Below are 57,671 nucleotides of genomic sequence, written 5' to 3' on the forward strand. Positions count from 1 at the left end.
CAAGAATGGTCATATCCAATCATTTGGAAACTGAAAAACGGATAACGAGTGCGATCGCTCTAGGAAGTAACCTTGGTGACTCTCGCGCTACCCTAGAAAATGCCCTAAAAACGATTGACCAAACTCCTGGAATTACCATCAAAACCCATTCGAGTTGGTATAAGACTGCACCCATTGGCCCCTCACAACCGGATTATCTGAATGGCTGTGCCCTGTTAGAAGTCCAACTCAGCCCTCACGAGTTACTCAAAACGCTGCTCAATATTGAAGACAAATTTGGCCGAGTCCGTCAAGAAAGGTGGGGCGCGCGAACATTAGATTTAGATGTACTATTATTTGGCGATTTAATTCTAGAGACGACCGATCTGCAAATTCCCCATCCCCGGATGACTGAAAGAGCATTCGTGTTAGTCCCCTTGGCGGAAATTGCCCCAGAGTGGATCGAACCCGTTTCTGGGAAGGCAATTTCTCAACTGCTTGAAAAGGTAGACTCTTCTGGAGTAAGGGGGTTTGAGCTGGAGTCATAGACCTCAAGTATTAACCCGGTCTAGAGGGATTTCGCTAGTGCCATTTAATTCGCGATCGGTTATTGCGAATGGAGTGCAGTGGTAATATTTATGTTGGCGAAGCAAAGCACTCTCCGCCATCTCGCTTTAATATGACTATGACTCAACATCGATTTCAAAAAGATACCCATGTTGTTCCACTGGCCAGTCACTTGCATACCAAGGTGCGAGAAAGTCTCCTCCTAGCCAAGGCACTACAGATGAGCAAGCAAACAATTTGGCACTGGAACTCAATTCACGATCAACAACACTTACACTCGTAATATTCATTACAGGTAAAATAATCTCTCTCTTCCTTGCTTGCAATTGGGGATCGATACAGACAATTTTACCGCCAAACCAAAATGTGAGCCAAAGACGACCTGCCCTATCTACAGCCAATCCATCAGGTACGCCTTCATTTTCATCAGCGACAATAAATTGGTAATGCTCACGAATATCGGGTGGGTTAGCGTCAGTTCGATCTAAGTCGAAGGTAAAAACATGAACCGTGCGTTCCAAACTATCTAAAACGTAGAGCGATCGCCCATCTGGTGATATTCCCATGCCATTAGCATAGCCTAGTCCGCTAAAAACTTCTTGAACTTGCCCCTGGAGATTACATCCTAGCAGTGCCCCTTTTTCCCCGATTCCTCTCTCATTGTCATCGATAGTGTTGAACCAGATGTATCCAGTTGAGTCAATAACCACATCATTACAAACCAATGGTCTGCCCTGATATGCTTGGACAATAGGTACTAGATCTTGGGTATTGACATTCCATTCTACTAGTCCTAACTCTCCAGACAATATGACAGTTCCCTTACTAGATACTGCCAGACCATAAAATGCACTCGGTAATGGGAACCGTTGCACTTCGCGGGTCGTTAAGGATAGTTGAACGAGCTGAAGATTACCGTAGTCCAGACAAAATAATTGATTACGTCTAGAGTCATAGCAAAGTCCCTCACCACCCTGGAGATCGCACTCTGGCACCACGCTAATTTTATAGTTTGGTGAGCGTCGTTCTAGCAGTAGTGCATTGCGTAGATGCTCCCCATAAAACTGTAAGGCATCTCGATTCTTACCCATAAGGTTGAGTTCTGCCAGTGGGCTGGGATGATAGTAGGTATCTTGAATTTGCTCTGTTGGTTCGCAATTAAACGTGATCAATTGCTCGCAATTGAGCGTGTGTTGAGCGAGGCTAAAATCAAACAACGCTGACGCGAGACCACTTTTATAAGTTGATAGATACAATCGAATACTGGTGGGTATGTGTTCTACTGATGTCTGTTTAGGAATCTGGGGACAAATTCCCTGGGCTAATATTAGCGCTGCTTTGGGTAAATTAAAGTTAAGACTCTCCTGGTACAAAAAGCCAAATGTGGCACTCATACGAGCATTCATTTCAATCAAGATCGGAGAACTTTGGTCTTGAATCCAAAATTCAGCGCTGAAAAAGCTATTGTTCAAACCGCTATCTTGAATAAAATTAGCGACTCGCTGATAAATAGATTTTTGTTGTGCCTGAGTCACTTGAGAGGGAAAAGCATAACAATCTACCGATCCATCTTGTGCTTCCACAGTATCTACTAAACCCAAAAAATGAACCTCTCCTTTATAGACAAATCCATCACAGGTTAAAGGTTGACCAGAAATTAGCTCTTCGACTAAAAGTGGCACTTGAGACGTTACAGCTATGGGGTATTTTGTGCCATCAACAAATTCTTGGAATAAGTTTTGATACATTTGCCACCACGGTTGGTAAGAGCTGGCAAGTTCTTGACATACTTGTTCTAATCGTTCAGGTTGCTCTACTTTTGCACAAAACATTCCGTAACTTGAACAAACTGGTTTCACAAACACGGGAAACTTCAGTTGATTTACAATATCCTTGTCAATTAATATCTCGGTTTTATTGGCCAGATGTACAACACTATAGCTGGGGGGATATGAGTCGATTTTACGAGCATAAAACTTATGAAAACAGTTGAGTATACCTTCTATAGAAGGGCCAAAAAGATTCAGGCTTTGACAAACTACGGCCGCCACTAAATTGGCGATATCAAAGCTATAGTAAACAAACTCGATCTGGTGAGCTTGGGCATAAGCAATTGCATCTTGGCAAAAGGCAACTAAATCGGCTTCACCTTTAAGTTTAGGTGGCGTAGTTTGTATACATGAATACTCTAAACAATGAAAGCAATAGACAAAGAAATCAGGGCTAGAAAATAATTGTTTCTCATCTTGAGATGGACATAACACCAATACTGGGATGAGTTTATCGGCTGAATTATTGGTCTGGATTACAGTTACTGTTGCTACTTTGAGCATAAATTTATAGTATGAACTATCATACTAATTTTACTTGATACTGCTACAGATTTTTTTGCTGATCGGTTGCTTCTAAAAATGAAAATATTATTACCATAAGCGAAGTTTCGTTATCGCAATATTGCCGGATAAACACACCTCAACATCTGTTCCCGGATCGGATGTGCGGTTGATATCATCTCCCACATAGAGATACCCATCCCCTTGCTTGACAAACTCAGTGAGTAGAGGACGGGTGCAGAGGGAACAAAAGACAAGTTCTGGGTCCGGTGTATCGGGTTCTAGGTGGGGAAAATTGACGGTCCATAAGGTTCCCGACTCAGGGGGTTGAGCGAATAAGTTTTCCAACACTTTTACTGTCCATTGTGTCGCCCTTTCCCAGTCTAGTTCTCTGTCACTTCTTTTGAAGTGAGACAAGGCGATCGCTGGAAGACGATGTATTGTTGCCTCTCGGGCTGCCCCTATTGTCCCGGAAGGATAAATGTCTGAACCCATATTGCAGCCAGCATTAATCCCAGAGACCACAAAGTGGATATTGTCGTAGAGATAGTTAACCCCGAGACGGACACAATCGGCTGGCGTACTCTCTACACTCACTTCAGTATCCGATCGCCATTCCACTGGAATCACGGTGCGAATATTGACCTGATGACCACAGCCAGACTGGTGGTGTTTGGGCGCAACAACCACAATGTGATCGGTCGTTACTTGAGATAGGGCGCTGTGTAATGTACGAATGCCAGGAGCATCAATGCCATCGTCATTAGTTACTAAAAAGGTCATAATCCTAACCCCCCTCTTTTGATGTAAGGTGCTAATTCCTCTGGAATTAAATTATCTTTTTCTTCTTCATGATGCAAAACATAAGGCTTAGAAATCATCTCTATTATTTTTCACTAATCGCTTCAAGTAATCACCAATTTTTTTCGACCTTAGAGTTTCAATCTGTCTAAATAGACGGTAATACAGCTCCCAAACCACTCCCTGAAAAATCAATATCCATTCATATTTGTCGCGTCTAACCACATTACTCCAAACAGGTCATGGCCCACACCATAGCCCGGTTGTTGACTTTCTTCCAATTGCTGCAATACTTGAGCTAGCATAAATTCGACTTTCTGTCTGCACAGATGTTGGTCTGAAATTTGTTGTACTTCTTTCTGGGCGACCGTTTTAAATCCTTGAACTTCTGGGGGCAAATCAACGGGTTCTATGGGCAAAGACTCGCCCAGTAGCGTTGCTGCTTCACTGACTAAACTATTCCACCAACCAGAAAATTTCCTAAAGAAATCCAATATATAATCGGGTGCCGATCCCAACTCAACTTGGAAGATTAACTGGCTCAATTCAGTTTCTTTCGAGGGATCGAGCAAACTATTAATGAGGTTACGATACTTAGGTAATTCTGGGTTAAATTGTCCCGTTGAAGTATGACGACCTACCATAATGGAGCGATCGAAAAACTTGAATTTCTCAACAGGGCAACCTACAGCATCAGCAGCTTGCTGCATGATCTCTCGCAACTGTTCATGGGCATAAAAACTCATCCATGTCGGTTCTGCATTTCCTTGGCTCTCGAAAAAGCTCATGCAGTAATCCCACCGGCTTTCTTTCCATTTGGGTGTCCACTCGATGCTGTACCGTCCTAATACATCTACAACCACTGCACACCGGGAGCGATTTTCACAAGCATTCTCCACAATTTTTTGTAGAGCTTGGTTTAGCTCATCGTGAGTCAGATGAGAGTAGGGAACGCCACAAGAAAGGTAAACATCAAAGGGTCGATGGAACTCCCTAGTCCGAATATCCGCACATTCAAACCTCACATTACTGTGGTTGCTATATAGCTCATTGGCAGTTGCTACCATTGGGGCACTGATATCAACTCCCAGGTAATCTAGATCATAGCTGCTACCTAGTTCTGATTCCTCGGACAACAATGTTGACAGCAACAGGTATCCATCTCCTGTACCTGCGCCAACATCTAAAACTCTTAGTTTCTCTCCCTTTTCCTTGCTATATGGCGCGATCGCATACTTAAACACTGAACGAGAAAATGGCTCTTCCCACTCAACTTTTACACCGTCACGACGACTTTTAGATAAGTAATGTTGAACCGCATTGGTTTCGTGGTACAACGTCTCTATATGCTCTGAAGTTACTTTCATTGCTACTTACCTCCATCTTTAAATTATACTTAAAGTATCTAAAACCGCTTTAACTTTAGACACTTCATGGGTTCTCAGCAGATCGCTTTTTCCTAACGCAGCAAAAACTCCCGTGAGGACTTGAGAACTTCTGTATTCTTCCCCAAAAATTTCCAATGCAGTGGGAATTACATTGAAAACAGGAAACCCTAATTTCCTTAGTCTAAACGCATTTAAAAGACTGCTTATTTGATACCTTATCCGATTTGAAGCATTTTGGGATTTATAGTATAAATTGGTGTATCCCAGCCCGACTGCTGGATCGATAAAAATTTTCCTGACTCCATGTTTTGTCGCAGTTTCGATCTCTTTTCCAAAATAATCGTATAGTAAATCAATCGGATCTTTGGTTACATCTAATTCAAACTCTCCTACATCTCTAGCATGTTTTCCTTGAATGTAACACAAAATAATGGCCGCATCGAACTCAGCCACTATTCGATACATTTCTTCGCTATGCTCGATACCTGTAAAGTTAATGACGTTTGCGCCTGCCTTCAAACATTCCTCTGCCACTTCTGGGTAATAGGTATCAACTGAACTTAAAATACCTGCTTTACTGAACCCTTGAATAATAGGCAGAAGTTGACTGATTTGTTTCAACCCATCAGCTCTCGCGGCATTTTTTGCAGTAGCTTCAGCTCCAATATCGATGATATCCGCACCTTGAGCGGTTAAGACGTTACCACGACGAATTGCTTGCTCGGTCGTATAACAGATGCTTTTCTTGTACCAAGAATCAACAGAAAGATTAACGACTCCTAAGATCGCTTTTTCTGAATTAAACTTAAACTTCTTATGACCAATAGTGAACTCTTCTACTTCAGCATCGTAGTCATCTTTATATTGGTCATAAATGGCGTAGATATCTGCGAGAGAAAACACCTTTAACCTCCGTTTATTGTCTGCTTTGTGTTGTGAATTTACTTGATCAGGTCCCGACTATTACAACCGCAAACCCCCCGCAACTTCTAAATTTTGTCCAGTAATGTAATCGGCTTCAGGACTGATAAAGAAACCTACTGCATCGCTTACTTCTTTTAAGGTTGCAGGTCGTTTTGTTGGGAGCAGTGGGATACTTTCCTCTAAACCAATAGAATTTTCTGCGACTCCTGGAGAAATAACATTGACGGTAATGTTGTCTTCAATCAACTCTACTGCCAGGGATTTAGTATAGACAATAATACCCGTTTTGGCAATTCTATAGACAGGATTTATACGATCTGCTATCACATTTTGGGCACTAGCAAATGCAAAGTTAATGATCCGTCCCCAACCTCCTGCCTTGAGATAGGGAATTGCGGTTTGATTAATATAGAACGCGCTATGGAGGTTTGAATTAAATATTTGATGCCATTCCTCTATAGAGACCTGGCTAATTTGTTTTTCCAAATAGTCACCCACATTATTGACAACTACTGATAAGCCTCCAAGTTGTTGCGCTGCCGTTTCGACGAGAGACTTAGCTTGTTCTAGTTGGGTGACATCTGCTTGCAGGGCAATCGATTTTACGCCGTAGGTAGCAGCAGCTTCTTGACTCACTTGTTGAGCGACTTCTGCACTTTTATTATAATGAAATGCAACATCAAATCCTTTACTTGCAAGATCTAGAGCGATCGCCCGTCCTATTCCCACTGCTGATCCGGTTACCAGAGCCTTTTTTAACATGATCTTCCGATCCTCATGAACTGAAAATATGATTTGATTGAGACAAACGATATAACTTTACCATGTCTTAGGTAAACTATACTATAGGCTTAGTGTGCTATGATTGCTTCTGCTTCAATCTCAACCAAAATTTTGGGATCAATTAATCGACTTACTTCAACCATTGTGGTTACAGGTCGAATTTCTCTAAAAAACTCTCCATGAGCTTGCCCAACACTTTCCCAATCTTCAATACTGACAACATATATTCGTGTTCGTACTACGTCTTTTAGATTAGCTCCAGCCTTGTGAAGTATGGTTTCAATATTTCTTAGGGTTTGTACGGTTTGCGCATAAGCATCACCAGGACAAATAATCAGACCTTTTTCATTAGTTGGGGTCGTTCCTGCTATCCAGACTTGATTTCCAACCCGAACTGCACGTGAATATCCAACAATAGGTTCCCAAGGCGTTCCACTAGAAAAGTTTTCACGTTTCACATTGCTAACCTTTATTTTTTTCTACATTATACTTTTATGAGTATGTTTCTATTTATTCTAGCGATTTCACACGCTATTTAGAGAATGTTGGGTTTAAATCCAACCTCTAAGACCATAGACAAACAGGCCAATATATTCTTTTAAGGCATGGGTGGTATCTCGCAAGCGGCTGCTATCCGGAATAAGACTCAGTAGGGCTGATTCCCAAGTGGTTTCGGTTTCAATAGGACTGCGACCGGGGGGACTGAGGAAGTCTGTGGGTGCGGGAATGGCTTCGATACCTTGTTTTTGGAAGACTAGGAGCGATCGCACCATATGAGTGGCTGACGTTACTAACAATACCCGATTAATCCCCTCTTCGTCTAGAATTTGGCGCACATTCACCGCATTTTCATGGGTATTTAAGGAACTGGGATCTTGTAAAATTGCCTCTTGGGGAACTCCCAGCGCTTGGGCAATTTTTGCCATATCTGCCGATTCTGGAGGGCCTCCATCCTTCCAGTTAATGCGTCCTCCAGTGAGGATTAACCGGGGGGCTTTCCCTTGCAGATATAACTGTGAGCCATGTAGAATGCGATCGCCCGCCTCCGACACATCCACCCAAGGCCGGGGATAAATTTGGGCTTTAATCCCTCCTCCCAGCACCACAATAGCCTCCGCTGTCGGCAACTCATCTGGAGGAATATGGCGCAATTCCAGGGATTGAATTAACGTCTGATTCACCCAACCATTACCACCGAGCAATAACACCAGTAGCGCCAAAGAAATCGAAATTGCCGCTCGTTTCGGCCATTTCCACAGCAACACCAAAGAAACGACCATCAACACACAACTTAACCCCATCGGATAAACGAATAGGGGGAGTAACTTAGAGAGAAATAAGAACATATAGCGCTTCGCGCTGGTAATGAGTCATCAGCCATGGGCCAATTGTTTTGCCCCTTAAAGTCCTGCTTAAAAAGTAGGGTTTAGGATTATCTTAACATAGCTTATCAAAACAGAAAATACGGTATATATAGCGCTTTGCGCTACTGTCACTCATAACGCAAGCAAAGCGCTGTAAGTCTTATTTCCGCCAACGTTCTACTTTCGTGCGATTTTGGGCTAGAGAATTATTTTCTGCTCTCGGATCGGTGGGTAAAATCCAAGTTTCCTCATTGACCTCTTCCTCTGTTCGCCAAGAGGTTTGAATCCACCAACTTGCCACTCCTCCCACAATTCCCCAAACTATGCTAATTGGAGGGGAAAAGTTAACCAACAAAAAAGTGATGGTAAACCCTAACCCCATCAGCACTCCTTGGGGCAATGTTCTCCTAGATTGAGAAGATACAGTCGGTATATCCGGTTGTTGAGAGGAAGAATTTGGAGTCTGATCTACTTCATCTGCCATACTACTGGGTTTTCAGTTCTTCTCAATTAGAAATAGATATACCACATAAAGTGCGAAAACTGCTGTAACTAATTCCCTACTCTATCACTTTCTATCACTTCAAAAACCAGGATCGGTTTTGATTTCCCAGTAAATCTAACACTTTTTGACTATCAATCGGTCTCGAAAAAAAGTATCCTTGTCCCCACTCGCAACCCAATTCAGACAATATTTTCAATTGTCCTAGGGTTTCTACTCCTTCGGCAATCACTTGCATCTTTAAGTGATGGGCTAAATTAATAATTGTCCTGACAATATCCGAGTGTTCTCCACTTTCTCCCATGTTACTTACAAAGGATTTATCAATTTTCAGGATATCCAACGGAAATCGATGTAAATAACTTAGAGAGGAATAACCGGTGCCAAAATCATCCATACAAAGTTTAATCGAACGTTCTTTTAATTGACTTAAGACCTGTTTGACATACTCGGCATTATTAATAATCATACTTTCTGTGATTTCCAGTTTTAGGTAATGGGCATGAATCTGGGATTGATGAATGATTTGATCGATTTTTTCTAATAAATCAGGTCGTGAGAGTTGACAACCGGATAAATTAACGGCCATGGTTAAGCGATGGTGACCGCAGCTTTCCCATCGACGTAATTGATTGCACGCTTCTTGGAGTACCCATTGTCCTAGTAAAGCAATTAATCCAGTTTCTTCAGCAATGGGAATAAATTGCACAGGGGAGACCATCCCTAATTCAGGATGTTGCCAGCGCAAGAGAGCTTCAAATCCAGCAATTTCTCCTGTTTGTAAGCAAGTAATAGGTTGATAATAAACAATAAATTGATTATCTTTAAGGGTATCTGGGCTTTCTAATAGTTGGACTGCACGACGCAAATCATTTTCGAGTTTCAGTTGATTCATCACTCGCGTATGGGTTTCTAAATCAAAGACTTCATAGCGAGCGCGTCCTTTAGATTTGGCACGATACATGACAATATCAGCATCCCGAAGCACTTGTTCAGGTCGTTGATAACCGGTAGAACTTAGAGCAATCCCAATACTAACAGTAGAAAGAATCTGATGACTTTCTATAACAAAGGGATGAGTCATATCTTGGTGAATAGATTCTGCTAATTGATTAGCTTGGGAAAATGCTGAAATGTTAGTTACAAGAATGGCAAATTCATCACTCCCTAAATGAGCAATGAGTGTTGCTTCTATGGACAGATGAGGCTGTTTTTGTAAGATTTGATCGAGTCGTTTGGATAACTCAATTAGGAGGTGATCGCCAAGAGTATGCCCCAAGGTATCATTAACAACTTTAAAGCGGTCTAGATCGAGAAACAAAATCGCAAATTTATACTCTTCCGACTCTTTGGCTTTCTCAATCGCTTTTTGCAAATGATCCATAAATAGGGAGCGATTCGGTAAGCCCGTGAAGGGATCGTGGTAAGCGTTGTAACGGAGTTGAGTCGTAATTGTTTCTTTTTGGTCGATTTCAGCTTGGAGTTGTTTAACCGCAGCTTTGAGCTTAAATGTTCGTTCTTCAATCGCGGCTTCTAGTTTAGTTTGGATATTATTGAGTTCTGTTTCGGCATGATGGTGAGAGATTGCTCCCCCAAAACTATCGGCAACGGTATTTAAAATCGCGATTTCTTCTGCTGTCCATTGGCGATCGCTCTGACAATCATCAAACTCGACAAAACCCCAAAAGCGTTGATCGACAAAAATCGGCAGCACCAGCAGGGAACACACTTGGCGATCGCCTAATAACTGTTTTTCCCATTCTGGCAGTTCATTCTGATAACCCGTAATCGCTTTTCCCTGGGAAAGGTAATCATATCAGCGCCGCAGTACCGTAGCATAGGACAAATTTTGCAATTCTAGATTATTAAAAGGAAGCGATCTTCTCTCTGGAGTCCATTCCCACCATTGGCTGGCTAATAAGGACTGGGTAACCGGATCGGTATGATTCTGAAAAATATACACCCGATCGACTGCCAGAGCTTTGCCTAAATGAGCTAAAGCCAAATGCATTGCTTCATGGCGATCCGATAGGGTAAGCAGGCAATGAGTGGCTTGAGTCACCCCTTGAAGAAGACGAATATGATATTCAGGATCGAGCATAGAAGCTTAGGGAAGTTATATCACTGAAAACAATAGACTTCTTTATCCGGAACCAAGGTAAAAACTGCCAATAGGGTAAGACAGTCCCTAGAATACACAGGAGCGCATAGAAGAGTTTAACCATAACAATGGGTCTTGAGAAAGAATTATTGAGCGTCTAAACTGAACCAATTCCATTGTTATGGACGAGGAAAAGACGGTAGATCGATCGCGGCTAAAGACTTGCGTTTTTTCGGGGGTCGTAGGGGATACACTAAAGGAGAAGGCCAATTACCTTGGGGAAGATTTACGGGAACTTCTGATTTCTCAGATAGCGGAGCTTCTTCAGAAGAGATATCCTCTACTACTTCTGATTCTGAGCGATCGGAGGTGACTTGAACACTTTCTTCTTCTTGTAGATCTTCTTGTACATCTTCTTGCTCGATCAAACTTTCCTCTGAATCATCAAACTCAGCACTAAAAGAGGGAGGTTCGGGTTCTAACTCATCTGACTCTTCTAAAGGTTCTAACTCTCGTGACTGAGCGATCGTCTGGAAGGGAGAATCCTGGAAATTTTCGATCGCCCCACTAAAAGATGCTGCCAGTTCTGGGCTTGAAGATAAGGACTCTTCCGGTTTGAAGAGTTGTAAATGAGGGGAATTCACCTCGGGTGAAGGGGGTTGAGTCAATAGCTCTGGAGACTCTAGAGAAGAGATTTCTCGATCGGGGGTTTCTAAATTTCTAGTCCTTATTTCCTCTGGTAGAGGATTAGGCAGATTTGTTTCCGATAAAGAGTCTTGCCATTGATTGATTGACCAAGGTTGAATCGCAACGACTTTGGGGGCTAATCCCTGTTCAATTTTGGTCAATTTTAAGCCCTTGAGAGCTTGAGAGGATTCATGGAGGATCTGTTCTCGGTTTGAGGGAGATAATTCTAAACACCGATCCAGGGCATTTTTGAACTGTAGAGTATATCGTTGTTGGCGGTGGAGACGGGTTTGTAAGTCGATGCAGAACTTATCCCGTTGATTGAGTTGGGTGGCTTGTTCGTGAGAGCGTTGTTGGACGATCGCACAATCTCGTTCGAGTTGAGCAACTTGAATTTGGCTACTTTCGAGTTGTTCGGTTAAGGTTTCGACTAAAATTTGTTGTCGTTGGGTGCCTTGATAGGATTTTTCTAATTCCCGCAAGAGACGTTTATTTTCTTCTTGAAGCGTATTAATTTCTTCTAGACGTTGGGATAGGAGGGCTTCAGTGGCAGGTTGGCGCTCTTGATAGGTTTGTAAGGCTTGTTGAGAGTGAGCTAGGGCACTTTCGAGTTGACTGATGCGATCGAGCAGAGCCACATTCTTATGTAACACTTGTTCCATTTCCTGTTGCACGGCTTCTAAGACTTCTGGAGCAATACCTTCGCTAACTGATTCTTCAATATCGTGCCAGTTGAGACTATCATGGGTGATCGCATCTAGTTTCAGCTCTACAGAAACATCGGTAAATTCAGCCGGAGGAGGATTTGGGTTCACGTCCTCAACTGCGGTCTCATCTGCTTCAATTGGCTTATCCAGTACAGATTCAGGGGTTGGCTCGCACTCAGAAGAGTCGAAGGGGGAAGTGGGTGTATGCTCTTCGTTCATAAATTGGCGTGGGAATAACGGGGGAAACTAATTACAGGATATCGGAACTTTTGAGTAATGGGTAATAGCGAAGAACCCTAGGTTTCCCCTTCCCTATTCCCTCTTTCCGATTCCCTATTCCCCGTTCCCCATAAAGTCTCGCACGCAGGATAGATAAACTGGGGGATCTTCGAGCATGGGAAAGTGGGCTGTTTTTTGAATGACTTGATAGCGAATCTTGGGGTTTAAATCGGCTGCTTTTTTACCCATGGGAGCGGGAATAATCTGGTCTTTTTCCCCAGAAATGAGCAAAACAGGTATGGAGAGTTGGGAAAAGGCGATGGGCATGGTTTTAGCCATGTGTTCGCTCACTGAGGTGTAAATCGTTCCTAAAGCAGCTTCATAGTCAGCAATCAAGAAATCGGTCAGAAACCCTTGGCGCTGTTCGTCAGGAATGGGGCGACAGAGAAAGCGTGCCATAAAAAAGCGATCGGCAAAGGGAATTTTGGCTAACCAAGGGGGACGGAATTTGACCACGTAGCCACCAAATTTATGGAAGGCTTCAAAAGAGGGGCGATCGTATTCAAAAATTCCGCTACAGGTCAGGATGAGCTTTTCAATGCGCTCTGGATACTTCTGGGCAAAGAGAACGGCGATCGATGCCCCGGTAGAATGGGCGTTAATCCAAACCTTTTGTAGTCCCAGTTGATTCAGCAGTTGGGCGAGATCTTCGGCGTATTCTTCCAGAGCGTAACTTAAGTCTACGGGAGTTTGGGGCAATCGAGAGCGTCCAAATCCCCGCAAGTCGTAGAGTAAACAGTCAAAATCTTCCTTAAAGGCTTCTGCTGTGCTTTCCCAATAGCGGGTTGAGCCAGCCCAACCATGGAGGAAAACGAGTACAGGTTTTTGGGGACTGGATGCACTCGGGGTTGTAGTTATCCACTGATAATAGTGGTCAACCCCACGGACTGTTATCTCTGGCATGATCTAGGCAGATTCAGGTTTGGGTAAGGAGGAGGGGTGAAGCAAGAGTTCTGCCGTCGATCGCTTCTCAACCATGTCTTTGGTAATTACACAGCGAGTCACATCTTTGCGCGAGGGCAGTTCGTACATCACATCTAACATCAGTTCCTCGACGATTCCCCGTAAGGCTCTAGCTCCAGTTTTCCGCCGATACGCTTCCCGGGCGATCGCTGCTGTCGCATCTGGGCGAAACTCCAGAGCCACGTTATCCATCTTCAGCAGTTTTTGATACTGTTTAACCAAGGCATTTCGAGGTTGCGTAAGGATGCATTTCAAGGCTTCTTCATCCAATGGATCGACCACGGCAACTACGGGAATGCGGCCGATAAATTCGGGAATCATGCCAAACTTCACTAAGTCTTCTGGCTCTAATGCCTTCAGTACATCGGCTGCCCGTTTTTCTTTGGGTTGGCTATCTCCTGGCTGAATAAAGCCCATGGATTTTTTCCCGGTGCGCTGGCTGACCACTTTATCTAGGCCAACAAAGGCTCCACCACAGATAAACAGGATATTGCTGGTGTCTATTTGGATACAATCTTGGTACGGGTGTTTACGTCCTCCTTGGGGAGGAACATTGGCGATCGTACCCTCTAGCATTTTCAACAGAGCTTGTTGTACCCCTTCCCCGGAGACATCACGGGTAATGGACGGGTTTTCGCTCTTGCGGGCAATCTTATCGATTTCATCGATATAGATGATGCCTCGCTGGGCTTCTTCAACGTCAAAATCTGCGACTTGCAACAAGCGCAGTAGAATATTTTCTACATCTTCACCCACATAGCCTGCTTCCGTTAGCGTTGTAGCATCAGCTACAGCAAAGGGCACATCTAGCATATCGGCTAGGGTTTGGGCGAGTAGGGTTTTCCCACATCCTGTGGGGCCTACGAGCAAAATATTCGATTTTTGCAGTTCTATATTATCTTCTGAATTGGGTTTTCCCCCATTTGCTCCAGCATTGTTGAGCTTGGATTGGATAAAACTCAATCGCTTGTAATGGTTATATACGGCCACAGATAGCACTTTTTTGGCTTCTTCCTGGCCAATAACATTATCATCAAGATAGTGTTTAATTTCTTTAGGTTTAGGGATTTGACCTAGAGTTAGGTTTGCGGTGCGCGATCGCCGTTTTTTCTGAGCCGGTTCCCCCCGTCTAGGATTGGGAGGAGCAGAAGTGGAACTTGAGTCAAACAGCTCTTCGTCCAGAATTTCATTACAGAGTTCCACGCATTCATCGCAAATATAGACCCCTGGGCCCGCGATCAACTTCCGTACTTGTTCCTGGGATTTTCCACAAAATGAACATTTGAGATGGGAGTCATATTTAGACATAAAGCGGCCTCTGATTAAACAGTGGGGTGGGAGTCAGATGGATGGGACTGGGGTTGGGTAATCACCCGATCGATTAGACCATAGGTTTTCGCTTCCTCAGCAGACATAAAAAAGTCTCGTTCTGTATCTTCTGAAATTTTTTCCAGGGATTGACCCGTGTGATGGGCCAATAGCCCATTTAACGTTTCCTTATGATAAAGAATTTCTTTAGCCTGAATTTCAATATCAACCGCTTGTCCTTGGGCCCCTCCCAGGGGTTGGTGGATCATGATCCGGGAGTTAGGTAAAGACATTCGTTTTGCGGCTGTTCCTGCTGCTAACAGAAACGCTCCCATACTTGCTGCTAATCCGTAACAGATAGTGACCACATCGGGGCGGATTTGCTGAATAGTATCATACATTGCCATTCCTGCGGTCACCGACCCACCGGGGGAGTTAATGTAGAGTTGAATGTCTTTTTCTGGGTCTTCTGCTTCTAGGAAAAGAAGTTGGGCCACGACTGAGTCAGCCACCATATCATCGATCGCTGTTCCCAGAAAGATAATCCGTTCTCGCAAGAGTCGAGAATAGATATCAAAGGCTCTTTCTCCCCGACCTGACTGCTCAACCACCATGGGAATTACCCCTTGGGGATGGTAGGAAATGATGTCTTGCGAGCTATAACTTTCAGGAGAAGAATACTGGGATTGAGATCGGAATATCATGGGGTTTCTCAGAGATTTGAGTTCCAAGTTAGAGGTTAGTTTATTTTAGGGTCATTTTTAGGCTAATTGACCTCTTGGGTTTATTATGCCTTAATCTCCCCCATTCTGGCAGGTCAACCCAAGAAAAGTTAGCCCTTGTTCAACTTTTAGGGGAGATTTGGCTGGTTCTACCCTAGCTAGGAGCGTTGATTTCTGAGGATTCAGCTTCGGGTTGGGTTTCTGGTTTTTCTGTCTCTGGACTCGTCTCTTCTGAGTTTAGGCTCCCTTCAGCGACTAATTCTACTGTGCCATTGGCTTCTAGCCATTCGAGGACTTTTTCCCGATTTAAGTCTTCAGTGACAATTTCTTTCAAGCGATCGCGGTTAATCTCTTTGGGATCTTCGACTGTTTTTAGCACATCATCCATTTTGGCTTGAATTTCGGATTCATCGGCCTGCAAGGATTGTTGCTTGGCAATTTCGGCGATCGCCAGGGATTCTCGAATCGCTTTAATCGCTTCTGGGCGAGCATTTTGACGAAATGTAGGAATCTGTTCAGGCGTGAAGATTTTATTCATATCCAGCCCTTGATTGGCCAACTGCATTGCCATTTGGGTTAACTGTTGGGTCACCGTGTCTTCAATTAAGCTCTCCGGCAGTTCTACCTCCACTTTTTCTAACAGAGCGGCTACTAGGGCCTGTTGTTTGTTGGTTTTGGTTTTATCTTCTGCTTCCTTGGCAAACCGCTCAGTTAAGGAAGTCGTTAGGGCTTCTAGAGTGTCAAATTCACTGACCTCTTCAGCAAACTCATCATCGAGTTCTGGTAGTTCCTTTTCCTTAATCTCTTTCAGCGTAATTTCAAACTCAGCCGGCTGACCGGCAATATCTTCTTGGGGATACTCGTCTGGGAACTTGACAGCAATGGTTTTGGTTTGTCCCTGCTCCATTCCGACCATACCATCGATAAAGCCAGGAATAAAGCGATCTGACTCCATTTCTACCTGAAAGTCAGTGGCACTCGCTCCTGGGATCTCTGCCGGTTCTGGCACTTCCTCCCCGTCTTTTGCCACTCGACGACCCACAAAATCAACCACAGCCACATCCCCAAGCTGGCAGGGGCGATCTTCAATGGGAATTAAAGTCACCCGCTTCTCTTGTTCGGACTTGAGGACTTCATTGACCGCTTCTGGATCGGGTTTAATCTCTTCCGCTTTGACACTTAAGCCCTTGTATTCCACTAATTTCGGCTCTGGGGGCACATCTACGGCTGCATTAAACGTGATCGCTTCCCCGGGCTTAAATTGGTTCACGAGGCTATCAAATTCCGACTTGAGTTGGGGAGAGCCGAGGGTTTCTAATTTTTCTTGGGCGATCGCCTCATCTACGGACTGTTTGATTAACTTTTCTACGGCTGCCGCCTTCAGGTTTTGACTGCCCAATTGCTGGATCAGCACATGGCGGGGAATTTTCCCTTTCCGAAACCCAGGAAGCTTAGCGGTACGGCTAAATTCCTTAATCACCTGCTCATAAGCAGCCTTTGATGCTTCGGCAGGCACTTCAATTTCTAAACCAACTTGACTGGCGGGCAATTTTTCCTGGGTAACTTTCATCACTAGATCTGTATACTGAATGGGAATTGAGCCACGGGCGGTGAAGGGGAGGGTCAAGCTCCTGACACACCACGCAATGGTATTATATAATAGGGGGTTGACAATTCAACCCGAATCAAAACAAAAACTTGTCAAAAAAAGTCTGACAAGTCCTACAGCGCTTTGCGCTGGGGAATAGGAAATAGGGAATAGGGTTGTGGTACATAGCTTTGAGGAGTCAAGCTTGTGTTTCATAACGCAAGCAAAGTGCTGTAAGTTGTCAACAGAAATTGGCCCAGAGCAGCCTTAACCTGCTAGAATCTGGAAGATGGTACGCTGGGCGCTCTGGTGAAAGAGGAATGGAGGAAATTAAATCCTTCTCAGCAGAGCCGAGTATGCGGTAAGCTAAGTTCTAACGCCAAAAAAAACTTAAAAGTTTGCTCTATATATTATTTATCTTGTGCCCGATTCAGAAATTTTAAGAAAATCCAGATAGTCTAAACCTGAATGCTAAAGTTTTAAAATCAAGGAGGATCACCTTTTGCCAAAATCCTATAGAGTTGCCATTCTGGGAGCCACTGGTGCAGTTGGAACCGAATTAATCGACCTATTAGCAACCCGTAATTTCCCTCTAGAGAGCCTAAAACTCTTGGCTTCTCCTCGGTCAGCGGGGCGTACTCTATCCTTTAGAGGGGAAACTCTGCCCGTTGAACCTGTAGCAGAGGGATGTTTCAACCAAGTAGATGTGGTACTTGCCTCAGCCGGAGGTTCAACCTCCAAAACTTGGGCCCCGAAAGCGGTGGCAGCAGGTGCAGTGGTCATTGATAACTCCAGTGCATTTCGCATGGTTCCTGAAGTCCCCCTAGTGGTTCCCGAGGTCAATCCCGAAGCGGCAGCGACCCATCAAGGAATTATTGCTAATCCCAATTGCACTACGATTTTAATGACGGTAGCTGTGTGGCCGTTGCATCAAGTGCAACCCGTAGAGAGACTGATCGCAGCGACCTATCAATCGGCTAGTGGTGCAGGGGCACGGGCTATGGAAGAGGTGAAAATTCAAGCCCAGCAGATTCTTAATGGCCAAGATCCAAAACCGGAACTGTTTCCCTACCCCCTAGCCTTTAATCTATTTCCCCACAATTCGCCCTTGAATGACCAAGGCTATTGTCAGGAAGAGATGAAAATGGTTAATGAAACCCGGAAAATCTTTTCAGCTCACGATTTGCGAGTATCCGCTACCTGCGTGCGTGTTCCTGTACTCAGAGCGCACTCAGAGGCCATTAACTTAGAATTTAAACAACCCTTCCCTGTGGAAAAAGCCAGAGAAGTCTTGCAAACGGCTCCAGGGGTGAAACTGGTTGAAGATTGGAGCACCAATTATTTTCCCATGCCGATGGAAGCCACGGGTAAAGATGAGGTTTTAGTCGGTAGAATTCGTCAGGATTTATCCCATCCTTGTGGGCTAGAACTGTGGTTATGTGGAGATCAAATTCGTAAGGGAGCGGCTTTAAACGCGGTTCAAATTGCTGAACTGTTGGTGGAAAAAGATTGGGTTAAACCCCGTGAAGTGGCATTAAGTCAATAAAGTGAACCGAAAAATTATCAAGCGCATCAAAGAAAAAGGAGCATAAAAAGGGTGAGTAGTTTTGGACGAGTGATCACAGCGATGATCGCGCCATTTTCGGCTGATGGTAGCGTTAATTATGAGGTGGCTGAAGAATTAGCCATTCATTTAATCAAAAACGGCAGTGATAGCCTCGTAATCTGTGGTACAACAGGGGAGTCGCCTACCTTAACCTGGGAGGAACAACATCAGTTATTCCAGGTGGTGAAACAAGCAGTAGCGGGTAGAGCTAAAGTAATTGCCGGGACAGGGTCGAATTCAACCTCAGAGGCAATTTCAGCGACCCAAAAAGCGATGAAATTGGGCTTAGATGGCTCATTACAAGTGGTTCCCTATTACAATAAGCCTCCCGCAGAAGGACTTTATCAGCATTTTAAGGCGATCGCCAAAGCTTGCCCCGATATTTCTCTTTTGCTGTACAATATTCCTGGACGAACCGGGCAAAATATGCCCCCAGAAACTGTAGCCCGTTTAGCAGAAATCCCCAATATTGTTGGCATTAAAGAAGCCAGTGGGAAACTCGATCAAGTCAGTCTTATTCGCCAACTGGTTCCCCCTGAGTTTGATATCTATTCTGGAGATGATTCCCTAACGTTACCCATGCTCTCGGTCGGTGGGCAAGGTGTGGTCAGTGTAGCCTCTCACCTAGTGGGTAAGGAATTACAAGAGATGATTCAGTGCTTTGAAATGGGAAAGACCCAACAAGCAACGGCAATTCATTTGAAACTTTTTCCCCTCTTTAAGGCTTTGTTTCTGACGACTAACCCAATTCCAATTAAAGCAGCACTGGCTCTTCAAGGATGGCCGGTTAACCAGTTACGTTTACCCTTAGTAGAAACCCCAGACTCCATTCAAGCAGAATTGAAAAATGTCTTGAATCAGTTGGGTTTAAACTGAGCCGTTTGGTCAGGAGTAGAGTTAAAAAATCGACCTAAAAACGGGAGGAAATCCCCATGATAAGCGCCCCATTGGTTAGGAAAAAAAGTGATTGAAATGTCTCTTAGAGCGCAAAGCGCTAGGAAAAAGGCAAGAGCTTCTGGTACTCAAAGTGTGAACCTTTGATCCCGTACCTTAGCGCAGCGCATTTCATATCCGCGACAGCAGAAATTGCTGACACTTGAATCACAGTTAAGGCTAGGTGCAACTGAACTTAGCCCATACATCTGTCACACTAATGTCACACTAAACTCGAAAAATTATGGTTAGAAAGAATCAAAAGTCTGCAATCAAAATTATTCCCCTGGGAGGTTTGCATGAAATTGGCAAAAACACCTGCGTCTTTGAGTATGAAGACGAAATTATATTACTCGATGCTGGATTAGCCTTTCCCACTGATGGGATGCATGGGGTCAACATTGTCTTGCCGGATATATCATATTTGCGGGAAAATCGCGATCGCATCAAAGGCATGATTGTCACCCACGGCCATGAAGACCATATTGGTGGTATTGCCTATCATCTGAAACAGTTTGACATTCCCGTGATTTACGGCCCCCGGTTAGCGATGGCCCTGTTAGAAGGTAAACTCGAAGAAGCAGGAGTGAGCGATCGCACTGAATTGAGAACCGTCGGCCCCAGAGATATGGTACGGGTAGGGAAAAACTTTGTTGTAGAATTTATCCGTAACACCCACTCCATGGCCGACAGCTTTACAGTTGCCATCCATACTCCCCTCGGTGTCATTATCCATTCTGGAGACTTCAAAATCGATCATACTCCTGTGGATGGAGAACTGTTTGACCTACAGAAACTGGCCGAACATGGGGAAAAAGGCGTATTGTGCCTCATGAGTGATTCCACGAACGCTGAAGTGCCCGGATTTACGGCATCAGAAAGTTCCACCATTCCCAACCTCGACCGGGTGTTTTCCCAAGCTGCGGGACGGATTTTAGTCACGACCTTTGCCTCCTCCGTGCATCGGGTGAATATTATCCTGCAACTGGCGCAAAAACATAATCGAGTAGTTTCAGTTTTAGGGCGCTCCATGCTGAATGTCATTGCCCATGCTCGCAACTTGGGATATGTAAAATGTCCCGATGAGCTGCTGCAACCCCTACATGCCATTCGCAACTTGCCAGATGAAAAAGTGCTGATCCTGACCACTGGATCTCAGGGGGAACCCTTATCGGCTCTAACTCGGATTGCTAAACAAGAACATCGACAAGTTAAAATTCGCCAGGGAGATACGGTGGTCTTTTCTGCTAACCCCATTCCGGGTAATACTATTGCCGTCGTGAACACCATTGACCAATTGATGAAACAAGGGGCGAATGTGGTCTATGGCAAAAATCAAGGCATTCATGTTTCCGGTCATGGATGTCAAGAAGACCATAAGCTGATGTTAGCTTTAACTCGTCCGAAGTTCTTTATCCCGGTTCATGGGGAACACCGGATGTTAATTAAACATGGGCAAACGGCCAAAAGTATGGGCATTCCCGAAGAAAATATGGTGATTGTCGATAATGGCGATATGATTGAGCTGACCGAGAATTCCATTGAGATTGCCGGTAAAGTATCTTCAGGTGTGGCTTTGGTCGATAATGCGGGTATCCTCCATGAACAAGTCCTCAAAGAACGGCAACAGTTAGCTGAAGATGGGGTGATTACAGTGGCTGCTGGTGTGAATTGGGAAGGGAAATTAGCCAACTGTCCCATGGTGCATTTGCGGGGTGTGGTAACGTCCTTGAAACAACGGTATTTAGAGGATGCGATCGCCCAATCGATACAAACTACCTTAGATAATCGCTGGTCAGAGTTTGTGCGCTCTTTTGGCAAAGGACAGTTGGATGTCAGTTTCCATCGCTTGCAACAAGAAATCGAACACGATTTAAACCGACTCCTGAGAAGAGAATTGCGGAGTAATCCGTTACTTGTCTTACTGATGCAAACCCCTGAAGATCTTCCTGGGGATCTAAAACCCCAAGAGAAGGGTTCTAAAACGACTCCTCAAACTGATGGTGTACCCCTGAAAAATCGGCGTACCCGTCCCCGGCGATCGGCCCAAGTAGCTTCTTAAGCAACCGTAATTACCTGAAGTAAGGGGAGTTTTACCAAACTCCCCTTTTGTCTTATAATGATACGGTTTATTCCCGATGCTGTTGGGTTTATTACTGGAGAACACTGTGAAAAAACTGCTATCTTGGATTATTGCGGCGATCGCAATCCTTTCCTTTTCTCTGTCCACACCTGCCCTCGCTGGTGATGCAGGGGCTGGCGCAGGCGTATTTTCTGCCAATTGTGCTGCTTGTCATGCGGGTGGGAAAAACTTGGTTAACCCCACTAAAACTTTGAGTAAAGCCGATTTAGAGAAATATGGAATGAATACTCTAGAGGCAATTGTTACTCAGGTAAGCAATGGGAAAGCTGCTATGCCTCGTTTCTTGGGTAAATTGAATGACCAGCAAATTGAAGATGTGTCAGCTTATGTTTTAGAGCAAGCTGAAAAAGGCTGGTAACCACTCCAAACAGGGTGTTGATTGAGATCGCATCCTGTTTTTAGAAACTCATTAAAAGAATACATCAGTCAGTCTTAGGCGATAGTGTGGTTTAAAAGCTTGTAGGAGTGAGAAACTAATTTCTCACTCCTACAAGCTTCTATTGGTATACCCCCAAGGGAATTCGAATCCCTGTCGCCTCCGTGAAAGGGAGGTGTCCTAGGCCTCTAGACGATGGGGGCTTGATTTATTCACCTTAATTATCTTAACTAAGGTTTTTCGATATGTCAACCCCCAGTGAAAACTTTTTTGAAGAGTCGCGAGGATGGGGGAGCGCGGGGACACGAAGAGGAATAATTATCCCTCTTCTGTCACTTGAAGCAAAAATCATTCTCTTTATACAAAAGTATAATGGTCACCGATGAAGATCATTTGACCTTTACGGAAGAAGAAACCAGCTTCTATCCCAAGATTAGAGGTGAAGATGTATATTTGGTGAGTGGCGGCACTATTGTAATACTCTTCCAAGCGCCCATAAGCCTTTAGCCATCTAAGCATCTCTTCTTCTGTAAACCCCTGGAGATGCTCTCTAACTGCTTCTCGTTGCCCAACTAGATCGATTAAGTGGAAGTTGTTAGCCATACGAACATCATGGACTCAGTTGACCCCATAATATCCCCGCCAAGGACTCACCTGTAAAATCCCTTCCGGCGTAAACACCACCTTAAACTGGGCTAAAGGCTCGTCAGAACTTTCTGGCTCTTCAGAACGGCTGTTTTGGGTGACCTCTAATAAACTCGGTAGAGGAGTCCGATCTAAATAATCAAATGCCGCTTGATTCAGGGCTTCATAATCAGCAATTTCACCGTCTGGTTGCACGGCTACTCGATAATTGAGTTCTGTGGGGAAATCGGCTTCCCGAATCCGCACTCGATCAATTTGGTTATAGAGTTCCTGATTTAAATTTTCTAGTAAAAACGGATCGGTAATTTCCGGGCCTAAACTTTGAGATCCGGGCGGAAAGCCATTCCAAGGACTGACCTCAACTACCCCTTTTTGGCGAAAGACAACTTTAAACTCAGCAATCGACTCCGCTTCTGCTCCTCCTTCATCGGTCGGAATATAAGCTAACTCTAACAAGGGAGTCAGTTGGTCATCTTGGGGAATCATGGCTTCATCTGTCCCTCGATATCCCAAAATTGCCCCATCTTGCCCTACGGCCACTCGATAGGTTAAATCTCTTTCTAAATCTTCGCGACTTTGCCAAGCCCGGTCAATATCTTCATGCAATCTTCGATTTAAAGTCCCTATTTCTGTTGCATCGGTAATTGAGGGTCGGCGTTCGACTAAAGTATCGATATCTTCAATCGTCGGCCGTGAAGAAGTCCGCCCAGTAGTTAAAGGATTAGTGGTAGTCGAGTCGGAAACCGTTAGGGCTGCCTCTCCATTAGGTTCTCGATCGCTTTGATCGGTATTTGGAGAAGGAGAGGGAGGTTCACCAGAGTCTTCAGACTCGGAGGCACCATGGGGTTCAACTTCCTCCAGGGTCTCCGGCCGTTCAATGTTGGGTATGGGCATCATCAGAAATAAGCCGGCTGCAACCGCCAAACCGACGACTCCTAGGGCAGCGGGAGCAGCTCGTTGAGGCCCTGGAATGGTGGCTTGTACATAGCGCTTAGGAGTGGGAGCTAGAGACCAGGAAAGGCTCGGTAAGGTTTGGGTATCGGCAAAAAATTGATCGACGGCTTCTACCAGATCAAAGAGCTGGACATCACTTAATTTAACTTCTGGAGGGTTGGGAGAGGTCGCAGCCGGATCGGGAGTCTTCGTATTAATGCATAGGCGATGGTAATGGCCGTTGAGTTTTTCTAAGTGTATCCATTTTGGCCCGGGAAGATGCTCTTGGGGATAGGACACCCCACTGAGGACTTCTTGGGCATAGTGGCTAACTGCCCACACGAGGCTTTCAAAAAATTCTTTTCCCCCAGTTAATTTGACTCCAGCAATTTGGCATTCCACATTACTTAACATGGAAAGGGGCTGAAAATCTAAGGAACTGCCTTCATTAGCCTCACTCCATCCCCAGAGGGTTAAGTTGCAGTTGGGTAAATTGTATTGACGTTCGATACTCATACCACTTCTCCATCAAATAGGCTAATCCACAATCGTTGCATTCCTTTGGTTCCGGTACAAAATAGGAGTTGGCTTAGTAAAGATACACCGAGTTCATTTAAGGCTCGATCGTTTTGGTATTGGGTGAGGGCAGAACGTTGGAGGTTCATGCGCGAGCGGAAATGGGCCCGGAAGCGATCGAGGTATTCGGAGAGCCTAAAATGGTGTTCTACGGAGAGGTGTCTTTCTTGCAGTTGATCGTAGGCAACGAGCAGTTGACGGATGAGGACCGTGCGTTTGCGGGCGAGGGTAGCGGCGATCGCCACTAATGCCTTAGCTTCTTCTATACTCAGAGAACGACGCATATGGGCACGGCGAAAGGGATTAGTGCTGCGTAAGCGCCATAGGCTAACACGATTTTGAATGATCTCTTGAAGTTGGAGGGTTTTGGAGGCAGCGAGCATGGCTTCCGATCCCCCTAAATCTAGAGCTTCGAGAGCTAGTAGAATCAGATCGAGATGCCAGCGAGTACGACGGGGACATTCTGGGGAATTGAGAGGGGGGTCGACCAAGTTCTCCAGAATTAAGGGAGTGGTATTGAGGGGTGGACTGTTGGTTTGCATAATGTTCTCAAGAAACATTCAAATCGTGTTAGATACTGCCCTTGTGGTGAACTGTTCAACTTCAAGGACGCACGATCAGGATCTCTGATGACGAATGAACTGGGTAAAAGAGGACAGGGGTTAATCAGACCATCAAAGGGGAACACGATCGCTAATACTCATATGAGTCAATCTGGGATGCTAAGTGCATATTACCGGATCGCTCACCCTTTGTTCTAGATTAACCTTTAGAGGCGATCGCTGTCTTCTCCCTTATTCTAGGAATCAGGTAGGATTGGGAAGCATCGGTTCTGATAACCTGATAATCACAGAAATAATATTTAGATCATGGATATTAAAGAGATTCAGACTCTGATTCGGGATATTCCCGATTTTCCTAAACCGGGGATTTTGTTTCGCGATATTACCACGCTGTTGAAGCACCCCGAAGGGTTTCGCTCAACGATTGATTTATTGGCTCAACGCTGTAGTGAACTCTCGCCAGACTATATCCTGGGAATGGAGTCACGGGGATTTATCTTTGGCACAGCAGTAGCGTATCAATTGAATTGTGGTTTTATTCCAGTCCGCAAGCCGAAAAAGCTACCCGCCCCGGTTTATCAAGTCAGTTACGATCTCGAATATGGTCAAGATCAGTTGGAAATGCATCAAGATGCCCTGCAAGGGGGCGATAATGCTCCGCATCGCTGTCGCGATCGCGTCGTCGTCGTTGATGATTTAATCGCTACTGGGGGAACCGCGCAAGCCACGGCAAAACTGGTAGAGCAAGCCGGAGCAGTCTTAGCCGGATTTGTCTTTGTGATTGAATTAGAAGCTCTCGAAGGACGTAAACACCTCCCCAATGTCCCGATTTCTAGCCTAATCCAATACTAGATGGGTAATAGGGAATAGGAGATCGCAGTGTCCCCGTATTTCCCCATCCCCCTATCTCCTCATCTCCTCGCTCCCCCATTCCCCCACTCCAATCCATGAACTCTACCCTCTCCTACAATCTCCGGGGACTTTTTGGTAATGAAGTCTTCCTCTACATCAGCAAACGGGTATTACAAGGCTTAATCACCCTTTTATTAGCCTCTGCCTTAAGCTTTACCATTATTCAACTTGCCCCTGGCAACTATATCGATACCCTGCGCCAAAATCCCCAAATTTCCCCCGAAACCCTGGAACAACTCTCCCAACAATTTGGCTTAGATAAACCTGCCTATCAACAGTATTTTCGCTGGCTCTGGAGTATTATTAGATACGGAGATTTTGGTCAGAGTTTTGTCTATCAGCGCTCTGTTGCTTCCCTGCTCTGGGAGCGGATGGCCAATACCCTGTTGTTAGCTATTATATCTCTGGTGATTAACTGGGCGATAGCCCTTCCATTAGGTATTGTTGCTGCCCTCAAACAAAATACCAAACTCGATCAAAGTCTGCGAGTTCTCAGCTATATTGGGCAAGGATTTCCCAGCTTTATTACCGCCCTTGCCTTGCTCTTTTTTGCCCAAAGTGTTTCCCCTCTTTTACCCGTCGGAGACATGACGAGCATCTATTTTTCTGACTTAACTTTAGTGGGCAAAATTCTTGATATTGGTTGGCATATGATCTTACCCGTCTTAGCCCTCAGTATTACCGGATTTGCTGGACTCCAGCGCCTCACAAGAGGACAATTTTTAGACGTTTTGCGCCAAGATTATATCCGCACTGCCCGCGCCAAAGGCTTACCGGAAAATCGCGTTATTTATGTTCATGCTCTGCGCAACGCCATTAATCCTCTGATCACTCTTTTAGGTTTTGAATTTGCCACCTTATTAAGTGGTTCTTTTATCACCGAATTTTTCTTTAACTGGCCGGGTTTAGGGCGCTTAATTCTCAGTGCTGTCCAATCCCAGGATTTGTACTTAATTATGGCCAGTCTGATGATGGGGGCAGTGATGCTCATTATTGGCAATTTAATTGCCGATCTGATGTTAAAGTTTGCCGATCCTCGCATTCGTTTAGAAGATCTCAAATAAATTATCCATCCTATTTCGCCTATGGCCTTTCAAACCTATTATCTGATTCGCTCTCAAAATGACGGTCAATATATCACGGCTCGTTTAGGAGATCAAAACTATCTGTTACTGTTCCAACAAGATTTTGAAGCCTACAGTTATCTCAATACCCATGCCCCCGATGTTGCCCATCAATTTGCCGTTGAATCGTTAGTTGGTTCCCAGCTAAACGCTCTACTCAATCGATGGGGCTATCGGGGCATTGGATTAGTTCAAGATCCCTTAATTCCTAGGGTAGAATTTATGGCACGAGAGTCTTCTCTTGACAATTAGCTCGTGGGGTTGAATTGAGTCGGGTCTTGATCGCGACGATCGCGCACCGAAAGGGGAGTCCCTTCGCCATCACCCACTAGCGCTGCGGTACTTTCTAAGGCTTCCCGTAACCGTTTAGCGGCATAAATCGACATATCCCTCGGAACACTAATGCGATCGCGCAAATAACGTAATCCGATATCCGATCCTGATGGTGGGGGACACTTCTCTCCCTTAATCAAGTAGGTTAAAGCACAACGCAGCGCTTCATCAAACAGGCGATCGTCGGCGGGATTCACTTGAATAATATTCTGACGATGCTTCAGCACTCGGTGAAGAGCTTCTTCTCGGGAGGTTTCCGGCTCTGGATAGGTTACATCTGGCAATCCCAACCAAGGGCCACTATCCACCCGTTTCTGATTCTCCTGAGTTTCCAGTTCCTCATTTGGGTAACAGCCACCCATTTGTGGAGGTAAATCATGGGCATGGGTATGAAAATCGCTTTGGGTTCCTCTATAGGTTGGGCGAGTTTCCATGGCATCAAACCAGTTGGAAAAATGGGGATTTTCCTTGCGTAGGCAATACCCTTTGTAGTAGTACAAACTCGCGTTCATCCGCTCAACATAGGGCGTGAAAATGATATCCACCGTGCCAAAATCCTCTAGGAAATAGGGGCCAGGCATACGGCTCAGAGCCTGTTCTACGTCGGCAACTACGCTAATAAATTTTTCTTTGTGCCGTTGGTCATCACGGGGCGATCTCCTCGGATAGCACAGCCAACTACACCAGGCCCGAAACAGTAACCGTTCTAGTCTGCGCAGGGGGATCACCTGGGAATCCTCCATCCCGGCACCGTTCAGGGGGCCAAACGCCTGTTCTAAGGCCATTAAAATATCATCACTTTCGGTAATCAATTGGCCGTCCAACTCGATCGCCGGAAGCATTCCCGATCGCACTTTTTCTTTATACCACTGTTCTTTTTTGCCATAGCAGAACATGGTCACCTTGCGGATACGATAAGGAATCTGTTTTTCCTCTAGCCATAACCATACCTTTTGGCAATAGGGACACCAAGCATGATGATCTCGATAGAGTGTAACCCGCACATCCGATTCCGAGTGACCAAATAGGCGTAAATTGGATTGGGCATTGGTCGGGCCATTGACTCGATCGATCGTAAAATGAGTGAGCGATTCTAGTTCTGTCCAGGTTAAGACACTCATGGGCGGATGATAAAAATAACAGGAAGGATAATCCTATTCAATATAGCGCTGTTATTTGTCAGCGATCAGAGACCCACGACCCGCACACCAATAGTATTGAGCCTAACTTCTGGTTTCGCTTCCATCGTATTACTACTCGACTCCGGTTGAACTGGGATGCTATTTTTGAACCCAAGCCATGACCACAGACGCGGCCATCTATTCTTTTTAAATTCTTGTTTAATGCCATAACTGGCATAATACAGTGGAGAAGAGCGACGATGGGCACTTCGACAAGCCCAAGGATAAATCATCCAAGACCCCCCACGTATGACGCGATCGCTCCCCTCGGTGGGACAATCGAGACTGTTATCGAGATCATTATCCTGCCAGCGATCTTCACACCACTCCCATAGATTTCCATGCATATCGTATAACCCCCATCCATTGGCAGGAAAACTGCCGACGGGTAAGGTTTTATAAAGACATTGACCTTTGGGAGCTTCCCCGTAATTATAGCTGGCATCATAATTAGCCAGCTCGGCAGTCAGGGTTTCACCGCAATGAAATGGAGTCACTGTTCCTGCACGACAAGCATATTCCCATTCGGCTTCGGACGGTAAGCGATAGGATTGTCCAGTGTATTGGCACAGTCGGGCGCAAAATTCCTGACACTCTAACCAGGAAACACTTTCTACAGGTCGGTTTTCTCCTTTGAAACTGGAAGGATCGGGGTTTAGGGAGCGATGTATTGGGGGAAAGGACGCTACCCTAAACCATTGGGCCTGAGTGATTTGAAATTTACCCATGTAGAACGGGGGTAAGCTGACGGAGTGCTGGAGTTTTTCCTGGTATCCCATGAGAAAGGTTCCACCCGCGATCGCCACCATATCCAAAAAGATTCCTTTTCCCAAATCTTCTCGGTAATATTTTGCTTGCCGAGTTTCCCGCTCAATGATTTTTCCTCGATGGTTCACCGTAACGGTTTCAAACTCGAATAAAGACAGTTGAGGTTCTACCAATGACCCATTACCTATGACCAGCACGTAGAACTTACCGGGCCATACCAAAGAGAGAACCAAAAGAGCGGCCCATATTCTTTGGATCTAAAGCATCAACGGCAGCAGTAGGCTCATAGCCACAATGTACCATGCAATCAGCACATTTCGGATTGCCACTGCGATGACCATATCGGTCCCAATCTGTATTATCCAGTAATTCTTGGAAGCTTTGATAATAGCCTTCATTAAGCAAATAACAGGGCTTTTGCCAACCTAAAACGCTATAGCTAGGACTTCCCCAAGGGGTACAGTCATAGTCTTTTTCACCCAGGAGAAAATCTAAAAATAGGGGATTATGGTTAAAATTCCAAGCTTTTTGACCGGCTTTGAACGGAGCAAGAATTTCCCGAAATAGCGCTTTGGTTTGTTCCCGTTTCAGGAAATGGTCTTGATCGGGGGCCCAGGCATAACTATAACCGGGAGAAATCATCATCCCATCAATGTTTAAGGTGGCGAGAAAGTCAAAGAATTTTTGTATCTCTTGGGGGTCAGCACCCTCAAAGACTGTGGTGTTGGTGGTGACGCGAAATCCTTTGGCTTTAGCCGCGCGAATTGCTTGTACGGCTATATCAAACACGCCTTCACGGTCTACACAGCGATCGTGTTGTTCCTGTAAGCCATCAAGGTGAACACTCAAGGTTAAATAGGGGGAGGGCTGAAACCGGTTTAAATATTTCTCCAGTAATAATCCATTGGTGCATAAATAAATAAATTTTCTGCGCTCAATTAATCCCTTGACAATTTCCACAATTTGTGGGTGTAAGAGAGGTTCGCCTCCGGGAATGGAAACTACGGGCGCACCACATTCTTCGACGGCAGCAAAGCATTCTTCTGGGGTAAGATGTTGTTTGAGAATTTCTTTAGGATGCTGGATTTTTCCACATCCGGAACAGGCTAAATTGCATCGAAATAGGGGTTCAAGCATTAAGACTAGGGGGAATTTTTTCCGTCCTAATAGTCTTTGGGTGACTAAATATTTTCCGACTTCAATGGCTTGTTGTAGGGCAATGGCCATAATGGCTCCTCTTACGGTAACGGGTTATCTGGGGATTTAGTATAGTTGAAAGTTCCTGATTTCTGCAATCTTCCTATTACTCATTACCCAATTACCTAATTACCGCGCGAAGTGCTATATTTTTCGATTTTCTAGACGAAAGAGCCACACCATGAGGGCAACTACACCAATTTGTAGAGCTAGGTTGCCTAAAGTGGTGCTGAGATCTTCTCCTGAAGCGAGTTTAGCGAGGAAAATGAAGGCTCCGATTAAACCGGATGTGGCAAAGGTGGCGTAAATAAATTGACGTAATCCCCGATAAGGTGCTTTGGCTTCAGCTTTGAGGCGAGCATATTTTTCTGGACTTAGGGAAGATTTGCGGCTGCTTTTGGATCGAGGAGAATCGGACGGCATGGGTTTTGATGCTAAAAAGTCTGGGAAAATTCTACCATGGAGATGGCTTAGGGCCAGGAAAACCAGAGTATAGTAGAAAGTCTAGGTTTAAATCGAGATGTTTGAACAATTAATGGAATCTGAACGTAAAGTTAAGAGTGTTTACACCGATGGAGCGTGTTTAGGAAATCCCGGGCCAGGAGGATGGGCTGTGCTGGTCAATTTTACAGATGGCTCCATTTATGAAATGGGGGGATCGGAGGCGGATACGACGAATAATCGGATGGAGTTGCAGGGAGCGATCGCCGGATTAAGGTTAGTGGTGGCTTCGGGACAAACCGAAGCGGTGACGGTCTTTACGGATAGTGACTATGTGCGTAAGGGAATTACCCAATGGATTCGAGGCTGGAAAAATAAAGGCTGGAAAACGTCCCAAGGAAAACCGGTACAAAATCAGGATTTGTGGGAAAGTTTAGATCAGTTAAATTCTAAGATGGTGTTGTGGGAATATGTGCCAGCTCATACGGGCGATCGCGATAATGAACGTTGTGATGAGATCGCTAAAGCCTTTGCCACAGGTCGCTCTCCCGCCTTAAAACAAGCTTTAGAAACCCAAAAGCGATCAAGTCTTTCCCCCCTAAATGGGCAGAACGCGCTACAATCCACGGATGTTGCTTTAAACGGTAGCATGACAGATGTAAATGCCCCTTCCAATCCTACGTCCTCCGAAAACACGGAGAATTTACCCCGTGATGTACGGGTTGGACAACTGCGAAACCTAATCGAAACCTTACGCATTGCTGACGAAATTGCCAGTCACGCTTATTTAATTACTAGCTCGGAGTTGGCAGACTTAATGGATGTCAACGCTAGTGCGGTTACCAGTCGCGGCGATCACTGGGTTTGGCGAAACTGGGTGGTTTCGAGGGTTCGACGTGAGGGAAATCAAATCCTATGGCAACTTGAGAGAGTGGATTAGATTCTGAGGCCATATCTCGATGAAGATGCCCTTGACAAGGGGCCTCCAGCCCCTTGCCTCCCCTCTGTAGTGTCCCGCTAACCCCTTATTCCCCCATCGGGCGGTGCATCAACCACTTCGTAGCTCGTAACATCGATCGCATCGATAGCTTCCGTGGGTTCAGATGAGACGGTTTTGGGTTGAGGAGTCTGCTTTTGTGTCCATTGACGTACTTGCTCAAAATTAGAGGCAATAGCCAATAGTCCCCCCGCAACAATAAAGACAGGAAGGGGAACTGATAGCGCTTTGAGCTGTTGAAAGATTTCAGCTAACACTAATAGAAGGACAAAACAGCTAATCCAGAGTCTCATGGGTTTCTGATTGGGTTGATAGCACAGCTATTGACTATACTATACTCGACTATACTTGATGATTCTCCCAGAGTCCCTGGTAGATGAAAGCTTGTTGTTGAATGAAGAGGTTGATCATGGTTGATGCACAATACCGGTTAGTCACTCGCAGTGATTTTGATGGGTTGGTCTGTGGGGTTCTCCTCAAAGAGCTGAATTTGATTGATGAGATTAAGTTTGTCCATCCTAAAGATATGCAGGATGGCAAAGTCGAGATTAGCGATCGCGATATTACCACCAATTTACCCTATGTTCCAGGAGCGCACTTGGTTTTCGATCACCATTTGAGTGAAACCATACGCAACACCTCTCAACCGGAGAATTATATTATCGATCCCGATGCCCCTTCGGCCTCACGAGTGGTTTATAACTATTATGGTGGAAAAGACAAGTTTACTGATATTTCTGAAGAGATGATGACGGCAGTGGATAAAGCAGACTCTGCCCAGTTTTCTGCCGAAGAAATTCTCGATCCTACCGATTGGGTTCTGCTCAATTTTATCATGGATGCCCGCACCGGCTTAGGCAGATTTAAGGAGTTTAGAATCTCCAATTATCAATTGATGATGGAATTGATCGATTATTGTAAATCTCACACGATTGAGGAAATTTTAGCCCTCCCCGATGTGCAAGAGCGAGTCAACCTCTATCAACATCAGCAGGAACAATTTAAGCAACAATTAAAACGTTGTTCCCAAGCTTATGGTCAATTAGTGGCGATCGACCTGCGGAACGAAGAAACGATTTATGCCGGGAATCGGTTTATGATTTATGCCCAATATCCTGAGTGTAATATTTCCATGCATATTATGTGGGGATTGAAACAGCAAAATACCGTTTTTGCAGTGGGTAAATCGATTCTGAATAAGACTTCAACTCTCAATATTGGTGAATTGATGCTACAACATGGAGGGGGAGGCCATGCGAATGCGGGGACTTGTCAAATTGATAATGACAAGGCGGAAGAAATCAAGGCTGAATTAATCGATAAACTTCAGAATACCTAGCATAATGCTACACGCGGGTAATGGGAGTATTACGTCTCTCTCCCAACCCTTCTTTCACTGGAGAGGGATACCAATTCGCGCCACTGATATTTTAGAAATGTTCGCCTTCCTAAAGTTTTAGCAGATTGTCCGGATTTAGAACGAGCAGGGGATTACCTCTTCTTATTTTTCATCACTGATTTGATCATTTTTGAAAAACTCTTATCTTTTTGTCGTTTTTCAAGATAAGACATTTGATTGAATTCCGACTCTTTTTTCATCTTCATATAATTTTGATAACGTTGTTCGGACAGATCTCCAGCTTCTATAGCAGTAAGAATGGCACAACCTTTTTCATGAGTATGAGAACAGTTAGAAAATTTGCAGCTTTGCGAAAGCTCTACAATTTCTGAGAAGGTTTCATCGATTCCCTCATCTACAGACAGACTACCAAGCTCTCTCATTCCTGGGGTATCTATTATCATCGCTCCACTTTCGAGGCAAACTAATTGACGGGTGGTTGTCGTATGTCGCCCTTTGCTCTGTATTTTGCTTACGGGTTGTGTTTCATATTTTTCAATTCCTATGATGCGATTAAGTAAAGTTGTTTTACCGACACCAGAAGATCCTAGCAAGCAATATGAACATTCCTTCTTTAACAAGCCAATAACTGAATCGATATTATCCGGATTTAAATTGCTAAACTCCATCGCAAGAGTGTAAGGAGCAATACTCAGAACTTTTTTCTTTATTTTATCTATCTCTTCCTTGGAGATCAGATCGCATTTACTGAGAAGAATAATAGGCTCAATTCCACTTTCATTGACCATAACCAGATAGCGCTCGAGCCTTCGTAGATTAAAATTCTCATTCAAAGATTGAATAATGAAAGCAACATCAATATTTGCAGCTATCAACTGAAAATTTACTTCCTTTCCAGCCGTCTTTCTCTGTAGCAGAGTCTTTCTTGGGAAAACACCATATATAATGGCATGGCTATCATTATCGAAGAAATCGGCATATACCCAATCACCAGTAGTCGGAAGGTCGTATGCTAACTCGGTACGGTAAAGAAAATTTCCTGATAATTCAGCAAATATCTCTTTCTCTCCCTTCGTCACAGTATAGCTGTCTTTATGTACAGAAACTACCCGTGCAACATCGTGAGCAGCAATCATTTCATCATCCACTTGACTTTTAAACCAGTCATTATACCCAAGGCTTTTCAAATCGTCCATAATTAGATTGATGTCTTTTTTTGTTATTCCTAACCCTGAAATTATACGATAAATTAGCATGATATATCTTGAAGAACTAAAGGGTTAGAATTGCGCTCCGTTTAAATTGGCATCGCTTAAGTCTGCATGGGTTAAATCAGCGCCCTCTAACTGAGCATCAGACAAGTTGGCTCCCATGAGTTTGGCTTGCCTTAAATTCGCGCCTCTGAGGTTGGTTTGGCTTAAATTAGCGAAGATAAATTTAGTGCCTTGAAGTTGGGCGTTTTCTAGGTTGGATTCCTGGAATTCGGTGCGGATAAAGTTGGCTTGGGATAGGTTGATTCCCGGTAAATGAGCGCCTTTGAGGTTCATGCCTTGGAAGTTTCGATCGCCGGCTGTGTAGCGATCGATTACTTCGCTGATATCGGTGATGGAAAGAGAGCGCTGAGAGTGTTTTGGGAGGGTAAATGTGAGGGAATTTTCTGATCGCAGAAGTTGATACAGTTCTTGATAAAGCGGATAGTTCCCCACTCCACTAATTGTAACCCAAGCTCTGGTGCGAGTTAAGGCAATAAATAGGTGATTTCTGAGGGATAAATTGCTCTCATCTTGGGCAATATGATCCAGGGCGATCGCGTAAACCATGTCTGCCTCATTTCCCTTTGCTTTCTCAATTGATGAAACCGTCACACAGCCTTCACTCCAAAAACTATTTTTTGAGCCAGAATCCTGCTTTTGTCCAGGAAGATAGACATCTATCCCCTGTCTAAAGAGTGCCTCAACCACCATTGGCTCCAGTTGGCGAGTCTGAATTCGAGTCCCCAAAAGAATAACCAAAATATCCCGACTCGGTTTTAGTCCATCTTGGCGTAAATTTTGCCTTAAATGATAACCCAGATTCGCTAATTCTTCCTGGCGCGATTCATAAGCTTGAAACTCAATCAGCGCTGATGAGTCTAACTGACTGACTGGATTGAGATCGGTATCAAACGGACGAGTGAGGGTAATCGATTTTCCAGGCAATAGTTCTCCTTCCACTTTAAATCCTAGGGCTTGCCAATCGGACTTTTGACACAACTGAGTTAAACATCCTTGGGGGCGAAAAATGCCCATCGTAATGCCATAGGCAACCCTTAACACTTGCGCCGGAGTACGATAGGATTTACAGAGGATTTCGGTTTTGGCAATATTCCCTAAATGAGAGCCATTTAAAAGATGTCCTAACTCCGCGCCAAATAAATCGAGAACAGTTGTCATCTGTTGGGGATCGAGATGTTGATATTCATCCATTGTCCAAATCAAACGCCGTTGCTCCGGATATAAGGGATTGCAAGAGCGAACAGACTGGTAAGCTAACCAATAAAAGGGTTGCTTTTGTTCAAATTTAATGCTATCTTGGACTAAGAAATCCTGCCCCTCATCTATAAAAACCGCATCAAAAACTTGGGGTATTCTTCCTCGACGTAGAAGGTCAATACACACCTCAGCTAACGCTTCATGTGGCGCAGATCGTAAGGTATCAGAAACGGTATGAGGAGAGACTCCAGACAGACGAGATAAAAAGCGATAAAAACCGGGTTGTCCTTTGGCTCCCCAACCGTGAAAAACGCGCAGGTTTCGGTTGCGCGAAGAATAGCTGACTTGCCCCTCACTAAAATGGAGTAACCAGCGATCGAGTTGCTCGGTAATCGTTTGGTAAAGACTGCGGCTAAAGAAGACGATCGCGATTTTCCAATCTCGATGTTTCAAGTGCATGTGAGCTGCTTTTTGGCAGAGAATTACCGTTTTCCCCGATCCGGCAATACCGCGAATTCGTTGCACTCCAGGCGGAATAGTTTTGGCGAGAGTTTCCTGGGCTAAATCAAGTTGGGAAAACTGCTGCCTGGCTTTGGCTAAAATTTCGGCGCGACTGGGAGAAGGATATAAGCGCCATCGGTTACTGGAATTAGGTTGAAAAATGGGAGTCCCACTCATTAAGGACAGCAAAAGTTGCCATTGCTGTTCGCTTAGGGAGGTGCCTGGAGTTAGGGGACTGATGTTTTTAACGCGATCGCAAAATTGGGCAATGGCAGTTAAGCGCAGATGGTTTTCAAACAGAATAGGAGGAGCCGAAATGAGGCGATCGAATTGCTTCTCGTGCCACTGTTCTTGGGTAATATAAGGTAGGGCAACGATCGCCCGACTCATCAGACAAGACGTTAACCCGGGTTCTCGCTCGCACAATCTCAGAATCGCCCAAACCTGCTGCTCGGCTTGTTGATAGGGCGATCCGGTTTTCTGGTAAAATCCTTGATAGTGCCAACGATGACCGGTAATTTGGGCGATTTGGTGAATCCGTAAAGACTTCACCTCAATGACAACGATTCCCAATTGGCGATCGAGAATCAGAATATCCGGCTCTTTGCGGTGTTTTCCTTGGGCAGAAAACAGAGGATAGCGCCAATAGGCAAGACAGGATCTGTCGTCAAACGCATCCTGAACTCTTTCCCATACCCGAAACTCCCCTCGCTCTCCTCCATTTCCAGTAAATTCAGTGGTAATAAACTGCCCCTTCCCCATGGCTCAGTTATATGAAATCTTTAGATATGTGCTACAGATGATTAACACGGGGAGACGAAGATTGATGTATCGCCTGATTTTTGAAGTTTCATTGTTCATTGATATTACTCCACAATTGCTCCTTTATCGCGCAAATGTTGCTTCAGGGCTGAGGACAATTTCGGATTATCCTTAAAATAGGCTTGATTGACATGGGCTTTATCAATATTTGCCTGTTTTAAGAGCGTTCCCGTCAACTGGGCTTCCTCTAAATTGACATCAGTTAAATCCGAATTGGATAAATCCGCATTCGATAAATTGGCACGGGAGAAATTGGCGCGTTGCAAATACGCCCCAGATAAATTTGCCTCTTCCAAATTGGCATCACTCAGATCGGCACGGGGTAAAACCGTGCGTAAATCTGCCCCTTGCAAATTAGCGTACTGTAAATTAGCATCGCGCAAATTGGCATTACTTAAAATTGCTTTTTCCAGGTTGGCATGGCTTAACTGAGCATGGGATAAATCCGCTAAACTCAAATCTGCACCGCTCAAATTTACCTTTGTTAAATCTGCTCCAGCTAAATTAGCATAATGAAAATTCACCTCAGCTAAATTGGCTCCAGCAAAATCAGATAAGGGATTTAAACCTACCTGTTGGGCAATGTCTAACATATCTTGGTTTTGGGTTTGCCGTAATTGGTTGGCGATCGCCCATTGCTCCTGCAAACAGCGCTGTGCTTCTTCCCAATTTTGCATCACTTGATACACTTGACGCAGATTGAGTAACGCCTGTCCTTGCAGTCCTAAATTCCCCCATTTCCGAGTGAGTAGTAACCCTTGTTGATAAGAGTTCAGTGCTTGGGGAAAATCTTGCAAACGACTATAAGCATTACCCAAATTATTCAGGGCATTCTGTTGTCCTGGACGATCGCCAATCTCTTGCGCTAAACTCAAATGCTGTTTATAGTAGGCGATCGCTTCTTCAAGATCCCCTAAAGCCTGACTTACAGCCCCCAAATTCCCTAAAGCCGCCCCTTGGTGATGGAGATTACCCTCGGTATGGTAGAGCGATAATGCCTGCTCCCACAGGGTTTTTGCCCCTTGCAAATTCCCCCCTTGATACTCCTGAATTCCCTGCTTAAATAGCACGTCAGCATCCTGAGACATATGATAATCAGAATAAACTCAATCAAATTGACAATAATCAGATCGAAGACCTGGTTTTATTACTGTAGACAACTCCGATGAAAAAACTACTGATTACGGGCGCAAGTGGCTTTTTAGGTTGGAATTTCTGCCAAATTGCTCAATTTCATTGGCAGGTTTATGGCACGTATCACACCCATGCCCTCAGCTTACCCCAGATTCACCTCACTGCCCTGAATCTCCTGGACTTTTCTGCCCTAGAGTGCCTGTTTACAGACATTCAACCTGATGCCATTATTCATACTGCTGCTCAATCAAGTCCCAATTATTGCCAAACCCATCCCCAGGAAACCGATGCAATTAATATTCAGGCTGCTGTAGAAATTGCCCGATTCAGCGCCCAACGCCATATTCCCTGCGTATTTACCTCCACCGATCTTGTCTTTGATGGCACTGCTGCCCCCTACGGAGAAGCCGATCTCCCTTCCCCCATCAACCATTATGGACAGCAAAAAGTGAACGCAGAACAGGCAATGCGCCAGGAATATCCCCAGGTTACCATTTGCCGGATGCCCCTGATGTTTGGCGCAGCGCCTGCTCATGGTAGCAGTTTTATCCAACCCTTTATTAGAGTATTGAGATCCCATCAACCTCTCGCCCTCTTCACCGACGAATGGCGCACCCCTGTCAGCGCCACCACTGCCGCTCAAGGACTCCTTCTCGCCCTCAACCATCCAGGGGAACTATTTCACCTGGGAGGAAAAGAGCGCATTTCCCGCTATCAATTTGGGCAACTGATGGCAGAATCTCTACACTTACCCACGAAATTCATCCAACCCACCCGCCAACAGGATGTGCCCATGGCAGCTCGCCGCCCCCAAGATGTTTCCCTAGACAGCTCTAAAGCCTTTTCCCTGGGCTACAATCCCCCTTCCTTGCAGACACAATTACAGGCGCTCCAGGGGCAAGTTTAGAGGTTGAGAAACTCCTCTAATACTAGAGAGGCGATGTTTCTATTTCGGGTTTAGTATTGAGACTTTCAAAGCTGAACCATAAGCTTACTTTCTCATGAGACTGCTTGCAGAAGTCAGGAAATAGGAACCCGATTTCTGCCACATTGCCCTCTTCTCCCACAGTTTCCATAGAAATCTAGTTTATTGCCATCTTCCCCGATCCAAACCCAGCAATGGCGCTAAACTATCAACAGGGTTAATCATGAGGAAAAAATCATGGCAAAGTCAATTATTCAGCTTGTCGATGAGCTGCCCGAAGATAACATTACTGTCAAAGTTTTAAAAGCTCTCGATTTTGTTGCGCCGGGAGAATGGAATAATGTGATCGGATTTGATCTTACCATCACCCATTTTACCGGAGAAACTGACCCAAAAATCATTCAACGTATTCGCGATCGCGCCGCTGCTCTCTATCTCGATCCCGCCCAAGGCTATCAAGGGGCAGTCCAACTCTATCAGACCATTGATAAAGCCGATGTCGCCATGGGCACAGCCGCCTTAGCCAATAAGGTGAGTGAAAAGTTAAGTTTTCTCTCTTTTCTGGGCAACCTTACCCCCAAAGCCGAGACAACCCAAACCATTGATTTATTACTCAAGATTGTCGTCGAAGTGATTGCTTTTTGCAAACTCAATGGCATTCCCCAACCTAATCCCCAACTCTTTGCTAATTCTCTGGCTAAAAACTATCACAATGCTGGCTTAATCCGCATGGTTGCCTTGGTGTGTGAGGATCTCCGTGGCGAAGGAGAAATCGAGTTTTCCATCGGAGATATGGTTGAAGTTTGGGATAAAAAAGAAGAAGATTGGTATGAAGCAACCATCCGCAAAGTTAAAGTCAAAAAAGATAAACCTCGGTACTATGTTCATTATGTTGGCTCTGGGTCATCCGAGGATGAATGGATCAAAGAAAAGAATGTTCGCGCTGGTAATTTTGAAGAGGCTGATGATAATGGGTATGCCGTCGGTCAAAAGGTCAAAGTCTGGGATGACGATGAAGAAGAATGGTATACCGCCAGAATTCAAAAAATCGACGGCGCTCAATATCGAGTACATTATCTCGATGAAGATGACTTGAATGATGAATGGGTGGACTTAGACGAAATCTGTTAAGCAAAGGGTAAAACGCAGTTTTCTCTATTTCCTATTACCAGCGAAGCGCTATATTATGTCTACTCCTTTAGCCACACAAACGATCACCCTCAGAGAACTGATCGATCGCTTTGGCTTAACCTTAACCAAAGACGAGGAATTCTTTTCAGAATGGCAAGAAAATTTACCTGAAATTTCTCCGAGCGATCGCCAACTCCTCGATAAAGTCAAAGCCGGTTATATCAACCGACTCAACTCCCCTCCCTTACTCGAAAACGTAGTCAGGATGGCGATTTTAGACCCCATTCTATTTATCGGTGACTTCTATATCGCTCCCTTCTATGTCAAAAGTGAAGAACCGATAGAGATTAGTGCAGAAGACGAGGGGGTAATCATCAAAGGTCGAATTGATACCTTGATTTTGAAAGAACAATTTTGGATTGTGGCGATCGAATCCAAAAAAGCCTCCTTTTCCATCGAAGAAGCACTCCCCCAGATCCTCGTCTATATGCTCGCCAGCCCTCACCCCGAACGTCCCTGTTTTGGCATGATTGCTACAGGAGGCAGCTTTATTTTTGTCAAGCTAGTCCGGAGAGAAGTCAACCGCTATGCCTTATCAGATCTGTTCAGTATTCGCAATCGTGGAAATCAACTCTATGAAGTGCTACGAATCTTAAAACGCCTAAGTCAGTTATAGTGCTGGGTAAGGGTGAATCGAAGCCCATCCCTCTTGCCGGTTGCCTACTCAACCCAACCTGACAATTCTGGTCAATCTTCTGTATTCTGAAAGGAAGCAACGTTATTATAATTTTTGTAAACAAACTCTAATCCCAATCCTTCCATGAGTAACAGCCCTCTCCATGCCTTCTTTGTCGGTCGTGCCCTATCCGAGGCGATCGCCGAAGAAGTAGAATACACCTTAACTCATGCCCTCAGCAACTTCGGTAAAGCTGACGCAGAACAACAAGAACGGCTCAAAAACTTCCCGCAAATGGTCTTAGATCGAGCCACAGCCGCAGAATCAGCCGCCCGGACGGGAAACCCCTCTCCCGCTTCCCCAGTTGCCAATCCTCCAGCGCGCGATCTCCAAGAAACGCTTGATGATTTGCGGGCTGAAATTGCCCAACTACGCTCTGAACTGCAAAAATATCGCTCCCGTTCCACCTAAACCTCAATCCCAGACTTTCCTTAACCCAATCCATTCATGACCCACTGATGACCTCTGTATCTGCGCTCTCCGACGTATCCAACGATCCATCAGCTCTTTCCCCCTCCAGTAGCCTGGAACAAGGCTATAGCAGTAAATCCTATCGCTGGAATCGTCCCAAATATTCCCGAAACCGCCGTTTTGTCGATATCTGGAGTTTCTTCTGGCTCTTCCTAGGATCTGCGTGGCTCAATGGTAAAGCCTGGAGTTACCGAGGCGGTATGACCGAGGAAAAAATCCAAAAAAGACGGCGACAGCAAGCAATTTGGATTCGAGATACCTTCCTAGATCTAGGGCCTACCTTTATTAAACTCGGCCAACTCTTCTCCACCCGTGCGGACCTATTTCCCATCGAATATGTAGAAGAACTCTCCAAACTCCAAGACCGCGTACCTGCTTTTAGCTATGAAAAAGCGGAAAGCATTATCAAGGAAGACCTAGGAAAGTCCGTTCAAGACCTCTATAGCAATTTTGACCCCATCCCCATGGCGGCGGCTAGTTTAGGCCAGGTTCACCGGGCCCAACTCCATAGCGGTGAAGAAGTCGTGGTGAAAGTCCAACGACCCGGTCTCAGGCAATTATTTACCATTGATTTAGAGATTCTCAAAGGTATTGCCCACTATTTCCAAAATCATCCTGACTGGGGAAAGGGACGGGACTGGCTCGGCATCTATGAGGAATGTTGCCGCATTTTATGGGAAGAAATTGATTATCTCAATGAAGGGCGCAATGCAGATACCTTTCGGCGCAACTTCCGCCAAGAAAATTGGGTGAAAGTGCCCAGAGTCTATTGGCGCTATACCTCTCCCCGTGTCTTAACTCTTGAATATGCTCCAGGGATCAAAATCAGTCAGTACGATGCCCTAGAAGCAGCCGGATTAGACCGTAAAAATTTGGCTCATTTGGGGGCTAAAGCCTATTTAATGCAAATTCTCTACAGCGGGTTTTTCCATGCTGACCCTCATCCAGGGAATATTGCCGTCAGTGCTGAAGGGGCGCTAATTTTTTATGATTTTGGCATGATGGGCCAAATTCAAGCAGTAACCCGTGAAAAACTTTTAGATACCTTTTTTGGGATTGCCCAGAAAGATGGCAATCGAGTGATGAATTCGTTGATTGCGTTGGGCGCACTGGCTCCCACAGGAGATATGGGGCCGGTGAGGCGATCGATTCAATACATGTTGGATCATTTTATGGATCAACCTTTTGAAACTCAGTCTGTGAGTGAAATTAGTGACGATCTTTATGAGATTGCCTACGATCAACCGTTCCGGTTTCCGGCAACGTTTACGTTTGTGATGCGTGCTTTTTCTACCTTAGAAGGGGTAGGGAAAGGTCTTGACCCAGACTTTAGTTTTATGGAAGTAGCGAAACCCTTTGCAACAGAGCTTATGAATAGTGGAAATGGATCGGCAGGAAATAATTTGTTGGGGGAACTCAGTCGCCAAGCCACTCAGATGAGTAATACGGCTTTGGGGTTGCCCCGTCGTTTAGAGGATGCTTTGGATAAGTTGGAGCAGGGGGATATCCGGGTGCGGGTCAGAGCGACAGAGAGCGATCGCATCCTTAGACGGATCAGTAGTATGAGTTTGGTGAACACCTATGGTATCCTAATTAGCGGCTTGACTATTGCTGCGGCAATTTTGGTTAGTGCTGATAAACTAGGGTTGGCCGTAGTCGTCGCTGTATTGGCGATCGCTTTAGTGGTTATGTTATTCCGTCTGATGCGGCGAATTAATCGTTTTGATCGAATGCCTTAGTCCTAAAGTTACCGACCAGAGGTTACAATTAGACCGCCAGAGGTTACAATTAGAGGGGAGAAATCTCTTCATAGCCATCCCTTAGTTACTGTTTTGGTCAGAAAACTTATGAAACGCATCTTCACGGGTCTAACTGATACGGGGCTAGTCCGTTCTGTAAACCAAGATGCCTTCTATTATGACCCGGAAGGTCGATTTTTTATTGTTGCTGATGGTATGGGTGGCCATGCTGGTGGAGAAGAAGCCAGTAAGTTAGCCACCAAAACCATTGAAGAGTATTTATTAGTCCATTGGGACTCGGAGAAGTCTTCCGGTGAGTTATTGAAGGCAGCTCTATTGAAAGCCAATGATGCAATTGTTGAAGACCAGCGCCAATATCCTGAACGCTCCGATATGGGAACCACAGCAGTAGTGGTCTTATTCCGTCAATCTCAAGATCAGAACGTGGAAGAATCTTGGGTGGCTCACATTGGTGACTCTCGTCTCTATCGACTGCGCGGCCATAATCTGGATCAGATGACTGTCGATCATACTTGGGTTGCTAAGGCGATGGCTTCTGGAGTCCTCGATCAAGAACAGGGACGTACCCATCCCTGGAGGCATGTGTTATCCCAATGTTTGGGACGCGAAGATACCCAAGATGAGGATATTGATGTAGATTTGATCGAGTTACAAGGACGCGATCGCCTCTTGCTCTGTAGCGACGGTTTAACCGAAGAACTCCCCGACGGAACCATCGCTTCTACCCTCAAATCGATTCGAGCCTGTAAGTCTGCTGGAGAGAAATTAATCCAATTGGCTAAGGAAAAAGGGGGACGAGACAATATCACGGTGATTATTGTTGCCATGGACAGTGACTAGGCAGTGAATGGAAAGTAGGCAACAGGCAATAGGTAATAGGCAATAGGCAGTAGGCAGTAGGCAATTTCCCCCTATCTCCCCACTTCCATCCCAACATCTCTAGACAAAAAACTAGAGATTTGTTCGTCATGAGCATTTTTAGCTTTGTAAACTTGCTAAAACATCCCCAAGAAAAGCCAATGTGGTCAATCTGTCAAACATTTGTTATATTTTGTAATATTACTAGACGTGCTTAAGTATGAGGAAATGGGACGGATAGGAAATAGCTCAAACATCTTTAGAGACCAGTGTCTCCATGCTATTACCCATGACCCACGACCCATAACCAACCTACGTCGCACTATTCTCAGTCCTACTGAACCCAAATGGAGGAGTCTTCGATGAACGAACCCATGCAACTCACCCTAGAACAAGAATTTAATCTTCGATCTTTCCAAACCCAAGTCGAAAAAATGAGTCGCGAGCAAGCGCAAGAATTCCTCGTCAAGCTGTATGAACAAATGATGTTACGAGAAACTATGTATCAGCAATTTATCAAACACGAGTGGGGTTTAGATTAAATTAAGGACACCTTATCGTATCTATTGAGAACTAGAAGCTCAAGATTTGTTTGCTTGTGGGTCTAACTTCCACTTGAGAGTGTTAGGGTAAGGGAAGATTCACACCTCGGTATTACACTTACCCCTTATGTTCAAGCGTGCTTTAATCTCCACCGATTTATCCGATGGATTATACCGTCTAGTCAATTCAGTTCCCGCTCTAGCTCAAAGTGGTTTAGAGCAAATTGTATTTAACCATTGTGTAGCCTTAGAAGGAATAATTCCCAAAGCAGATAATGAAAAGATTGAATGGGCAAAATCTCGCTTATCTGTCCTGCGCCCGAATATCCCCGATAGCTTAGAAGTCAAGGGTGAAGTCGTTCCTTCAGTGAAACCCCATGAAACCATTCTAGATGTAGCCAAAAAACATCATTCCGATGTGATTATCATGGGAGCGAATATCCATACCTTCATGGATGAACAAGTTTTTGGCAGTACCAGTCGGAGTTTAGCCGAACATACGGAGATTCCGATCATGGTTTTACGACCCCAACTGATTTCCACCTATACGTCTGAAGAATTAAACCTGCGGTGTCGTTATCTATTTCGATATTTAATGCTCACCTATGATGGCAGTCCCAGCGCCCAATACTTGTTAAAACGAGTTAAAGATTATGCCCAAAACCGGCCGGCTAACTCCCTAGAAAAAGTACTGCTTGTTTGGGTTGTTGAAGAAGGCAGTCGCCGAGAATATAAAGATGTCAATTATGAATTAGAAAAAGCGAACACTGAACTCCAGAAAGTGAAGGAAGACTTATCAAATCTCGATTTAGAGGTCGAAATTGAAGTGCGTCAAGGGGAAATCATTCCCCAGATTTTTGAGTCTGCCTTGATGCATGATATTAGTGCGATCGCGGTTTCATCGAGTCGCAAAAACAAGATTCTAGAATGGTCTTCACCGAGTATCAGTAACAAAATCTTGCGGCGCAGTTGGCATCCAATTCTTTACTTCTCTCCTAGTCACTAGACTTCAAAACCACAATTTAGCCCTCCTAACTTAACGAGTTCCTTGCTATATTACTAAAAAGAAGAATCCGGGACTCCAGCTTCCAATTTCATCAGAATTTGGGGTTGGAGTTTTTCAAATTCTTTTTGCAGAAGTTCTTTACTACGAGTGGGTTGACCTCCCGCAATAGAATCACTGCCTGTAGCCCAATCTTGTAGCCTTTTCCGTTGCGAAAGGTTAACATTAATGCTGATGACATCTGCACAACGGCCAGGTTCCTCTAAGGGAAAAAACAATAAGCAGTAACGTCCCGTATGTGCTAATAGATTAGCTAAACGCTTACCCTTCTTGCTTTTGAGATCCATATAATACCTCAACCATATTGGCCCCTGTTTAGGATCGTACAAAACAGTAAGCCACAAAATCATCGGATGGGGAGAAACAGAATACAAAAAGTTCTTATAGGTTTTATTATACAATCGGCTAATTTGTCGTTGTTCAATTTCCTGTTTCTTAAGCATTGCCCACAATGTCACCACAGATTCCTTGGTCTGGGTTTGCAAGACTTGCGGAAAGACAATTTGAGCTAGGGGCTTGCCTTTGGGCCAAGTTTGTTCCCAACAGACCATATCAATGGCAGGTGTTGCCTCAATCACTTGTAGTTTTCCAGGGGCTTTTGTTGGGCTTGATCCTGGAGAAACTTCGGTTGGAGGGGTTGTTTTTACAGAGGGGGGAGCATTAATGGAAGCCGAGGAAGATTTTTTTTGAGCGGGTTCAGAAGCAGGCGAGGCTTTCCTGCCGTTTTCCGCAGGATTTGGGGAGGCATGGAGATTTTTCTCTAACTGCTCTAGGGTTTTAACAATATCTCCTGCACTTTGGGGCCGTTCTTTAGGCTTTTTGGCTAAACATCGGAAGATTAAGTGTTTTATCTCTGAAGGGAGTTTGAGGTAAGGAGCAACAGATTCAAAGGAGCGAGGGGTTTGAAAGTGATGTGTTTTATACCAAGCCCCAAAGGTATGAGTTTCCGCTGTCAAGGGCATATGACTGGTGAGCATTTGGAACATCATCACCCCTAAACTGTAGAGGTCGGAACTGCTGGTGAGTTCTTTGCCTTCCATTTGTTCGGGGGAAGAATAGGCTAAAGTCCCCATAAAACAGTTGGTTTGTCCGGCTGTCTCTTCTTGGAGGAGTTTAGCAATACCAAAATCGAGAACTTTCACCAGTTCTCCAAAACTGGAATCTTGGGTAACGAGGATATTACTGGGTTTGATGTCTCGATGGACGATGGGAACGGTTTTACCATCTTTTTGAATGCCTTCATGGGCACATTGTAAGCCAAGAGCAATTTGTCGAGTTAGGCTTAAGAAACGCTCTAGATTAATGTTGTCTTCGCGGATCACATCGCTGAGGCTGTCTCCTTGAAGATATTCCATGACGTAAAAGGGGATTTCGTCGGTTACTCCATAGTCCATAACGCGGACAATGTGGAGGCTATGTTGTCCGAGGAGGGCGCAAGTGGTGGCTTCTCGCTCGAAGCGATCGCGCATTTTTTTATTCAGTAGGGCTTGAGAGAGAAATTTAACCGCGACCAATACTCCGCCGACTCTCGCATCTTTGGCCAGGTAGACTTTCCCCATTGCTCCCTTACCAAGTAGTTCGACAAGCTCATAGCGATTAAATAGAATGCGGCCAATATTGGGGTCACTCATTAGATGTTACACCAGAATACTGGAATCAACTGGAATTCTTCCTATCGTTAATGACGGTATGGGGTAAGGAGAGCAAATGCACCTAATCCAAATTCTGCTAGTCCTCTTGCGTTGTACCGTCCGATCCAAACTATGAACGACTAGATCAGATAGAGGCTATCCATTCTAGAGGATGGTTTGGATATTTAATTGTAAGGGTTTCCATGATCAGTACAGTTGATCATTATCCTTTCATTGTAGCTTGAAGAGAGCAGGGGTTTACGCACTTTAGCTTTCTGTTTGCCTCTCTAGGCGAGCTTCCATAGCACTGGTTAAGTAATGTCCTGCCATAATTGCGCTAGAGAGATGATAGGTCTCGTAGTCAATGCGATAGAGGGTTTCAAAACTACTGCGACGTTCCTTATCTCCAAGAACCCAATAGCGCTGAATGATAGAGTCTGGAGCCACCCAACCTTCTCCTTCGGCTTTTTTTCCGAGGAGACTGTGTTGGAGAACGAAGGTATATCGGCGTTCTCCACTGTCGAGACGGCCTTTATATTGAAAGGATATGGGGTCGCGATCGCCGTGGCTAAAGGTCAGTTTCATGACCATGGTAAACCAGTTATCGGCTGTCCACCGTACTAAGCTTGCTCCTCGGATGGCGATCGGTAGACCATCTTTCTCTAGCCAGTTTCCTTCCAGAGTCCAGCGTCCAGGTTCCATTAAGAATGTATGAGCCACTTCGATCGCCTCTAAATTCTTGTCTCAGATTGTTTCGAGTCTTAAGCAACCGTGCTTAATGATCTAGTTAGCGATCATAACATTGTTGTCCGATGGGTTCCAACTGGGTGTAGGTGTCCCAAAATCTGACTAGAGTTGGCCCCCGTGACTTGGGGAAGATTACCCGGAATACCGAGATGATGCCAATAGCCTAAGACGGCAAAGGCGATCGCTTCTTTAAATTCGGCATTTAAGCCCATCTCTTCCGTCGTCAGAACTTGAATGGGGCTTAGGTGGTGCTGAATACGCTCTTTGAGGTACAGATTACGACTGCCGCCCCCACACAGTAGCACGCGATCGGGCATCTGAGGTAGAAATTGGTGATAGTTTTGCTTAACGGAAACGGCGGTAAATTCCGTGAGGGTGGCCAGGATATCGGCATCAGAGAGAGCGTAAGCTTGTATTTCTTGCCAACAGCGCTGCCAGAATTCCCACCCAAAATATTCCCTTCCCGTAGATTTGGGAGGAGGTTGCTGAAAATAGGGGTCTTGCATCCATTGGTCTACTAAGGGTTGGCAGGGGGTTCCACTGGCTGCCCAAGCACCGTTGAGATCGCAGTGTTGAGTGCCATGAGTTAACTGCTCGACGGCTAGATCCAGCAGGCTATTTCCTGGGCCGGTATCCCATCCCCGGACTCGATCGAGATGCTGATGACTGTTGACCGGAAGATACGTTAGATTGCCAATGCCACCTAGATTTTGGATACATTGGCTTTGGGTGGGATGGCTGAGAAGGCAGGCATCTATGGGGGGAACAAGGGGAGCACCCTGTCCACCTGCGGCGATATCCGCTTGGCGAAAATTACTGATGGTGGGGATACGGGTATTGTAGGCGATCGCCTCTCCACGTCCGAGTTGCAGGCTATAACCGAGTTGTCCATTGGGGGGACGGTGAAAGACGGTTTGCCCATGGGAGGCAATCCGTTGAGCTGGAGGATGACCCTGTTGTACCTTGAGAGCTGCTTGGCTAAAGGCTTGTGCTATTTTGTCATCCACAGCAGCAAGTTGGGGAAGGGAGAGAGATGCGCCAGCGGCGATCGCTAAAATTTCCCTCTGCAACTCCTCCGGATAAGCATAGGTTTCCCCAGCGATTAAATCCACCTTTAACTCATATCCCTCTCCAGAAATCTCCACCAGCGCCGCATCAATTCCATCTGCTGATGTTCCACTAATCAAGCCAATAATATACATCCTTTGACAACCTTTTTTCTGCTAGATCGGTAACCGATTAATCGCCTTATTGTCCCCAATTAACACCATTGAATCCCCTTTTTCCATTCGTTGATTAGGTTTGGGGTTCACCTCCAACTTATTTCCTTGATGGTTAATGGCAATCATTGTTAACCCATACTCATTCCTTAAATCTAACTCTAACAGGGTTTTACCCGCAAATTCTTCAGGAACCAACAATTCCACCATACTATTGTCTGGATCGAGTTCTACCCGCTCTAAAATATTGGGTTTAGTCAGGGAAATTGCTAAATTACAACCCATCTCATCTTCTGGAAACACCACCCAATCTGCTCCCACCTTATTCAGCAGTTTCTCATGAATTTTAGAAGAGGCCTTAGCGACCACGAATTTCACCCCAGCCTCTTTCAAGTTTAAGGTAGCAATTACACTTTCTTCCACATAATTGCCGATACTCACAATCACTGTATCAAACTCAAACACACCCGCTTGTTTGAGAGCCATGGGATCGGTGGCATCCAAGGCCAAAACATGGGTGGCAATCTGACTATTAATCACTTGATTCACTTGCTGTTCGCTCGAATCAATCCCCATAACTTCATAGCCCATATTATACAGGGTTGCAGAAACTGCTCGCCCAAACCGTCCTAACCCAATTACCGCAAACTGTTGATTATTTTGACGCAGGCGACGAAACCACCCGAACGACTCTTTTTTCACCAAACCATCTCCCGTGAGTTAAGATAGACTCCAATTAATTTTAAGCCCGATTGCTCCCCACACCACACCTCGTATAGGTAGAGAACGTGGAACAGGGAAAAGAGTGAAGGCCATTAATACACAAGACACTGACCCTGTACCCTATAACAGCGCAAAGCTCTGTATCTCTCTTTGTCACTCTCGGAGATCGAGATCGCTTACCTTTACCTTGTCTACGACTCTAGGATTCTGAAAAGCTTTAGCCTATCGGAGAATGAAAGAGGAGGGATATTACTTCTAGAAGCTAGTCATCCAATTAATAAATCTTCTTCAGAATAACGAATAACCTTGGGCTTGGTATTTTGATAAAATGAAGCCATGAGTAATAAAATACCCACTCTACCGATATACATAATCAAGATAATCACTAGCTTAGAAAATTGAGACAAACTATCCGTAATCCCCGTGGATAAGCCGACAGTGCTAAAGGCGGAAACGACCTCAAAAAAGATAGCTAAAAATTCAATTTCTCCAGAACCAATACTGACTAAAACTGTGCCGCAAATGATCACAAACAGAGACGCAATAATTACTCCTACGGCCTTAATGAGTAAAAGATTGGGAATTTGGCGTTTATAACATAGAACTTCCTCTCGCTCTTGCAACGCGGCTCTGGTCGCACTGAGCAAAATTCTAAAGGTTGTGGTTTTAATTCCTCCCCCAGTACTGCCTGGACTAGCGCCAATGAACATTAAGGGAATGGTAATAAATAAGGAGGTGGTGGTCATTTGACCAATATCAATGCTATTAAATCCCGCCGTTCTCGTTGTCACGGATTGGAACCAAGCCGCTAAACATTTTTGCCATAAATTTAAAGATTCTAAGGTTGCTGGATTAGAAAATTCTGTCTGCAAAAATGCCAAGAAACCGATAACAAAAAGGGCGACATTGGTGCTGGTAACAATTTTAAAATGGAGAGAAAAAGTAAATCCTTGATTGCGCTTAATCACACGCCGATAGAACCAAGTGTAGAGTTCCATGATGACTTGATAGCCAATACCCCCAATAATAATTAAGGCGGTAACGATCGCCACTAACGGGGTGGAAGTAGCGTAGGACGAGAGGCTATCACTAAACAAGCTAAATCCGGCATTGTTGAAGGCGCTAATGCTGTGGAAAATCGCTAACCATAATCCTTGAGCATTGCCATAATCAGCTTGAAAGACCCGGATTAATAAGAAAATTCCGGTAATCTCAAAAATTAAGGTCATGCCAATAATCGATCGCACCAACTGACCCACTCCTTCCATACCTTGGGTATCCAGGGATTGTTGAATAGCGAGTTTATCTCTCAATCCTAATTGCCGTCCCAATAGGAGCAGTAAAAAGGTGGTGGCAGTCATGTAGCCTAAACCACCGACTTGAAAGAGTAAGCATAGGAACAACTGCCCCCAAAAGGAATAGAATTGACCGACATCGACGATGGATAATCCCGTGACGCAGACGGAGGAGGTGGCGGTAAATAGGGCCTTCATCCCATAATCCAGGGGCCCGTTAATAGTGGCAAATCCTTCTGGGGTAATGGCAAACGGTAACATTAACAACACTGTACCGATCGCAATGACGGCTAAGAAACCCAGACAAATGGTACGCGCAACACTCATGGGTTGTAGCGCTTTGTGCTAGGGAATAGGGAATATTTCCCTGCTTTTTTAAGGGGGGTTCGGGGGATCGAAATGTACTTCATCAAGCAAGGAAAGGGGAGTTAAGGAAGTTGTCTCTGGCACGTTCAATCTCCTCTACTTTACCGCGATTCATGACCATGATGCGATCGCTCATAAACTTGACGACCCTTTTCACCGAACCTTTGTTAACGGTTGTTGCGACCCGATCGCCCCCTAACCCTGCACCAGATCCACTTTATCGGTCTGCACCAGGTCTTCCATTGGAAGATTGCCCAGACTAAGCCAGCAGAGAGAAAGCTGACGAGAACAGCGATAATAAAGGGATGGAGACGATCGCCATGATTTTGTTGCCATGGCGAAGTCCAAGGGTACTGAAAGATAAGCGCTGAGGTGGATGCAATGATCGCACCCACAGCGATCGCGCTACCAAAGGTTTGGATTTGATGCTCTAGGTTGCGATCACTCTCCGCTTGGTCGATTTCTACGATTCCTCGGATGGAGGCGATCGCGGTATTTACTAAATCTGTACCATGGTTAAAATAGCCTAAATCGACTTCAATTTGGCGCTGGAATCTTTGCCCCGTCTTTTCACTGAAATGTTGTATAAAATATAGTTCTTCCTTATCAATTTCTAGCGTATCACAAATCTGGGCGATTTTGTCATTGTAATTGTAAAGATTAGTTTCAATTGTCTGCTGAAAATCTTCCAAGTTTCGCAGGAATCGAGTGTAGGGGAGCGACTCCTGGGCGAAGTATTTCAAGCTGGTTTTGAATGACTCTAAATAATCATCATTATTCGGGTAATTGTGGCGATCGAGTTATGTTTGCAATTTGTCGAGTTTTGTTTCTAGCTTGTGGTAATCTCGATCTAGATTGCGATAAACGCTGCGACTTTTTTCATACGCTTTAACCACTTTTGCCCGATAAAACAGCAGATCGGTAAAATAACTCAAGCAGGCATTAATTTGCTCCTGGGCTTCTTCGTCTCGAAATAACCAAATCAGGACATGGGGCGTGGTGGAGTCTTCAGACGCTGGGTTATATTCAAAAATGGGGCTACCAAAGAGCGTTCCTTGGCGATAGGATTGGGGCGAGTGTGGGAATAAGGCTTGATAGCACTGATGGGCAATATTCCTGAGTTTCTTAAGATCGCGCTGTTGATTGACCCGATTTAGATAAGCGGTGACTAATAGGGTTTGTCCTAAAAAATTCTGCTCTGGTGCCACCCAGTTGAAGTTGAGCGATCGCAGTTCGTTAACCTTGACGCGATCGAGGGCATCTTTTTCATCATCATAGCCAAGATTGGCAAACAGAGCATAGCTATCTTTAAGTTTCAGGGGTTGAAGAGAGCCACTAATCTCTGGTGAATCTTGAAGCTTGAAGGGAATAGAGGAAGATTTAGCCAGTAAAATTCTGCTATTTTGGCGCTCCGTAATCTCTAGGGTTTGGCCAAAGGGAGATAACAGGAGATTAGCCGCCTGCCAAAAGGTTTCATCGGTCGATTGATCCGCGAGTTGATAAGCCCATAAATAGAGATTAGGGGCTAAGAGAACAGTATCAGGATTGGATTCGGGCGGATGGTTCATAGCGCTTTGCGCTGGGAATAGGGAATGGGGAATAGGGAATAGGGAATTAGGGTTCCTGTTCGGGATTATTCATTGTTAATTGTTCATTATTACGGCTTCTTTCTTGCAGAACTTCAGAGGTTTTGGGAAAGCGGTTAGCGATGCTGTTGTCTTCAGCGTCTGGGGGTGGTTCGTTATTTTCTGAGGATAATTTGCGCGGTGGGGTTTCCCAGATTTTTTCGCTCAGTTGCGGATAATCTGAACACCATGCCATTAACTGTTCCATCAATACATCATTGGGTTGAGACCTTAGTTGTGGCATCATTTGCTCTAGTTTGTCTAAACCGGCAATGGCTCCGGATGTGGTAAAGATATTGTCCGAGTTGGTTTCCCAGACGTGGAAGAATTTGGTGATCATTTCTTCTGGAGTAATCATGGTTAGAGCACTTCGCGCTGGTAATGGGTAATAGGTAGAGAATAGGCGATCTCCATTTCCCCCTATCCCCCTATCTCCCCATCCCCGTATCCCCATTACTGGCCAACCGCGTAAAAGGCGGCCCAGTGATAGGGAGATTGATAGAGGCGATAATCGGGTTTGAAGCCTAGGGAAACTCGTTGTTGTATGGAGGGTTTATGGGCTTGGGAAATTAAGGGACAAGTGCTAATCCAGTTTACCAAATCGTCGCTGGTGCCCGAGCGCATCCAGTCTTGGGTGTGTTTGAGGGCGAGGGCGACGGGGGGTTGGGGTTCGACGAAGAGGGTTTCGTAGAAGCGAATCATAAAAATGGCGGTGGAGAGGTCATTGACTGCCCAGAGTGTGCCCAGGACGTTCCGCGCACCGGCAAAGAAAAATCCGGCGAGGATGCTGATATATTCGTCGCTGGTGGCGGTGTCGGTGATGCCGGTTTCGCAGGCGGACAGGGTAACCAGCCGACATTGGGGTAAGCGGAGATTAAAGATTTCGGGGACGGTGAGGCATTCGGCGGCGTTGAAGTTGCCCCGTCGGGAAGGAATGACGGTGACATCGGCTTCGGGGGTGGGGGTTTCGGGGAGTTGGGCGTTGGCGAGGATGAGTCCGGAACTGCGGGGGTTGCTGAAGTTGAAGTAGCCGTGACAGGAGAAATGGGCAAACTGGAGGGTTTTGAATTGGGGGGTGGCTTCGGTGAAGGCGGTTTTATGGGCGGCTTCGCCAGGGAGGACGGTGGCAGGGTTGAAGGCAGTTTGAATAGCTTCGACTTCGATATTGGCGAACGTGAGGTCGCGGGTGGGGTTTTGGATGGCAAAGAGGGATTTATTGCTCGGTTGTGGGGTAGGTTCGGAGAGGGAGAGTTGCAGGATCTGGCTGCTGGGGATGTAGCGGATGCCTTGGGAAAACCGATCGCCCAGATACTCCCCATCTCCGCCAACGACGGGCAAAGCGTGAAGGGGGAAGAGATGGAGGTAGCGGTAGGGGACGAGGATCAGTTCCTGGCAGTGGGGCGGGATGTGGGAGAGGAGGTCATTGAGTTGCAGGAGGTTGGCTAACCGGTGGAGGTAGGTGGGTAGGGTTTGTCGCCAGTGGTTATCGCGGTGGAGATAATGGTTTAAATATTCGTCTTTTAATTGTTCTAAGGCATCGACGGCGCTACTGTCGGTGGAGAAGAGAGCCGGTTGTTCGGCTTCGGGGGTGACGATGAAGGCGGTTTGGGCAGGGACTAGGGCCTGAATTTCTCGGTAGCGGATGGGTTGGACAGCTTGCCCAAAGCGGAATTTGGGGTCGTGGAGGGCAATTTCGGTGGAGATGAAGTCGTCGAGCTGTTGCCGTAGCTCGTTGAGGGAGGGGGACGGGGGAGCGCTAGAGGAGACGGAGACCTGGAGGCTGCGGGTGTCGTCGGCGCTGGAAACAGGGGAACTGCTGCCGTTGGCCTGCTGCTGGCGCTGCCACCACTCTTGATAGAGCTGGGTGTAGCGCTCCCAGACTTCGCCGGGGATGGCTTCGGGCTGGAGGCGGATAGCGGCGATCAGGTCTACGAGGTTTCTGGCTTTGCTGCGCTCGGCGTATTCTAGGGCGGCGCTGGGATTATCCTGTTCTAGGCAGACTTCGATGATGTTGCGGTAGAGTTTCTGCCATTCTTCCGCCAGTATCTGTTTGTCGGCCTCGCCGCCGATGATGATGGTGCTGCGGATGCTCTCTACGGTGTCAATGGCAGCCGCGAAGGTGTTATAGGCCAGTTGTGCTTGGGAAGTTTTGCGATAGGTCAGGCCGAGGTTAAACTGAGTTCCGGCATGGCCTTGGGGGAAGGCGCTGCGCGTGCGAACCTCTAAACTCTGTTGATAACAGTGGATCGCCCGCTCCAGATTCTCCGCCCGCTCTCCCCGCAGGCGATCACTGTAAGCATTTGCCAAGTTATTTTGGGTCATGGCCCATTTTTCAGCATCGGCGCTGCGGGTTCTCACTTGCAGTGCCGCTTCATAGCAGGCGATCGCCCGCTCCAGGTTCTCGGCCCGCTCTCCCCACAGGCGATAGTTGTAAGCAGTTCCCAAGTTATTTTGCGTCATCGCCCAATCTTCAGCATAGGCGCTGCGGGTTCTCACTTGCAGTGCCGCTTCATAGCAGGCGATCGCCCGCTCCAGGTTCTCCGCTCGCTCTCCCCGCAGGCGATTTCTGTAGGCTTCTCCCAAGTTATTTTGCGTCAGTGCCCATTTTTCAGCATAGGCGCTGCGGGTTCTGACTTCTAAAGCCGCTTGATAACACTTGATCGCCCTCTCCAGGTTCTCCGCCTTCTCTCCCCGCAGGCGATCAGAGTAAGCAGTTCCCAAATTATTTTGTGTCGTGGCCCATTTTTCGGCATAGGCGCTGCGGGTATACACTTGCAGTGCCGCTTCATAGCAGGCGATCGCCTTCTCCAGGTTCTCGGCCCGCTCTCCCCGCAGGCGATTTCTGTAAGCAACTGCCAAGTTATTTTGCGTCATCGCCCAATCTTCAGCATAGGCGCTGCGGGTTCTCACTTGCAGAGCTGCTTCATAGCAGGCGATCGCCCGCTCCAGATTCTCGGCCCGCTCTCCCTGCAGGCGATCGTCGTATTTGATTTCTAAACTATTTTGGGCGATCGCCCAATTCTCTAGAGACTGTTCCCGCGTAAACACCTCTAAGTTAATCTCCAAACAAGCCATGGCAATTTCGATATTGTTGGCTCTGCTGCCATAGCGAAAGCTAGAAAGTATCAGATTAAAGTTATAGAGAACGTTGGCAATATCTTCCCTGTCTGAGGAAGTTGCTGTTTCTAGGGTTTTTGTTGCCCAAGCTTGTAAGATCTGGGCAAAGTTTAAGTCTAATTTCTCTAGGTTCTGTTGCAAGAGCGGATGAACCACTGCCGCATCTCCGTTGCTCTCTTCTGTCGCTTGCAACACTTGCATTAAGAACTGGAAATACTCCTGTGCTGTGGCATTCCCTTGAGGTTCACCCTCTCCAGAGGCTTGACCTTGGAAAAATGCCGCCACCCGTTGCATCAGATTTCGCAGAGACTTCATCGTTGAAACCTTTTCCTCCCATCCAGTGTAGCGCAACCTCCCTGCCAGGAGCCGAGAAACCCGGTTTCTTGTGTATCTTTTCGTTGGTGTCCGCCAATTGGGAAGAAACCCGGTTTCTTTCGGAGAGCGATCGCAAGGAGAGTAAGATTGGAGGCGATCGTGTTGGTTTGAGAAACCGGGTTTCTTGGGTATCTTTTCGTTGGTGTCGGCAAGTTGGGAAGAAACCCGGTTTCTTTTCGGGAGGCGATCGCAAGAGAGTAAGATGGGAGGCGATCGCCCATTGATGAGAACCTCGTAAACTAATTATGGTTTGGGAAGTTGAATATACCAATGAATTTGCCCAATGGTGGCAAGGTCTACTCCCAGAACAGCAAGATGATATTGCCAGTATTGTTACACTACTAGAAGAAAGAGGCACGCAATTACCTTTCCCTTATTCCTCCAATGTCAAAGGCTCCAAACACGCTCATATGAGAGAATTACGAGTGCAAAGCAGTGGTCGCCCAATACGCATCTTTTATGCTTTCGATCCCAGACGCAGTGCGATTCTGTTAATTGGAGGGGATAAAACTGGCAGCGATCGCTTTTATGAAATTTATATCCCAATTGCGGATCGCTTGTATGATGAGTACATTTTAGAACTGGAACAAGAGGGTTTACTATGACCGGTCACCAGAAATTTTCTCAGCTCACTGCAAATTTCTCCGAGAGCAGGAAAGCTAAAATTGCTGCCAAAACTGAGCAGATTAAAAAAGAAATGGCATTCACTCAAATCACTCCTTCTGGGGAAATTGCCCTACCTCTAGAAATTATCGACTGGTTGCAACTCAAACCAGGTGACTCCATCCATTTTGCCATTTCTCCTGATGGTAAAGTTTACTTAGAACCTGCCAAAATTTAGGATCGTGTTTACGAAACTGATCTGCGAATCGGCGATCGCACCTCTTAATTCACCGGAGTTGTTTGGTCTTTATGCAAAAGAAAATCAAGGTATTCTTCTAGTTGTTTTTGTCGGTGTTCTGACAAGTTGCGAAATTTACTTAAAATTGCTTCTTCTCTTAAATAGTCACTCAAGAGCATAATCTGTGATGCTTTCACTTCAATAGTTATTTCGGGAACATCAAACCCTTCTAA

The 57,671-nt window shown here is 45.5% G+C and carries 57 protein-coding genes and 1 tRNA gene (1 of these 58 running past the window's edge); 21 read left to right on the forward strand and 37 right to left on the reverse strand.

Annotated elements, in window-relative coordinates; all coding sequences use genetic code 11:
* The first annotated feature begins 5 nt into the window (after window positions 1–5).
* Window positions 6–527: a 2-amino-4-hydroxy-6-hydroxymethyldihydropteridine diphosphokinase gene (gene folK / locus PN466_RS22360; RefSeq protein ID WP_271944331.1), complete on the forward strand. Its 522-nt coding sequence runs from the start codon at window positions 6–8 to the stop codon at window positions 525–527.
* 135 nt (window positions 528–662) lie between these two features.
* Here folK and PN466_RS22365 read toward each other — a convergent pair whose 3' ends face one another.
* From PN466_RS22365 to tig, 15 genes are all read right to left on the reverse strand, one after another.
* On the reverse strand, window positions 663–2,879 hold the full coding sequence (locus tag PN466_RS22365) for an SMP-30/gluconolactonase/LRE family protein (RefSeq protein WP_271944155.1): 2,217 nt from the start codon (window positions 2,877–2,879) through the stop codon (window positions 663–665).
* A 90-nt stretch (window positions 2,880–2,969) separates the two neighbouring features.
* Entirely contained in the window at window positions 2,970–3,662 is a 693-nt protein-coding gene (gene surE, locus PN466_RS22370; protein WP_271944157.1) for a 5'/3'-nucleotidase SurE, read from the reverse strand.
* A gap of 209 nt (window positions 3,663–3,871) precedes the next feature.
* On the reverse strand, window positions 3,872–5,047 hold the full coding sequence (locus PN466_RS22375) for a class I SAM-dependent methyltransferase (RefSeq protein WP_271944159.1): 1,176 nt from the start codon (window positions 5,045–5,047) through the stop codon (window positions 3,872–3,874).
* A gap of 18 nt (window positions 5,048–5,065) precedes the next feature.
* A complete protein-coding gene (locus PN466_RS22380; protein ID WP_271944161.1) occupies window positions 5,066–5,971 on the reverse strand; it encodes a dihydropteroate synthase in 906 nt (301 codons plus the stop codon).
* A 60-nt stretch (window positions 5,972–6,031) separates the two neighbouring features.
* Window positions 6,032–6,754, reverse strand: coding sequence for a bifunctional dihydropteridine reductase/dihydrofolate reductase TmpR (tmpR, locus tag PN466_RS22385; protein WP_271944163.1), 723 nt, complete (start codon window positions 6,752–6,754; stop codon window positions 6,032–6,034).
* A gap of 89 nt (window positions 6,755–6,843) precedes the next feature.
* Window positions 6,844–7,233 carry a RidA family protein gene (locus PN466_RS22390; RefSeq protein WP_271944165.1) on the reverse strand — a complete coding sequence of 130 codons (390 nt, stop codon included), beginning with the start codon at window positions 7,231–7,233 and terminating at the stop codon, window positions 6,844–6,846.
* A gap of 93 nt (window positions 7,234–7,326) precedes the next feature.
* Window positions 7,327–8,121 (reverse strand): YdcF family protein, encoded by a 795-nt coding sequence (locus PN466_RS22395; protein WP_271944167.1) that lies wholly within the window; start codon window positions 8,119–8,121, stop codon window positions 7,327–7,329.
* A gap of 178 nt (window positions 8,122–8,299) precedes the next feature.
* A complete protein-coding gene (locus tag PN466_RS22400; RefSeq protein ID WP_271944169.1) occupies window positions 8,300–8,623 on the reverse strand; it encodes a hypothetical protein in 324 nt (107 codons plus the stop codon).
* 94 nt (window positions 8,624–8,717) lie between these two features.
* On the reverse strand, window positions 8,718–10,430 hold the full coding sequence (locus PN466_RS22405; protein WP_313898685.1) for a bifunctional diguanylate cyclase/phosphodiesterase: 1,713 nt from the start codon (window positions 10,428–10,430) through the stop codon (window positions 8,718–8,720).
* 27 nt (window positions 10,431–10,457) lie between these two features.
* On the reverse strand, window positions 10,458–10,742 hold the full coding sequence (locus PN466_RS22410) for a hypothetical protein (RefSeq protein WP_271944171.1): 285 nt from the start codon (window positions 10,740–10,742) through the stop codon (window positions 10,458–10,460).
* Window positions 10,743–10,921: 179 nt separating this feature from the next.
* Window positions 10,922–12,355, reverse strand: a complete 1,434-nt coding sequence (locus tag PN466_RS22415; protein WP_271944172.1) for a hypothetical protein — start codon at window positions 12,353–12,355, stop codon at window positions 10,922–10,924.
* A 114-nt stretch (window positions 12,356–12,469) separates the two neighbouring features.
* On the reverse strand, window positions 12,470–13,318 hold the full coding sequence (locus PN466_RS22420) for an alpha/beta fold hydrolase (protein WP_271944174.1): 849 nt from the start codon (window positions 13,316–13,318) through the stop codon (window positions 12,470–12,472).
* Between the two features lie 3 nt (window positions 13,319–13,321).
* On the reverse strand, window positions 13,322–14,686 hold the full coding sequence (clpX, locus tag PN466_RS22425; protein WP_271944176.1) for an ATP-dependent protease ATP-binding subunit ClpX: 1,365 nt from the start codon (window positions 14,684–14,686) through the stop codon (window positions 13,322–13,324).
* A 14-nt stretch (window positions 14,687–14,700) separates the two neighbouring features.
* Complete coding sequence (gene clpP, locus PN466_RS22430; protein WP_390890057.1) at window positions 14,701–15,387, reverse strand: ATP-dependent Clp endopeptidase proteolytic subunit ClpP; 687 nt, start codon at window positions 15,385–15,387, stop codon at window positions 14,701–14,703.
* A gap of 175 nt (window positions 15,388–15,562) precedes the next feature.
* Entirely contained in the window at window positions 15,563–16,978 is a 1,416-nt protein-coding gene (gene tig, locus PN466_RS22435) for a trigger factor (RefSeq protein ID WP_390890058.1), read from the reverse strand.
* A gap of 520 nt (window positions 16,979–17,498) precedes the next feature.
* On the opposite strand from tig, the gene PN466_RS22440 reads away from it, so the two are divergent.
* The 4 genes from PN466_RS22440 to petJ all read left to right on the forward strand — a co-directional run bounded on the left by PN466_RS22440 (window position 17,499) and on the right by petJ (window position 22,036).
* The gene (locus PN466_RS22440) at window positions 17,499–18,542 is read left to right on the forward strand and encodes an aspartate-semialdehyde dehydrogenase (protein WP_271944182.1); all 1,044 of its coding nucleotides are present in this window, start codon (window positions 17,499–17,501) and stop codon (window positions 18,540–18,542) included.
* Between the two features lie 51 nt (window positions 18,543–18,593).
* The gene (gene dapA, locus PN466_RS22445; RefSeq protein WP_271944184.1) at window positions 18,594–19,478 is read left to right on the forward strand and encodes a 4-hydroxy-tetrahydrodipicolinate synthase; all 885 of its coding nucleotides are present in this window, start codon (window positions 18,594–18,596) and stop codon (window positions 19,476–19,478) included.
* A 301-nt stretch (window positions 19,479–19,779) separates the two neighbouring features.
* Window positions 19,780–21,597, forward strand: coding sequence for a ribonuclease J (locus PN466_RS22450; RefSeq protein ID WP_271944186.1), 1,818 nt, complete (start codon window positions 19,780–19,782; stop codon window positions 21,595–21,597).
* A 106-nt stretch (window positions 21,598–21,703) separates the two neighbouring features.
* Window positions 21,704–22,036, forward strand: coding sequence for a cytochrome c6 PetJ (gene petJ / locus PN466_RS22455; RefSeq protein WP_271944188.1), 333 nt, complete (start codon window positions 21,704–21,706; stop codon window positions 22,034–22,036).
* 148 nt (window positions 22,037–22,184) lie between these two features.
* On the opposite strand, the gene PN466_RS22460 is transcribed toward petJ, so the two are convergent.
* The 4 genes from PN466_RS22460 to PN466_RS22475 form a co-directional block, all read right to left on the reverse strand.
* Window positions 22,185–22,257, reverse strand: a tRNA-Glu gene (locus PN466_RS22460).
* 154 nt (window positions 22,258–22,411) lie between these two features.
* Window positions 22,412–22,657 (reverse strand): hypothetical protein, encoded by a 246-nt coding sequence (locus PN466_RS22465; RefSeq protein ID WP_271944190.1) that lies wholly within the window; start codon window positions 22,655–22,657, stop codon window positions 22,412–22,414.
* 15 nt (window positions 22,658–22,672) lie between these two features.
* Complete coding sequence (locus tag PN466_RS22470; protein ID WP_271944192.1) at window positions 22,673–24,148, reverse strand: DUF4335 domain-containing protein; 1,476 nt, start codon at window positions 24,146–24,148, stop codon at window positions 22,673–22,675.
* On the reverse strand, window positions 24,145–24,750 hold the full coding sequence (locus tag PN466_RS22475) for a DUF3038 domain-containing protein (RefSeq protein ID WP_271944194.1): 606 nt from the start codon (window positions 24,748–24,750) through the stop codon (window positions 24,145–24,147). The genes PN466_RS22470 and PN466_RS22475 overlap by 4 nt, the downstream gene beginning before the upstream one ends.
* A gap of 327 nt (window positions 24,751–25,077) precedes the next feature.
* Between PN466_RS22475 and PN466_RS22480 the strand changes: the two genes are divergently transcribed.
* The 3 genes from PN466_RS22480 (at window position 25,078) to PN466_RS22490 (ending at window position 27,059) form a co-directional block, all read left to right on the forward strand.
* Complete coding sequence (locus PN466_RS22480; RefSeq protein WP_271944196.1) at window positions 25,078–25,623, forward strand: adenine phosphoribosyltransferase; 546 nt, start codon at window positions 25,078–25,080, stop codon at window positions 25,621–25,623.
* A 95-nt stretch (window positions 25,624–25,718) separates the two neighbouring features.
* Window positions 25,719–26,747 carry an ABC transporter permease gene (locus PN466_RS22485; RefSeq protein WP_271944198.1) on the forward strand — a complete coding sequence of 343 codons (1,029 nt, stop codon included), beginning with the start codon at window positions 25,719–25,721 and terminating at the stop codon, window positions 26,745–26,747.
* Between the two features lie 21 nt (window positions 26,748–26,768).
* Window positions 26,769–27,059, forward strand: coding sequence for a hypothetical protein (locus tag PN466_RS22490; protein ID WP_271944199.1), 291 nt, complete (start codon window positions 26,769–26,771; stop codon window positions 27,057–27,059).
* Here PN466_RS22490 and PN466_RS22495 read toward each other — a convergent pair.
* From PN466_RS22495 to PN466_RS22510, 4 genes are all read right to left on the reverse strand, one after another.
* Window positions 27,056–28,261: a glutathione S-transferase family protein gene (locus tag PN466_RS22495; protein ID WP_271944201.1), complete on the reverse strand. Its 1,206-nt coding sequence runs from the start codon at window positions 28,259–28,261 to the stop codon at window positions 27,056–27,058. The genes PN466_RS22490 and PN466_RS22495 overlap by 4 nt on opposite strands.
* A gap of 65 nt (window positions 28,262–28,326) precedes the next feature.
* Entirely contained in the window at window positions 28,327–29,262 is a 936-nt protein-coding gene (locus PN466_RS22500) for a formylglycine-generating enzyme family protein (protein ID WP_271944203.1), read from the reverse strand.
* Between the two features lie 31 nt (window positions 29,263–29,293).
* Complete coding sequence (gene hpnH / locus PN466_RS22505) at window positions 29,294–30,316, reverse strand: adenosyl-hopene transferase HpnH (protein ID WP_271944205.1); 1,023 nt, start codon at window positions 30,314–30,316, stop codon at window positions 29,294–29,296.
* A gap of 114 nt (window positions 30,317–30,430) precedes the next feature.
* Window positions 30,431–30,709, reverse strand: coding sequence for a DUF3493 domain-containing protein (locus PN466_RS22510; protein ID WP_271944207.1), 279 nt, complete (start codon window positions 30,707–30,709; stop codon window positions 30,431–30,433).
* 97 nt (window positions 30,710–30,806) lie between these two features.
* Between PN466_RS22510 and rnhA the strand changes: the two genes are divergently transcribed.
* Window positions 30,807–31,667, forward strand: coding sequence for a ribonuclease HI (rnhA, locus tag PN466_RS22515; RefSeq protein ID WP_271944209.1), 861 nt, complete (start codon window positions 30,807–30,809; stop codon window positions 31,665–31,667).
* A 77-nt stretch (window positions 31,668–31,744) separates the two neighbouring features.
* Here the strand turns inward: rnhA and PN466_RS22520 are convergent, their stop codons facing one another.
* Entirely contained in the window at window positions 31,745–32,017 is a 273-nt protein-coding gene (locus PN466_RS22520; protein WP_271944211.1) for a hypothetical protein, read from the reverse strand.
* A gap of 116 nt (window positions 32,018–32,133) precedes the next feature.
* Here PN466_RS22520 and PN466_RS22525 point away from each other — a divergent pair, with 116 nt between their 5' ends.
* Complete coding sequence (locus PN466_RS22525) at window positions 32,134–33,063, forward strand: exopolyphosphatase (RefSeq protein ID WP_271944213.1); 930 nt, start codon at window positions 32,134–32,136, stop codon at window positions 33,061–33,063.
* Window positions 33,064–33,215: 152 nt separating this feature from the next.
* Here the strand turns inward: PN466_RS22525 and rsgA are convergent, their stop codons facing one another.
* The 3 genes from rsgA to PN466_RS22540 form a co-directional block, all read right to left on the reverse strand.
* Window positions 33,216–34,340, reverse strand: coding sequence for a ribosome small subunit-dependent GTPase A (gene rsgA, locus PN466_RS22530; protein ID WP_271944215.1), 1,125 nt, complete (start codon window positions 34,338–34,340; stop codon window positions 33,216–33,218).
* 24 nt (window positions 34,341–34,364) lie between these two features.
* Complete coding sequence (locus PN466_RS22535; protein ID WP_271944217.1) at window positions 34,365–36,818, reverse strand: pentapeptide repeat-containing protein; 2,454 nt, start codon at window positions 36,816–36,818, stop codon at window positions 34,365–34,367.
* A 104-nt stretch (window positions 36,819–36,922) separates the two neighbouring features.
* On the reverse strand, window positions 36,923–37,966 hold the full coding sequence (locus PN466_RS22540; RefSeq protein WP_271944219.1) for a pentapeptide repeat-containing protein: 1,044 nt from the start codon (window positions 37,964–37,966) through the stop codon (window positions 36,923–36,925).
* Between the two features lie 77 nt (window positions 37,967–38,043).
* Here PN466_RS22540 and PN466_RS22545 point away from each other — a divergent pair, with 77 nt between their 5' ends.
* The 8 genes from PN466_RS22545 (at window position 38,044) to PN466_RS22580 (ending at window position 45,441) form a co-directional block, all read left to right on the forward strand.
* Window positions 38,044–38,919: an SDR family oxidoreductase gene (locus tag PN466_RS22545; RefSeq protein ID WP_271944220.1), complete on the forward strand. Its 876-nt coding sequence runs from the start codon at window positions 38,044–38,046 to the stop codon at window positions 38,917–38,919.
* Between the two features lie 255 nt (window positions 38,920–39,174).
* Entirely contained in the window at window positions 39,175–40,068 is an 894-nt protein-coding gene (locus PN466_RS22550; RefSeq protein WP_271944222.1) for a Tudor-knot domain-containing protein, read from the forward strand.
* Between the two features lie 55 nt (window positions 40,069–40,123).
* Entirely contained in the window at window positions 40,124–40,744 is a 621-nt protein-coding gene (locus PN466_RS22555; RefSeq protein ID WP_271944224.1) for a restriction endonuclease subunit R, read from the forward strand.
* A 144-nt stretch (window positions 40,745–40,888) separates the two neighbouring features.
* Entirely contained in the window at window positions 40,889–41,215 is a 327-nt protein-coding gene (locus PN466_RS22560) for a DUF6825 family protein (protein ID WP_271944226.1), read from the forward strand.
* Window positions 41,216–41,328: 113 nt separating this feature from the next.
* Window positions 41,329–43,014, forward strand: coding sequence for an ABC1 kinase family protein (locus PN466_RS22565; RefSeq protein WP_278003197.1), 1,686 nt, complete (start codon window positions 41,329–41,331; stop codon window positions 43,012–43,014).
* Between the two features lie 108 nt (window positions 43,015–43,122).
* The gene (locus PN466_RS22570; protein ID WP_271944230.1) at window positions 43,123–43,875 is read left to right on the forward strand and encodes a PP2C family protein-serine/threonine phosphatase; all 753 of its coding nucleotides are present in this window, start codon (window positions 43,123–43,125) and stop codon (window positions 43,873–43,875) included.
* Between the two features lie 380 nt (window positions 43,876–44,255).
* A complete protein-coding gene (locus PN466_RS22575) occupies window positions 44,256–44,435 on the forward strand; it encodes an NblA/ycf18 family protein (RefSeq protein WP_271944232.1) in 180 nt (59 codons plus the stop codon).
* 127 nt (window positions 44,436–44,562) lie between these two features.
* The gene (locus tag PN466_RS22580; RefSeq protein WP_271944234.1) at window positions 44,563–45,441 is read left to right on the forward strand and encodes a universal stress protein; all 879 of its coding nucleotides are present in this window, start codon (window positions 44,563–44,565) and stop codon (window positions 45,439–45,441) included.
* Between the two features lie 53 nt (window positions 45,442–45,494).
* Here the strand turns inward: PN466_RS22580 and PN466_RS22585 are convergent, their stop codons facing one another.
* From PN466_RS22585 to PN466_RS22625, 9 genes are all read right to left on the reverse strand, one after another.
* Entirely contained in the window at window positions 45,495–47,129 is a 1,635-nt protein-coding gene (locus PN466_RS22585) for a serine/threonine protein kinase (protein WP_271944236.1), read from the reverse strand.
* 267 nt (window positions 47,130–47,396) lie between these two features.
* Window positions 47,397–47,849 carry a hypothetical protein gene (locus tag PN466_RS22590; protein ID WP_271944238.1) on the reverse strand — a complete coding sequence of 151 codons (453 nt, stop codon included), beginning with the start codon at window positions 47,847–47,849 and terminating at the stop codon, window positions 47,397–47,399.
* Between the two features lie 74 nt (window positions 47,850–47,923).
* A complete protein-coding gene (locus PN466_RS22595; protein WP_271944240.1) occupies window positions 47,924–49,078 on the reverse strand; it encodes an anhydro-N-acetylmuramic acid kinase in 1,155 nt (384 codons plus the stop codon).
* Between the two features lie 21 nt (window positions 49,079–49,099).
* Window positions 49,100–49,798, reverse strand: a complete 699-nt coding sequence (locus PN466_RS22600) for a potassium channel family protein (RefSeq protein WP_271944242.1) — start codon at window positions 49,796–49,798, stop codon at window positions 49,100–49,102.
* A 287-nt stretch (window positions 49,799–50,085) separates the two neighbouring features.
* On the reverse strand, window positions 50,086–51,441 hold the full coding sequence (locus PN466_RS22605; protein ID WP_271944244.1) for a TrkH family potassium uptake protein: 1,356 nt from the start codon (window positions 51,439–51,441) through the stop codon (window positions 50,086–50,088).
* A gap of 206 nt (window positions 51,442–51,647) precedes the next feature.
* The gene (locus PN466_RS22610) at window positions 51,648–52,223 is read right to left on the reverse strand and encodes a hypothetical protein (protein ID WP_271944245.1); all 576 of its coding nucleotides are present in this window, start codon (window positions 52,221–52,223) and stop codon (window positions 51,648–51,650) included.
* Between the two features lie 57 nt (window positions 52,224–52,280).
* Window positions 52,281–53,048, reverse strand: a complete 768-nt coding sequence (locus tag PN466_RS22615; RefSeq protein WP_271944247.1) for a hypothetical protein — start codon at window positions 53,046–53,048, stop codon at window positions 52,281–52,283.
* 46 nt (window positions 53,049–53,094) lie between these two features.
* Window positions 53,095–53,463 (reverse strand): hypothetical protein, encoded by a 369-nt coding sequence (locus PN466_RS22620; RefSeq protein WP_271944249.1) that lies wholly within the window; start codon window positions 53,461–53,463, stop codon window positions 53,095–53,097.
* 95 nt (window positions 53,464–53,558) lie between these two features.
* On the reverse strand, window positions 53,559–56,537 hold the full coding sequence (locus PN466_RS22625) for a CHAT domain-containing protein (RefSeq protein ID WP_271944251.1): 2,979 nt from the start codon (window positions 56,535–56,537) through the stop codon (window positions 53,559–53,561).
* Window positions 56,538–56,539: 2 nt separating this feature from the next.
* Between PN466_RS22625 and PN466_RS22630 the strand changes: the two genes are divergently transcribed.
* The 3 genes from PN466_RS22630 to PN466_RS22640 are packed head-to-tail and all read left to right on the forward strand — an operon-like array spanning window position 56,540 to window position 57,438.
* A complete protein-coding gene (locus tag PN466_RS22630; protein ID WP_271944253.1) occupies window positions 56,540–56,821 on the forward strand; it encodes a hypothetical protein in 282 nt (93 codons plus the stop codon).
* A gap of 21 nt (window positions 56,822–56,842) precedes the next feature.
* Entirely contained in the window at window positions 56,843–57,202 is a 360-nt protein-coding gene (locus PN466_RS22635) for a type II toxin-antitoxin system RelE/ParE family toxin (protein ID WP_271944254.1), read from the forward strand.
* Window positions 57,199–57,438, forward strand: a complete 240-nt coding sequence (locus PN466_RS22640; RefSeq protein WP_271944256.1) for a hypothetical protein — start codon at window positions 57,199–57,201, stop codon at window positions 57,436–57,438. Before PN466_RS22635 ends, PN466_RS22640 begins: the two co-directional genes overlap by 4 nt.
* 44 nt (window positions 57,439–57,482) lie before the next feature.
* Here the strand turns inward: PN466_RS22640 and PN466_RS22645 are convergent, their stop codons facing one another.
* Window positions 57,483–57,671, reverse strand: partial view of a DUF4926 domain-containing protein gene (locus PN466_RS22645; RefSeq protein WP_271944335.1) — the 3' portion only. The gene runs 135 nt beyond the window's last position; the window shows 189 of its 324 coding nt (coding positions 136–324); its start codon lies beyond the right edge, outside the window; it ends in the stop codon at window positions 57,483–57,485.

Source organism: Roseofilum reptotaenium CS-1145 (assembly GCF_028330985.1).
Lineage (GTDB): Bacteria > Cyanobacteriota > Cyanobacteriia > Cyanobacteriales > Desertifilaceae > Roseofilum > Roseofilum reptotaenium.

Coding starts and splice junctions, on each gene's coding strand:
- PN466_RS22520 (WP_271944211.1), bottom strand. CDS start 32,017: ATGAGACTCTGGATTAGCTGTTTTGTCCTTCTATTAGTGTTAGCTGAA.
- rnhA (WP_271944209.1), top strand. CDS start 30,807: ATGTTTGAACAATTAATGGAATCTGAACGTAAAGTTAAGAGTGTTTAC.
- PN466_RS22510 (WP_271944207.1), bottom strand. CDS start 30,709: ATGCCGTCCGATTCTCCTCGATCCAAAAGCAGCCGCAAATCTTCCCTA.
- PN466_RS22620 (WP_271944249.1), bottom strand. CDS start 53,463: ATGATTACTCCAGAAGAAATGATCACCAAATTCTTCCACGTCTGGGAA.
- PN466_RS22485 (WP_271944198.1), top strand. CDS start 25,719: ATGAACTCTACCCTCTCCTACAATCTCCGGGGACTTTTTGGTAATGAA.
- PN466_RS22490 (WP_271944199.1), top strand. CDS start 26,769: ATGGCCTTTCAAACCTATTATCTGATTCGCTCTCAAAATGACGGTCAA.
- PN466_RS22615 (WP_271944247.1), bottom strand. CDS start 53,048: ATGAACCATCCGCCCGAATCCAATCCTGATACTGTTCTCTTAGCCCCT.
- tmpR (WP_271944163.1), bottom strand. CDS start 6,754: ATGTTAAAAAAGGCTCTGGTAACCGGATCAGCAGTGGGAATAGGACGG.
- PN466_RS22585 (WP_271944236.1), bottom strand. CDS start 47,129: ATGAGTGACCCCAATATTGGCCGCATTCTATTTAATCGCTATGAGCTT.
- PN466_RS22410 (WP_271944171.1), bottom strand. CDS start 10,742: ATGCTCGATCCTGAATATCATATTCGTCTTCTTCAAGGGGTGACTCAA.
- PN466_RS22555 (WP_271944224.1), top strand. CDS start 40,124: ATGTCTACTCCTTTAGCCACACAAACGATCACCCTCAGAGAACTGATC.
- PN466_RS22625 (WP_271944251.1), bottom strand. CDS start 56,537: ATGAAGTCTCTGCGAAATCTGATGCAACGGGTGGCGGCATTTTTCCAA.
- PN466_RS22535 (WP_271944217.1), bottom strand. CDS start 36,818: ATGGGGAAGGGGCAGTTTATTACCACTGAATTTACTGGAAATGGAGGA.
- surE (WP_271944157.1), bottom strand. CDS start 3,662: ATGACCTTTTTAGTAACTAATGACGATGGCATTGATGCTCCTGGCATT.
- PN466_RS22595 (WP_271944240.1), bottom strand. CDS start 49,078: ATGTATATTATTGGCTTGATTAGTGGAACATCAGCAGATGGAATTGAT.
- PN466_RS22415 (WP_271944172.1), bottom strand. CDS start 12,355: ATGAACGAAGAGCATACACCCACTTCCCCCTTCGACTCTTCTGAGTGC.
- PN466_RS22400 (WP_271944169.1), bottom strand. CDS start 8,623: ATGGCAGATGAAGTAGATCAGACTCCAAATTCTTCCTCTCAACAACCG.
- hpnH (WP_271944205.1), bottom strand. CDS start 30,316: ATGGCCATTGCCCTACAACAAGCCATTGAAGTCGGAAAATATTTAGTC.
- PN466_RS22550 (WP_271944222.1), top strand. CDS start 39,175: ATGGCAAAGTCAATTATTCAGCTTGTCGATGAGCTGCCCGAAGATAAC.
- tig (WP_390890058.1), bottom strand. CDS start 16,978: ATGAAAGTTACCCAGGAAAAATTGCCCGCCAGTCAAGTTGGTTTAGAA.
- PN466_RS22580 (WP_271944234.1), top strand. CDS start 44,563: ATGTTCAAGCGTGCTTTAATCTCCACCGATTTATCCGATGGATTATAC.
- rsgA (WP_271944215.1), bottom strand. CDS start 34,340: ATGCTAATTTATCGTATAATTTCAGGGTTAGGAATAACAAAAAAAGAC.
- folK (WP_271944331.1), top strand. CDS start 6: ATGGTCATATCCAATCATTTGGAAACTGAAAAACGGATAACGAGTGCG.
- PN466_RS22395 (WP_271944167.1), bottom strand. CDS start 8,121: ATGTTCTTATTTCTCTCTAAGTTACTCCCCCTATTCGTTTATCCGATG.
- PN466_RS22475 (WP_271944194.1), bottom strand. CDS start 24,750: ATGCAAACCAACAGTCCACCCCTCAATACCACTCCCTTAATTCTGGAG.
- PN466_RS22560 (WP_271944226.1), top strand. CDS start 40,889: ATGAGTAACAGCCCTCTCCATGCCTTCTTTGTCGGTCGTGCCCTATCC.
- PN466_RS22450 (WP_271944186.1), top strand. CDS start 19,780: ATGGTTAGAAAGAATCAAAAGTCTGCAATCAAAATTATTCCCCTGGGA.
- clpX (WP_271944176.1), bottom strand. CDS start 14,686: ATGTCTAAATATGACTCCCATCTCAAATGTTCATTTTGTGGAAAATCC.
- PN466_RS22365 (WP_271944155.1), bottom strand. CDS start 2,879: ATGCTCAAAGTAGCAACAGTAACTGTAATCCAGACCAATAATTCAGCC.
- PN466_RS22465 (WP_271944190.1), bottom strand. CDS start 22,657: ATGGCTAACAACTTCCACTTAATCGATCTAGTTGGGCAACGAGAAGCA.
- PN466_RS22640 (WP_271944256.1), top strand. CDS start 57,199: ATGACCGGTCACCAGAAATTTTCTCAGCTCACTGCAAATTTCTCCGAG.
- PN466_RS22470 (WP_271944192.1), bottom strand. CDS start 24,148: ATGAGTATCGAACGTCAATACAATTTACCCAACTGCAACTTAACCCTC.
- PN466_RS22495 (WP_271944201.1), bottom strand. CDS start 28,261: ATGAGTGTCTTAACCTGGACAGAACTAGAATCGCTCACTCATTTTACG.
- PN466_RS22545 (WP_271944220.1), top strand. CDS start 38,044: ATGAAAAAACTACTGATTACGGGCGCAAGTGGCTTTTTAGGTTGGAAT.
- PN466_RS22525 (WP_271944213.1), top strand. CDS start 32,134: ATGGTTGATGCACAATACCGGTTAGTCACTCGCAGTGATTTTGATGGG.
- PN466_RS22540 (WP_271944219.1), bottom strand. CDS start 37,966: ATGTCTCAGGATGCTGACGTGCTATTTAAGCAGGGAATTCAGGAGTAT.
- PN466_RS22575 (WP_271944232.1), top strand. CDS start 44,256: ATGAACGAACCCATGCAACTCACCCTAGAACAAGAATTTAATCTTCGA.
- PN466_RS22480 (WP_271944196.1), top strand. CDS start 25,078: ATGGATATTAAAGAGATTCAGACTCTGATTCGGGATATTCCCGATTTT.
- PN466_RS22605 (WP_271944244.1), bottom strand. CDS start 51,441: ATGAGTGTTGCGCGTACCATTTGTCTGGGTTTCTTAGCCGTCATTGCG.
- PN466_RS22420 (WP_271944174.1), bottom strand. CDS start 13,318: ATGCCAGAGATAACAGTCCGTGGGGTTGACCACTATTATCAGTGGATA.
- PN466_RS22570 (WP_271944230.1), top strand. CDS start 43,123: ATGAAACGCATCTTCACGGGTCTAACTGATACGGGGCTAGTCCGTTCT.
- PN466_RS22375 (WP_271944159.1), bottom strand. CDS start 5,047: ATGAAAGTAACTTCAGAGCATATAGAGACGTTGTACCACGAAACCAAT.
- PN466_RS22635 (WP_271944254.1), top strand. CDS start 56,843: ATGGTTTGGGAAGTTGAATATACCAATGAATTTGCCCAATGGTGGCAA.